The sequence below is a fragment of the Aetokthonos hydrillicola CCALA 1050 genome, from assembly GCF_017591665.1.
Taxonomy (GTDB): Bacteria; Cyanobacteriota; Cyanobacteriia; order Cyanobacteriales; family Nostocaceae; genus Aetokthonos; species Aetokthonos hydrillicola.
Window position 1 is genome coordinate 57,672 of sequence record NZ_JAAKGC010000020.1, and the last position, 57,671, is coordinate 115,342.

Genomic DNA, 57,671 nt, shown 5'->3' on the forward strand with positions numbered 1-57,671 from the left:
CCTTTGTTTTTGCAATATAACCTATTACTCATTAAGGTTAATAGTGTACTCGTACAACATCTCCTGTCATTAAGAGGTGACTTGAAGAGCTTAAGTAGGATTACTAAACGATTCTCAAAAAAATTTGAGCTTTAAGCAAAGTCAAGCCACCATAACAAAGTCAAGCTACTGGAATACTTGTGCTTGACTTTACAAAAAATGTGAGATAAGCAATTAAAGAAGGAGTCAGAAGACAGTAGTCAAGAGCCAGAATCAATCTCGCTTTAGATTTTACTCTAACGAAATTAAACTCTTTATTCATCCACCGGCAGTGCAACATACCCAATCGAATTCTGACTACTGAATTCTTTTTGTTAACACCTAACCATTTCTAAAGAAAAACCGTGTTTGTGAATGCATTTGCTACCAAAATGTAAAAAAGTGGATAAAAGATGATAGGAATAAACAAAATTAGCCGCCAAATTAACGCATGAACCAAATTGATTTAGCCTTTAAGACTGCATTAGAACAAGCAGAGTTAATCCGTCGCCGCGAAGTATCACCCATTGAGTTAGTAGAAATATATTTAAATCGTATTTCTACCTTGAATCCCCAATTAGGAAGTTATTTTACTGTCACGGCAGAACAAGCGATCGCAGATGCTCAAGCCAAAACCGAAATACTGACGACAACCTCAGAACTACCGCCGTTTTTTGGCGTACCAATTTCTATTAAAGACCTTAACCCGGTCGCAGATGTTCCTTGTACTTATGGAAATCCTGCATTGCTAAATAATATCCCAAACTATGATGATGGGGTAGTGACGCAGATTAAGCAAGCTGGATTTATTATTCTAGGTAAAACAGCAACTTCAGAACTGGGTTCTTTTCCTTACACAGAACCAACAGGATTTCCTGCAGCTAGAAATCCTTGGAACTTAGAATACACTCCTGGTGGTTCTAGTGGTGGTGCTGCGGCTGCAGTAGCAGCAGGATTGTGTGCGATCGCTCAAGGTTCTGATGGTGGTGGTTCGATCCGGGGACCGGCTGCTTGTTGTGGTTTAGTGGGGATTAAGCCATCACGAGGACGGGTGTCTCATGCACCAGTAGGCGATCGCCTCAGTGGTTTAGCAACGAATGGTCCATTAGCGCGAACTGTTGCCGATGCAGCTGCTCTTTTAGATGTTATATCTGGATATGTGACAGGCGATCCATACTGGTTACCAGATCCACAACCGTCATTTCTTGCCGCTACCCAAGAAAAACCAGGCCGTTTGCGAATTGCCTATACTACCAATATCCCTCCAATGGGAAAAGCTGACAAAAACTGCGAACAAGGCGTTCTGCAAACACTCAAGTTCTTAGAAGAACTTGGTCACACAGTTGAAGAGATCAGTTTTGATTTCAGTGGTTTAGTGGAACCGTTTACATTCGTTTGGCAAACTGGGGTAGCAGCATCGGCTATTCCTTCTGAAGCATTACAACCGCTAAATCGTTGGCTTATAGCACAAACGGGTTCTGCTGGTCAGTATCTTCAAGCTGTCTCCCAACTACAGATGATATCGCGACAAATCGTAGCGATTTTTGAGACAGTCGATGTTTTAGTCTTACCAGTGTATTTACATTCTCCTATCCGGGTTGGAGAATGGGCAGATTTGAGTCCTCAAGAAACATTCCAGAAGATTATTCATTGGATTGCACCTTGTCCACCAGCTAATGCTACTGGACAACCCGCGATCGCACTTCCTGTTGGTTTTGATGAAGTAGGTTTACCAATAGGTGTACAGTTAATGGGACGACCGGCTGCTGAAGCTACTTTAATTAGTGTAGCAGCACAACTGGAAGCTGCTAACCCTTGGATTAACCATCGTCCTAGTTTGTGAGTTTTTGGGCATAGGGCATAGGGCATAGGGCATAGCGTTAGCGACGCAGGAGCTTCTCCCGAAAGGGGATGGATTCGAGCGCCGCTTTAGCCTTAAATGCTATTGAATTGCGCCTTATCTACCAATACGGTTCAGTTAAGGTTAGTAGTAGGTTGGGTTGAACGGTCGTGAAACCCAACAAAATCCGTTTAATTCTACTTTTACTAACTTTTTTTGGTTCGTATTTTAAAAAAGTTTCTATCGCTTCTCTAACTTTTTGACGTACATCTGCTCTAAGAGCGCGTAAGTCTTCTACAGCTTCCGGTGAGAGTATGATTTCATAGGACATATGTTGTTTATTATAACAGGACAAACGCTTTTAATTAGAACTTGACAAAAGAACATATGTATGTTTTTTATAATGGTGCAAATCAAAAAGTACTTGAAAGCTTTGGAGTTGCATGTTGGTGCGCTGAATCGCAACTACGAACCAAATTTAGGAAGGTAATGTACTATTATCAATGGTTTGGTGGGTGACTGGTAATGTAAACCAAAAAGTTGCTCCTGCTTGCGGTGCACTTGTCACACCAATTTTGCCACCGTGAGCATTAATAATTTGCTTGCACAGATATAAACCCAAACCCAAACTCACAGAACTGCGGAGACTGCTACCGCGAAAATAAAGGTTAAACAGTTGCTCGGACTGCTGCTGGCTCATACCTACACCGTTATCAGCAACTGTACAGCGAATCTTATCCCCTTCTACCGTTGCGTTAACTGTAATGCTTAGGTTTGGAGGGTTGTGTTTCATAGCATTAACAATTAAGTTAGAAAACACTCGCCATAGTTGCGTAGGATCGGCGTTTACTGTTGGTAAGTCAGGTGAAACTAAATTTGTCAGAGTTACTTGATTTTCTTGTAGCATTGGTTCTAAGTCAGCGATCGCAGCTTCAACCACAGAGTACAATTGCACTTTTTCCGTTTGCAAAACCACTCCTTGTATCTCGTTAACATGGGTTTCCATCAACGAGTTAATTAGGCTAAGTTGGCGATCGCTACTTTGTACCATCCGCTCTAAAATTGACCGAGACACAGAAATTGAGGAGTTTTCCGCGCTTTGATTTAACAAATTTTTCAGCACCATTAAAGTACCTAACACGGGGTTGCGTAAATCATGGGAAACGGCGTGAAAAAATACTCGTAGTGCTTCCTCGGTTCGCTTGCGATCGCTAATATCGAGAATCACGCCCACTAAACCACCAAGCGTGCCATCTGCTTTTAAGAAAGTCGCTTTGTAAAAAATCACATCATGCTTCTTACCATCTTGGTAGAGAACAGCGCCTTCATAAGTCTGAACTCCTTGCTCATCAAATAATACTTTATCCGCTTGATAATATCGCTCAGCAAGATCCTTCGGTACTAAATCGAAAACAGACTTACCGATAATTTGCTGTTTGCTTAAGCCTAAAGCTTCTTCAAAAGCTTGATTACATCCTACATAAATACCTTGGGGATTTTGATAGAAAACTGGTGTTGGAATTGTATCGGTTAAAACTTGAAGAAAATTTAATTGTTCTTGTAGTGCTGTTTCTACCTGCTTGCGTTTAGTAATATCTTCAATTAGCCCTTCGTAGTAAAGTAATCGATTGTTTCCATCACGAACTGCATAAGCCTTTTGTGAAATCCAAACAATACTACCATCTCGTCGATAAATCTGAGACTCAAACCCTGACACTCTACCATCTTGTTCTATTAAGTGTACAAACTCTGCATAACGAGATGGATCAACATATAGTTGATTGGCAATATCAGCCAATTCTATAACCTCTTCTGGAGAAGAGTAGCCATAGATACTTGCTAGTGCAGGATTCGCCGTGATGTAGCGTCCATCGGGAGTGCTTTGAAATATACCTTCAACTGCGTTTTCAAAGATGCTACGATATTTAGCCTCAGCAACCCCTACTTTCTGATAAGCAGTTTGGAGTTCTTTACGAGCATAAAATTCAGAACTTTGTAAGCGTTCGTATAGGTATACCGCCAAATCGCTGATGAAACATACCCAGAAAATCGACAAAATTAACGTTAAGTCGTATATTGAGTGGTTAGTATATGGTGGTGGTAGCTTTAGCCCCAAAGCTGTATTGACAGTAAAGTAATATAAAAGTACTACCACCTGTGATACCAGATGGAGATACCAGCGTATTGGGATCAGGGTAGCTTGAGTTAGGAAGACTACGATCCAAGCTAATCTATCTGGTAAAGCAAAACCTTTAAGCGTTGCGACAATTTGCTCAACCAGAGTAATAGAAAACGACATGCATAAAAACAAAGCTTCGGGATAACGACGAGCTATCCTTGTTTGATGCAGTATTAAACAGCCTACCAGACTCAAAAATATGAAGATTTCAGCCGTAAAAAAAAGATTTTGAACTTCTGGTGTCAACTTTGTGGCTTGTTGAAAGTTAAATACTTTCTGAAAAATATTTTGTACTATAAATGTAGATACAAAGAAAATGGCAATCCCTATTGTTAACCATAACCGCTGCCACATGAAGCGACGCCTAACAGCAAGCCACTCTACGTCTTGGCGTAAAGTTCGGTATTTCAGGAGCATTTCCTCATCCATCAGCCATTTAACAATACGGTTGGCTTTTCGACCATACTTCCGTACTGTTCTCAACAGAGTAGCTTTAAGGGTGTGACCAAGTCTTACCATTCCAAGGAAGGGGTTTGCCTTCTTCATCTCGAGATCGAACCTAAAGTTGCTGAGTTGCTATTGGGAGTGTGAACCAGAAAGTTAACCCTTGCTTACGGTTACCACTGAACACGCCCATTTCACCGCGATGTGCCTTGATAATTTGCCGACAAAGAAACATTTTCAAGCCAATGCTTGTTGAACATCGTGCTTGTGGATCGCGTACGTACAAATCGAAGAGGCGATTACACTCTAACTTACTCATTCTCACACCGTCATCTTGAATAATACAGCGAATCACTCCCCTTTCAATCGTAGCTTTCAAGGTAAAGTTTAAACCTGGTGGATTATTTTGCAAGCTTTGAGTCAATAAATTGACAAAAACTTTCTGTAACTGTACTGGATCAGCAATAACTGGTGGTAAATCAGCAGGAATTAGATTATTGACATTAGCTTGATTTTGTGATATGAGATGTGATGAATGGTTAATAATGTCTGTTACTAGGGTACTAAGATTGACGGCTTCAGTACGAAGAACAACACCTTGCTCAATGCTCGCATGAATTTCTAGCAGTGAATCAATCATCCCAAGTTGGCGATCATTACCTTGAATCATTCGCTCTATAACTCGGCGAGATATAACAAGAGGGGAAGAGTCGTCGCGTTGTTGTTTGTCCTCCACTGAATTATTTAGCAGATTATTTAATACCATCAAGTTACCCATGACAGTAGTTCGTAAATCGTGGGAAACTGTGTGCAAAACTACATCTTTTACCCGACTGAGTTCTTGGATTTCCTCCATTTTCTGTTGTAGTTGTGCTGTTCGGTCTTGTACTTGAAGTTCTAAATTAGCGTTTAGTTCTGCTAGTTCTTGATATAGCTGCGCTTGCTGAATGGCGATCGCTACCTGTTCTGACATCTGCTGAAGCAAATCAATTTCCATAGCTGTCCAATGACGTGCTTCTCGACATTGGTTAGCAACCAACGCGCCAAACCATTCATCATTCAGGATAATCGGTACAGCCAAAGTCGCCCTGGTTCTAAATTCTTGATAAAGTCCCTGCAATTCGGGTGAGGTTACTTGCGTGATATCTTCTACAACTCGTACACGATGGGTGGTTAATAGTTTTCTCAATTCTAAAAGATAAATTTCGTGTTCAGGCTTCCAGTTCAACACAGATGGATATTCTGGATCGACTGATTCAGCAAGGATTTTTGATTTTCCCAACGTATCTCTAAGAGCAATAAAAACTCGATCTGCTTGTAAAAATTGCCGAACTTCGTTGACTGTAGTGTGGAGAACTTGGTCTAGATTGAGAGAGTGACGAATTCGTGTTAAGGTTTGGCTGAAGAGGCGATCGCGTTTTGCACTCAGTAGTAGTAACTCTTCCGTCTTTTTGCGTTGGGTGATATCATTCATAACACAAAGCACGCAAGCTTGTTCCCCAAGGGTAATCATCTCGGCTGAGAACAGTACCACCTTCAGCTCACCTGATTTTGTGTAAAACTCAGCTTCTAAATTCCGAACAAACCCCTCCTCCAGTAACATCCTTTGTATCCTGGCTCCTTCAGCAGAATTGTTCCAAATATTCAACTCTCCAGGAGTACGATTAATCACTTCTTCGCGAGAAAAGCCGCTAATCTCAACAAACGCATCATTAGCATCCACGTAACGCCCATCTTGAAGCTTCAGGATACTAATTGGGGTAGGGCTACAACGAAATGCTTTGGAAAATTTTTGCTCAGACTCCCAAAGAGAAAGTTCTGCTTGTTTGCGGTCTGTTATATTAGTTAAAAATCCATCCCAAACAACATCGCCCTCTTTTTGTATTTCTGGGCAAGCGGTTCCTTGAATCCACTTGAGTTTGTTACTATTGGTGATGATCCGACCTTCCCAGCGCCAAGGTATAATTCGAGTGGAAGAAGTAGCAATGGATTCTTCAAAAGCTTTGATATCTTCTGGATGAATAAGGTTATAGATTGCTTGAAAATCTTGCTGTACATCCTCTGGTTCTAATTCAAACAAATCTCGACAACCAGAACTAGCATAAAGGATAGACTTGGAACCGTCTTGTCGCTGAAGCAATTGAAAAATCATCCCCGATAAGTTGGCGGCGATTTTTTCCAGTAGACGTAATGCTTCTTTTTCTGGCGTGTGCAGCGCGTTCACAGTTTCATCCATTCTTTAGACTTTGATCCACAAGCAACTAATTGATTGTGAAAGGTAATCAAGAGCCGCTTGGCAGTTTTTCAGGATTTAGATTACCGCCACCTCTTCTTTACAGAGTACAATGTCTTGGAATGTATCGCATTCACCCAACTGGATGAAGAATTATAGCATGGGGCACCCCTCTGGGGAAGTCAAAAGTCAAAAGTCAAAAGTCAAAAATGGGTAAGATTTGTCTTTTTTTCTCCCCTGCATCCCCTGCTCCTGTGCTCCCCTGCTCCCCTGCTCCTGTGCTCCCCTGCTCCCCTGCTCCTGTGCTCCCCTGCTCCCCTGCTCTTGTTTGGGAAACGTGGTCTATACTCAAAAATTGCTCATTTCTTGCTAGAATTTGAAACACAAGCTTTGTTTTCTTATTATCAGTCTCTATATAACAACTTGAGCGATTTAATTTCTAATTCTCCTCCCAAAACACGCTTTGTTTCTCATCTGCCAGATTTAATGACACAAGAAGATTATCTTAGTAGTTCTGACGATAAGAAGATTCGTGTGCGAATTAATATCAATGATCAAGGAGTTGATGTACTAGGTGATAGTATGTATGCTCATCTAGTAGAAGAATTAATGGCAGGGTTAGGGGCAGATGAGATCGAACGAATGCTTTGTGGTTGAAGCAACGGGGAAGATATATTCTGACTATCTTTATTATGCCCGAACAATCCAAAAACTTACCTGATTTACGTAGTGACTTTGACCAAGGGGCTAGTGTTGCTATGGATCCGGTTAATAACACTGCAATTCACAGAGGTGGTCAAGGAATAACGACCCTAAATTCCTATTGGTTGCACCAGTACTGTCCGGTTTGTTCTCACACGTTCCGATTGGGTGATACAGTAGAAATCGCGAACGATGGAACTGTTCGACATAATAGCCCTTTGTTGCCTTGTAGCCAGACTGATGTCACTAAGTTGGATTTTTCTGAACAGTCATCGGCTTTTTTTATGGGGTTGGATACAACTTGTCCTCCACCAAAGGATATGCCTATTGCAAGGTTAAATGCTAGTCATCACTTACTAAATCCACCATTGGCAGGTTTTCAACGCCATACTTGTGTAGTGTGTAGTCATACTTTTCGGCAAAACGATCGCGTTGTTATTTGCCCTTGTAGTCCTCATGAACCTTTGTGCAAGATAGCTGTCCATCGAGATATTATTCATGGTCTTAATTGCTTAGAAGCATGGAATCCAGGGTTTAATGGACAACGTTACTGTCCTGTCACATCGAAAAAACTTGATGAGTAGTCGTTATGCTCGACATGAATTAATCCCTGGTTGGAGTCAGCAAAAGCTCGCGGATGCGAAGGTGATTATTGTTGGGATGGGAGCTTTAGGTAATGAAGTTTCTAGAATTCTTGCTATGTCTGGAGTGGGTAGTTTGCTTTTGTGTGATCCAGATCGGGTAGAAGAATCTAATTTGAGTCGAACGCTGTTGTTTCGTGAATCCGATATTGGTCGTTTTAAGGTAGAAGCAGCCGCAGCAGCTTTAATAGAATGGAATCCTGGATTGAAAATTGAGACGCGATCGCTACCACTGATTCATGGTGTAGGATTAGGGGAAATCCGAGAGGCTAATCTAGTTATTAGTTGTCTAGATAGCCGTTCTGCTCGTTTACAGCTTACAGGTCGTTGTCAATTAATGAAAACTCCCTACATTGATGGAGGAACACACCCTTGGGGTGGAGAAGTACGACCTTACTTAGATCCACAAGGAGCATGTTACGGATGCAGCCTTAGTGTAGAAGACCGTAGCATAGCTGATGTTCCTTGGAGTTGTCTTGATACCAGACAAGAAATTTCTGTAGGTGCAGCAGTTCCATCTTCTGCTTTAGTGGGAACATGGATGGGAACAATAGCTGTCCGTTTTCTTATGGATATGACTTGTCCTTCTGGTACTTTGTCGATTGATACTGGACGAGGAAGCACGGTCATTATTCCACAAGTACGAGATCCTGAATGCCCGTTGCATACATCAATTGATTTTGTAACCAAGATTAATGTTAGTTTTCAGGATACTATACAAAAGCTGCGGACTTTCCTACCTCAACAATCAGTTCCTCTTGTTTGGGAACCAGTGCAAAAGCTTGTAGAATGTTCTCATTGCAATTTTCATGAAATACGATGGGGTGTTCCTTCTAGAGATTTTTGTCCCCAGTGTCAAAAACCTTTAAGACCTAGAACAACTATTGAATTAGATGACGTTCCAGAAGATATAACGCTTGAGCAATTGGGTATTCCTAAGCGTGAAATACTGACCGTGAAAACAATGAATGGCTGGGAATGGTTTGAGTTAGAATGATGGAAAAATAAAGGAGATCGATGAACAACAAATGCTTGAGCGTGAAATAATCCCAGCAACGGAGGAAAAACAAAAAGGAAATTTTTGGGCATTATTAGTTGGTGTGAATCATTATGTTGATTCTGAAATTAAAGACTTAATGTTTTGTGTAAATGACGTTAAAGCTTTACAGAAAACTCTCTCTAAGCTAGGCTACGAAGTATTCTGTCTTCATGATGAACTAGACGATAAAGACTCACCGACTCGTAGGAACGTAAAGGCAAAACTTAATATACTTTCTCAAACACTCCAACCCAATGATCTCCTTTGGGTACATTTCTCATGTCATGGAACGTTGACTCCTGATAAAAAAGAGCCTGTTTTGATACTAAAGGATACTGAATATTCTCTTTTAGACGATGAATCCGAAGTTTTATCTGTAGCGCAAGTCGAAAGCTATATGAGAAAAAGTGGAGCGCGTCAACTAATACTGACATTAGATGCTTGTCACAGTGGGGTTAATATAGGCAGAGATGTAATTGACCAACAAGAGTTTTTTGAGAATGTCTACCAAAAAGCTGAAGGTTTTGCTCTACTTGCAGCAGCTACAGCAAATCAAAAAGCTTATGAAGATAGAGAAAATGGGATTTTTTCACATTTTCTATTACAAGGATTAAATAGTAAGGAAGTTAGGGAAAATAAAAATTTTATTACTGTTTATCAACTTTATTCGTATGTATTGAATGAATTGAGAAAATGGGGAGTTCAAAAGAATCGCTTGCAGTTTCCTACGCAACGTATTGAAGGATTAGGAGACATAGTCCTCGCTTACTATGCAGAGAATGTAGTAAAATCAGATGAAAACATAGTTGACAAAACCGTAGTAAAAACCCAAAAAGTCAAAATGAACTTACAGGAACTAATAAAAAATGGAATACTCAAGGAGCTAACAACCTCATTCAATAATGAAGATATGGCAGAGTTATTACTAAATGCGATAGATTTTCCTGGTCATATGCGTCCTATTTTTCCTACACAAGGTACGAGTTTGGGATATTGGCAGAAAATTTGTACAACAATTCAGAATGGTGCTTCGCCTAGGGGAAACGACTTACAATACTTGGTAGATGCAGCAGCAGATATTTATCCTGGAAATTCTACTTTTCAGAAATACCGTAGTTAGATTAGCAGTTCATTATTGACCGAACTTAAAATTTAGAAAAAAATTTATTTTTATAGTTAACAAATGACTTTAACGTTAAAGGATTTACTCAAAAATGGTATACTAAACCAATTAGCAGCCTTGTTCCAGGATGAAGCAATGGCTAATCTTTTGCTGGATACAATTGATTTTCCTGTTCATATGCGTCCACAAAACGACGGGACTTTAGCATACTGGCGAGGGATTTGTAATCGAATCGAATCTGGTGTTTTACAAGAAGGATCTGACTTACAACTACTGATTGACGCTGCTGCTAATGTTTACCCATCTAATCGTGTTTTAAGCCAATATTGTAGCGATAAGCCAAGCTTGCTGCCAGAGGCAGATCGCACCCAATCTAATACCCCCAACAATCAAGCTAGCAGCACGGCACAGCCTAGCAGTAGTTCAACAGAAACACAACAAGCAAATTCTAACTTATTCATTATTTCAATCCAAGGTCGAGACGATGTAACCAATCTTCTTGCATCAGCTAGAGTGGTTGCACCTGCACAAAACATATCACCCGAAAATCTTACTTTGCGATTTTCAGGGAATCGGGTGGTTTTACTAGGAGTAAACAATTGTAGTTCTGACGCGGTTGCGTCTTTTGCTGAAGGACTTCAGACAATACTCCAGTCGAATCAAAATTCAGTACGCGTCAATCTTTTAACTGAAGATCCTCAATCGTATCTCATTAGCCGTATATTTGTTGAAGGTCCGGATCAAGCAAGATTTGAGATTAATGATGTCCCTTCTGATACGACTGTTGGAGAAGTGGCTAAAGGGGTTATGAGCCAAGAGTATGATCCAAGAATGTTTCAGCAAGGGCGACGAGTGGTAATTGACAGGCGACATGAAGATGGATCAACCGAACGTTTAAACCATGACCAAACGTTGCACGATGCGAATATTCAGGAAGATGATACCTTGAGTGTAGCGCCGGAAGCAACGGCTGGGGCAATTCATCCACAACTGCGCCAAGAAGCTTTAGCCCGTGCTAGAAACCAAATACTTGCTTATGCTCAAAGCCATCCAGGTTTTCAAGTCTCTGCAAATAGCCACTCAGTACCAACTGATTATTTACTGAAATTTAACGCGCCAGGATTCGCACCACCCCTAGAATTGGGTGGAGAACCTCTATTAATTGATGAGCATGAAGTTTACCTTGTTCTACTTGGAGAATTTCCAATGCGAGCACCAGAGGTTTTCTGGCAAACTCCTATTTTTCATCCTAACGTAGATCCCGGATCTGGTTTAGTTTGTTTGGGGGATCTTGGCGATCGCTATCGTCCTGGTTTGGATTTTGGTAAGCTGTGCCAGTTATTAATTGATATTGCCAGCTATCAGAATTATGCTGTTGAAGAGGGGTATAATCCAGAAGCCCAACAATGGGCGATTTCTGAACAAGGTCAGATCGCAATTGAAAAACGAGGTGGACAGTCAGTCTTGCGTAAACTCTTCCAAGAGGTGCAAACCCCTCCAAGACTCAATATTAAACGGTTGAGCGAATGAAGGAACAGGATGACTTAAAAATTGAATTATACCGAGGAGCAGATCGTAAGTTCTTCGGCAAAATATCATTTTTACCCGTTGTTAGAGAATCCTTAGAGAGGTTACTAGGACGCTCTTTGCTTTTAGATTCGATACAAATCTTAATTCTTAATCTGCCTGAAGAACCCCTACCAATGGAACCCCCCATTGTTGAAAATTTGGTTCCTGAATTCGGGTACACTTATATTAAGGTATATGAGGGAAACTTTTTAATTTATCAGCATCCTCATCGCCTTTATGATGTTGTAACCCGAACTTTGCAAAAGAAATTGAGTGAACAGTACCCAGAAGAAAATTGGTGGGGTTTCCGAGTGGATCTGTCAGAAATACCCAAAGTTTCGGCAATCAGATTAAAATTGACGGTATTAGCTCCACATTATACATCAGCGCTCAAGGAGCCTCCTGAAAAAAAACCCAGTTTTACAGTTCGTCGCTTAGAGGAAGAAAAACCTCCTATAAAAACCTTGGGTGATTTTGGGGTGATATCTAGTGAAACAGGTTCGGGAATACAAGAAAGTGGCGATGAAATTAGCTCAAATATACATCCTGTTTTGGTCAAGTTATCTACAGAATCTCAAACCCAAACTAGCAAAGCACCAGTTAAAGTTGTTTTAAAGCGATCGCTCTACCAAGATATATGTCACGAGCGTCCCCTTTCTCGAAAGGTTGAAGAAGGTGGGTTTTTGATTGGTAAAGTCTATCGAGATGGGGAAGACGAGAATATTTATTTACTAGAAATTACCAATGCTTTAACTGCTCAGCACACAGGAGCTTCTTTTCTGCATTTGACTTTTACAGGTGATTCCTTTGTTGAGGTTAAACGTACACTCAATCAAAATCACCCAGGAGATCGGTTGTTAGGCTGGTATCACACCCACTTATTTCCTGCAACACCAAGTTTTGGTTTATCGTCTATTGATGTGGAGTTACATTTCAGCACATTTACTATACCTTGGCAATTAGCAGGATTGATTAACGTAGATGGAAATAAACGCACTTTGCGTTTTTATGTCCGTCAAGGGAATAAAATGGTTCTTTGTCCATACTGGGTGATTGATGAGCGCGAGTGAAACAGTTTTACAGGTGATAGAGTGGGCAATGATGAGCCATGAGGCAAGAGTTGCACCACCACAAGGAGATCTGTCTGCCGTAGAAAAGCTAAATTGTCCTTCTGCTAATCTTGTTCAGGCGATCGCACAACTCACCTCTGTCACAGCAGCTCGGTTACGATGGGAAATGCCTCCTTTAGGAGATAATAGTCCTATTGGTGTAAGTAACTTTTTTATGGCTGCGGCTTTGGGTACTGCAAATCCTCAGTTAGCTCGTACATTACTTAAGACAATACCACCATCATCCTGTTCTGGGGATTGGGTAACACGGTATGGTTTATTAACTCCAGCGTTACCATTTTTAGGGGAAGATATAGCAGACGATTGCCGACAGCTATCACCTTTAACTACAGTATTGCATCGACCCATAAGAGGACAAGAAAGTGTTGCTGTTAATTTGGTATTACAACTGTTGCAAAACTCAACAACAAAATTATCCCTTACTCTGCATTTAGCACAACCAACCATAGATATTCAAGTTCGTAATTGGAGAACTGAATTACTGGATCGTCTGCGCCTAACACAACAGAATTTTGTCTTAGATGTGTATGAAGCCGCAATGATTTATCATGAGCAAGAGGTGATACATCAAGTTAAGACAGCCTATAGTGTGATGAGCGATCGCCAAGCAGCGAGTGATGAGGAACGTTTACGAGATGCATTGTCAATAGCAAATTGGTGGAAACCTTTATGGACAATTGAGCGATCAGATATTGATCAGCTTCGCGCGCGTCGCTATCTTGGTTATGCTTATCGTGAGGGGATTAAATTATATAAATTTTCTCAGAAAATGTTAGGTTTAGGGGTTAATTGAGAAAATCGTAGGTTGGGTAGAGCGTTAAGCGAAACCCAACAAACCCTTATAAATGTTGGGTTTCACTTCATTCAACCCAACCTACATTAAACCTTTCCTTCAAAGCTTCCCATCTTGCTCCATCTAGGTCAAAATCAGGAGGAGCGGGTTGTGTTTTTTCAAACCATCCTTCTAAAGCTTTTATTTTGGTACGTCTTTTGGGTGTCTCCAGTTCTGGCTTAGTAATTTTTTCTGTGGAATTTGCAACCTGTAAGACAATTACTTCCACCTCACCAGGTGGTATTTGTATGGATTCGGTAATCACTAAATTACCTGCACTGTCGATTTTTCCCTTGAATTTGTAGGCTTGCATAATATTTTGCCTATTACTCTGTTTCTAGCTTGTACCGCGCCTGCTCAAATTGCCCTTGTTCTAAATGTAACACCCCTTGTACACTACAATTGTCTTGCAACATAATTTTGCTCGTCTAGTAAAATTATTCTTAAACTTATCTAATAGATTTATGACTAATAAGGAAGTACTTAGAAGTGTAGCAGCAGAAATTCAATTGTTCAATGATATTGAGCAGAAAGAAACTTTTCTGTTTGTTGTTGGTGCATTATTTTCACGAGTGATTAGCTTAAAAAAAGCAGCAGAAATTATGGAAATAGAACCGAACGTATTTCTAGAACTATTGGACATGATGGGTCTAGAGTTTTCCTATCTAACTCCGCAAGATGTTGCACTTGAAAAGGATTGGTAAATAGTGTGAAAATAGTCTTTAACTCCTCTCCATTAATCTTTCTAGCGCAACTAGGATTTCTAAATACTTTTGTTGACTCTGCCAATGAATTTTATTTACCAATGTTTGTGGCAGAGGAAATTTCTGCTAAATCGGATAAAGCCAGTCAATCCGTGCAACAGTTGGTTGATTCGGGTAAGATAACACCCAAAGCGATTAAGTTAACTTTTTTAGCTAATAGTCTAAACGCGCGACTAGGTTTAGGAGAATCAGAAGCCATTGCTTTAGGTATTGAGCTACCATGTGATTACATTATTTTAGATGACAACGCCGCTCGAAAAGAAGCAGTTCGATTGGGACTTCAGGTGAAGGGGACTCTCGCAGTAATCAACAAACTTCAGGTAGATGGTAAAATTACTATTGATAGCTTAGAGCAACTTTATCAACAGCTACTCGCAATTAATTTCAGAGTTAAGCGATCGCTGTTTGATAGCATCTTCAACTAATTTAATAGTACTATAGTACTGTTTAGGATGGAAGGCAAGTTATTTATGTGCGTGATGTGATAAATAGGCGTAGGCATTGGTTATGTTGTTCTTAGCAGCGCTAGATGGTTAGTTCCCGTATGGCTAGACAAAGGATTAAGCTTGTTCCTCTCGTAGATGATGTGCAACAATTTCAAGACTCCGTATATTATAATGACTCTCTGACGCTGCGAGAGTTTTTGTGTCAATTTCCTGCTCTGAGTACTTCTGCTATAGATGAAAGTACTATGGAGCAAAAATTAGAACAATTTGTCATCACGGTTGCACAAGAACCACCAGATTGTCCTTTGTATCGTCCACCTGGTTTGGTTATTAATAAAGGGGTAGCAGGAACAAAGAATAACCAATCTCCAGATCCGGGATCTCCGCCAATTGAGTCTGAAGCAAAAAAACTAGAAATTCAACCAGAAACCATCTCGACACCTGCACAAGACGATTTCCCAAAAGATATTAGTGAAAAAGATGCTGTTAGACTAGCTTATGCGCTGGAAATTAATACAACTGCATCGTTTCTCAGAGCTGGACTGTCGGTGCTGGTGGTGTGTGAAAAATTGGTGGTTGCACACGTCTGGCGAGAAATGGCACAACGAGCTAATCTTAATCCTATAGAGTTGACTGTTCCTGACGATGAAGAAGGAGGCTTAATGCCTAGAAGTCTGCGTCAACGTCAACTGGCTACGCTGAAGAATTTGATTAATACCCTCAAACAAGGGGATGTGTTGGTGATTCCTCATCTGGATTTGCTTGCAGGGGGGAGTGATGGTAATTTATCTACAGAATCTAGGGAATTAATTGAACTGGTTTATAAACAAAGCGATCGCTTGATGTTGGCTTTTGCAGATCGTTCTCAGGATATTCCCGAAGTGTTGGCGGCTAGATTTGCTGTACGGTTACTCATTAGTGGAGTTTCCCGCACAGTGACTTATCCTAACGGGGAAGAAAAAAACATCGGTAGAGCATTGGTGACTGCTGATGAAGTCGCTCATTTCGAGGATTTTGATCCAGAAGGGTTGTACAAAAATGTTGCGGGTATGAACCCTATTCGATTGCGCCATGCTATTAAGTATGCAGTTCAAGAAGTCGCTGGAACAGAAAAAGTCCCTGTTAGTCGCCTCTATCAAGCAATTAGAGCCTTTAAAGCCCAAACTTCGGTTAATTTTGAAGTTCCTAACGTGACTTTTGATGATATTGGCGGATACAATCAAGTTAAGGAAGAACTTGGGAAAGCTTTGCGGTTAATGACTGGTTCCTACAACCTCCCCAACGAAAAGTTACGCCAAGAACTGATTCCTAGAGGTTTTATTTTTCATGGTCCTCCTGGTACAGGTAAAACGCTATTTGCCAAAGCTATTGCAAATCAACTTAACGCAACTATTCAGGTGGTTTCGGGACCAGAAATCACTGATAAGTATGTTGGTGAAAGTGAGCGTAAGGTACGGGAATTGTTTGCTGAAGCGCGACGTAATGCTCCAGCAGTTTTGGTTTTTGATGAATTTGATTCTATTGCTACTAAGCGATCAGGAAGAGATGATGGTGGAACAAGAGCAGGAAATGCTTTAGTTGCTCAAATATTAACCGAAATGGATGGGTTTCGTCCGGATGTTCCTATGCTGGTGATTGGGACAACAAACCGTCTGGATATTATAGATGAAGCATTGTTGCGTCCTAGTCGTTTTAAAGCGATCGCTATTAATCGACCTGATATACTTGCTAGACGAGCTATTGCTCAAGTTCATTCTCAGCACTTTGGTATTGAGGTTTCTGGTGAACTGCTTGAGATAATTGCAGCCGAAACCGAGGGTATGAGTGGGGATGATATCCGCTCGCTTTTTAGAGATGCTTGTGTTGGTTTGTACTGTGAAGAACCACCTCGTGTAGCCGATGCTCGACGTTTTGGTGAGTTGGTGGGTTTGTTACGTAAAGCTGCTACCGAGCGTAATGCAAGTGTTGCTGAACGTAGAGTAACTGCTTTTGACGGTGTTCGTTCTGGGGAGCGTGTTAGACCAACAGTCGCAATGATTACTTTGACTCCCTCTGTGAATCAGGGAATTTAACAGTTATCAGTCAACAGTTATCAGTTATCAAGGTGTATAGTGCGGTGCTAACTGGTAACCGTTAACTGTTCACAGCAGCACATCTTCATAGATCAAATCGACCGAAATCGTTAAACCCAAGCTCCTCAGTTCAATATCATCGCCTTCCCCATAGGGAATAAATGTCCATTCCCCCGATTGACTTCGTCGAAACAGATCCACAGACTTAGTTTCAGATCCGATTAGAAGATACTCTTGCAAACTCTCCAAACGGCGGTAGAGAGCAAATTTGCCTCCTCGATCATACGCTTCAGTGCTGGGAGATAAAACTTCAATAATCAAGCAGGGATAACGAGAGAATTGTTGGGCTGCGCGATCGCGATCGTCACAGGTAACACTAACATCAGGATAAACAAAGGGGCCATTTTCTGTGATTCCGACCTTTGCATCGGAGTTTCTCACCTTGCAGCGTCTTTGTAAAGCTTGTCGCAGAATACTCGCAACATTCAGAGCAATGTCAGCATGGGGTAACGATCCACCAGTCATTGCGAAGACTTGCCCATCAAAATACTCATAGCGTACATCTTGCTGGGCTTCCCACTCAAAATATTCCTGTGGCGTCAGGTGGGGAAGTTCATGGGTAGACAACATGGGCAAAACTCTGATTAGGGATGTTGCATCTTCCATTTTAATTCCCACGTGATATTCCGCTTTGGGTTGTTTGGGTGAAATCTATGACGCTGTAACGCGATCGCATCTCCAATACCGTAAAATTTATGAAGTAGTCAGGAGTCAGAATTCAGGAGTCAGAATGAATTTTGGTTTAAAACTTCGTGCAAGAGTGGACGAGATAGGGGTTGAAACTTTTTCATTAAAACACCATCCCTTTATGGGTGGTTTATTCTGACTCCTGACTCCTGTATTCTGAATTCTTTTATTCATGAGTGTGAACCAAAACCCAGACGAAGCGACAAGGAGAGAACTACTACTAAAAGCCGCCCAGTGCTACATTAAAGCAGGATGGCTAGCAGATGCGTGTCGCGTTTGGGAACAAATCGGGGAATACCAGCAAGCAGCACAAACCTACGAAGAACAATCTCTCTGGGAACAAGCAGCACAGTGTTACACAAAGGCAAAAAACTGGTCAAATGCAGCGCGCTGTTACCTGATGTGTGAACAACCACAAGCCGCAGCTTCTTCTTGGCTCGAAGCTGGAGATACCCTACAAGCAACCTGGATATTAGCAGATAGCCTCCTGCAAATTTATCAGGTGCAAGCACAGTTAACTAACTTCAGCCCTCAAAACCCAACCCAAGCAATAGAAATAGAACTCATCACTGCTCGTTGTGAAGCAAGTAGCCGGAAAAAAAGCCAAAGTGCGACTAGACTAAGGCAACAATTAGATTCCTTACTCACACAATCGCAACAGCATTTGTACACTTGGGCGTTGAGGATAGCACAAGTATTAAATAGACCAGATTTAACAGCGTTGATCTACGCTACAGCATACAGAGCAAAAATCCCGGATGCTTGTCAACAATGGGAGAAATGGGCGATCGCAACCCTAGGGGATGCAACAGGAGTACCAAAACCTGAAGAATCGGATAGTTTAAAAACCTATAAATTTGAAGTGGTCACAGTAAATCGTAGGGGAGAAATCATCACAAAAGCATGGCGACAAGCAAGATATTTCACAGAGTATCTGTTAAATGGCGTAGAGTTGGAGATGGTTTACATTCCCGGAGGAACCTTCATGATGGGTTCACCAGATGATGAGAAACCACGCCCTCATAGGCAAACACCCCAACATACTGTAACAATAAAACCATTCTACATGGGCAAATATCAAATCACTCAGGCACAATGGCGAGCAGTGGCTAATATGCCCAAAATCCAGCGTGATTTGAACCCAAACCCCTCTTACTTTGAAGGAGAGAATCGACCAGTAGAATGTGTATCCTGGGAAAATGCGGTGGAATTTTGTCAGAGACTATCAGCCTTTACAAAAAGAGAATATACATTGCCCAGTGAAGCACAATGGGAATATGCAGCGCGCGCTGGAACGACGACACCATTTCACTATGGGGAAACTATCACCGGTCAATTAGCTAATTATTATGCAAACGAAACGTATGCAGAAGAACCACCAGGAGAATATCGAGAACAAACAACCCCAGTAGGAAGTTTTCCCCCCAATAGCTTTGGCTTATACGACATCCATGGAAATGTTGACGAATGGTGTGCAGATCCTTGGCATGATAGCTATGAAGGTGCACCAACTGACGGAAGGGTATGGGTGTACAATTCTACTGGTGACAAGTATTACACGCTGCGGGGCGGCGCGTGGAGCATTGTTCCTAGGGATTGCCGTTCCGCGTCCCGCGACGACTATTCTCGGCGCGGCGTCATCAGCAGCCATGTTGGTTTTCGAGTCAGTTGCGGGGTTGAGAGGACTTAGCCCTTTGCTCTTTTTTCCCTTTTACCCTTTTAAAAAATTTTTGAATTTTTGTCATTATTAACAGAGAAAAAGCTAATTCTTTTATAATTGGAAGGCTTCCTTTTTGAAGCAACATTCATGTATTGTCAAAATCTAGTTTTTTCTCGTCATGCTATCCAACAGATGTTTTATCGTCGAATCAGTAAAAAGGAAGTAGAAAGTGTGATTGCTTATGGAGAGGTGATAGAGGAAAATCCTGATGATACACCTTTTACCAGTTGCCTAATACTTGATTTTGTAGGAGGTAAACCAATTCATGTTGTATGCTCTTACGATGAATCAACAGATACAGGTTATGTAGTAACAGCTTATATTCCTGATAAGAATATTTGGTCAGATGATTTTAGAGCTAGGAAAGCAAAATTATGAAATGTGTTATTTGCAAGCACGGACAGACTAACCCCGGTTTGGTAACCGTGACTTTAGAAAGAGACGAAAGTATTGTTGTCATTAAAAAAGTTCCAGGGGAAGTGTGTGATAACTGTGGGGAATATTATTTAAGTGATTCAATTACCGAACAAGTGCTCCAAAGGGCGGAAGTAGCCGTTAATAATGGCGCAGAAGTTGAGATTATTAGATATGCAGCGTAACTTTAATCGCAGTATCCATAAATTCTTCCAAACCCTCTCAATGGGTTGGTTTTGGGCATTTTAACCGAATGTTAGGCGATCGCTCCCCAAAGCGTAGATCGCGCAAAGTCTAACGGTGAAGCTCGAAAGACAGTGGATGATATTCTAGTTTGGGGTTGTTTGGGTGAAATCTATGACGCCGTAACGCGATCGCATCTCCAATACCTTAAAATTTATTCATGAGTGTGAACCAAAACCCAGACGAAGCGACAAGGAGAGAACTACTACTAAAAGCCGCCCAGTGTTACATCAAAGCAGGATGGCTAGCAGATGCGTGTCGCGTTTGGGAACAAATTGGGGAATACCAGCAAGCAGCACAAACTTACGAAGAACAATCTCTCTGGGAACAAGCCGCACAGTGTTACACAAAATCAAAAAACTGGTCAAATGCAGCGCGCTGTTATCTGATGTGTGAACAACCACAAGCCGCAGTAGACTCTTGGCTTGAAGCAGGAGACACCCTACAAGCAGCTTGGATATTAGCAGATAGCCTGCAGCAAATTTATAGTGTTCGAGCACAGTTAACTAACTTTATCCCCCAAAACCAAACCCAAGCAATAGAAATAGAACTCATCACTGCTCGTTGTGAAGCAAGTCACAGGAGAAAAAGCCAAAGTGCTATTAGACTAAGGCAACAATTAGACCCTTTACTCACGCAATCGCAGCAGCATTTGTACACTTGGGCGTTAAGAATAGCACAAGTATTAAACAGACCAGATTTAACAGCGTTAATCTACGCCACAGCATACAGAGCAAAAATTCCGAATGCTTGTCAACAGTGGGAGAAGTGGGCGATCGCCACTCTAGGAGATGCAACAGGAGTGCCTAAACCCGAAGAATCGGATAGTTTGAAAACCTATGAATTTGAAGTCGTCACCGTGAATCGTAGAGGAGAAATTATTACAACAGCATGGCGACAAGCGAGATATTTCACAGAGTATCTGTTAAATGGTGTAGGGCTGGAAATGGTTTACATACCTGGAGGAACCTTCATGATGGGTTCACCAGAGGATGAGAAAGAAAGCTTTGATAGTGAAAGACCCCAGCATACTGTAACAATACAACCATTCTACATGGGCAAATATCAAATCACCCAAGCACAATGGCGTGCAGTGGCTAATATGCCCAAAATCCAGCGCGATTTAAACCCAGATCCTTCAAGATTTAAAGGAGAGAATCGACCAGTAGAGCAGGTATCTTGGAATGATGCAGTGGAATTTTGCCAACGACTATCAGTATTTACCAATAGAGAATACACATTACCATCGGAAGCACAATGGGAATATGCGGCGCGTGCTGGAAGTACAACACCATTTCACTATGGGGAAACGATCACCAGTCAATTAGCTAATTATGATGCCGATGAAACCTATGCAGAAGAAGCAGCAGGAGAATATCGAGAACAAACAACCCCAGTAGGAAGTTTTCCTCCTAACAGCTTTGGCTTATACGACATGCATGGAAATGTTTGGGAGTTGTGTGCAGACCCTTGGCATGATAACTATGAAGGTGCGCCAAATGATGGAAGAGTATGGGTAGAAAATACTACTGATAACAATTTATACACGGTGCGGGGCGGCGCGTGGCTCAGTTATCCTAGGAATTGCCGTTCCGCGTCCCGCCTCAACTTTGATCGGCGCGACGACATCGACGGCAATGTTGGTTTTCGAGTCAGTTGCGGGGTTGGGAGGACTTAACCCTTTGCTCTTTTTTCCCTTTTGCCCTTTTAAAAAAATTTTTTTGAATTTTTTCCCCTCTTTAACTTTCTTTACAGAAAAAGTATGTAAATTAACTTGAAAGGTTTGTAGTTGCGCTTTAGCGCACGCTTAGTGCAACTACGAACCAAGAATGAAATTTTTAAAGGCGATCACTATGAATTTTTAACTGAATGATAAGCCATCTCTTCCCTGCTGCGCGGAGCGCAGATCGCGTTACCGGTGAAGTTCCGAACATGGTGGGTGGTATTCCTGGTTGGGAATAAATCTATTGCTCCACAAAGCGATCGCATCTCCAATACCTTAAAATTTATTCATGAGTGTGAACCCAAACCCAGACGAAGCGACAAGGAGAGAGCTACTACTAAAAGCCGCCCAGTGCTACATCAAAGCAGGATGGCTAGCAGATGCGTGTCGCGTTTGGGAACAAATTGGGGAATACCAGCAAGCAGCACAAACCTACGAAGAACAATCTCTCTGGGAACAAGCAGCACAGTGCTACACAAAAGCAAAAAACTGGTCAAATGCAGCGCGCTGTTACCTGATATGTGAACAGCCACAAGCCGCAGTAGATTCTTGGCTTGAAGCTGGAGATACCTTACAAGCAGCTTGGATATTAGCAGATAGCCTACAGCAAATTTATAGTGTTCGAGCACAGTTAACTAACTTTATCCCCCAAAACCCAACCCAAGCAATAGAAATAGAGCTAATTACCGCCCGTTGTGAAGCAAGTAGGCGGAAAAAAAGCCAAAGTGCTATTAGATTAAGGCAACAACTAGACCCCTTACTCACACAATCGCAACAGCATTTGTACACTTGGGCATTAAGAATAGCACAAGTATTAAACAGACCAGATTTAACAGCCCTAATCTACGCCACAGCATACAGAGCGAAAATCCCGAATGCATCTGAGCAATGGGAGAAATGGGCGATCGCCACTCTAGGGGATGCAACAGGAGTACCTAAGCCCGAAGAATCGGAAGGTTTAAAACCCTATGAATTTGAAGTCGCCACCGTGAATCGTAGAGGAGAAATCATCACAAAAGCATGGCGACAAGCAAGATATTTCACAGAGTATCTGTTAAATGGCATAGGGCTAGAAATGGTTTACATACCTGGAGGAACCTTCATGATGGGTTCACCAGATACAGAGGAAAAAAATGAGTGGAGTCAGGGAAAAGAAGTTCCTCAACATTCTGTAACAATACAACCATTCTACATGGGCAAATATCAAATCACCCAAGCACAATGGCGTGCAGTGGCTAATATGCCCAAAATCCAGCGCGATTTAAACCCAGACCCTTCTTACTGTAAAGGAGAGAATCGACCAGTAGAGCAGGTATCTTGGGATGATGCAGTGGAATTTTGCCAACGACTATCAGTATTTACCAATAGAGAATACACATTACCATCGGAAGCACAATGGGAATATGCAGCACGTGCTGGAAGTACAACCCCATTTCACTATGGGGAAACTATCACCAGTCAATTAGCTAATTATAATGCAAACGAAACGTATGCAGAAGAACCACCAGGAGAATATCGAGAACAAACAACCCCAGTAGGAAGTTTTCCCCCCAACAGCTTTGGCTTATACGACATGCATGGAAATGTTCGGGAGTGGTGTGCAGACCCCTGGCATGATAACTATGAAGGTGCGCCAAGTGATGGGAGAGTATGGGTTGACGATGATACTGAGAACAATTATTACATACTTCGGGGCGGCGCGTGGCCCTATCGTCCTGGGTATTGCCGTTCCGCGTCCCGCAACAGCTATAATCGGCGCGACAACATCAACGGCAATGTTGGTTTTCGAGTCAGTTGCGGGGTTGGGAGGACTTAGCCCTTTGCTCTTTTTCCCCTTTTTGCCCTTTTTAAAATTTTTTTTATTTTTTGCTCTCTTTAACTTTCTTTACGGAAAAATTTATATAAATAAGTTGACGAGAATAATTTAACTATGTAAATTTATGCCAAATAAGTTGAAAAGTTTGTAGTTGCACGCCAGGTGCTTGATGCCGGGAAACCCTTTCGGCAGTCGCTTTAAGTCGGCAAAGCCCTTACGGGTGACGCTCCTGCGTCGAAGATAGCTTCGCTAGCACCAGTCGCCTACGGAGGGAGACCCTCCTGCAGCGCTGGATTCACCGCCCAACGCGCTGCCTCACCACCGCACTCGCTCACTTTAGTGCGCTAAAGCGCAACTACGAACCAAGGATGAAAAGAAGTATCATCTTTTATAAAAATGCAGGAATTAAAAGAATTATCTGTGATCCAAAAAACCTACGACGCAATGTTTATTTAAATGGTTTTGACCATTTTGTCAAAGAACAATTAATGGTTAAAAAATATCTACGCTATGTAGATGACTTCGCGCTTTGCTCAGATGATAGGCAATTTTTAGCTGATGCAAGAATAGCTATAGAGAAATATTTAGCAGAAAAATTAAGACTCAAAATTCACCCGATCAAGAGCCAATTATTCGCCACAAAACATGGAGCAAACTTTCTCGGATTTCGAGTTTTTCCACAAACAATACGAGTTCGTCAACAAAACCTTCGTCGGGGAAGGCGAAGATTAAAGCGCTTGCAAATTGGCTACACTCAGGGTAAAGTTGATCAGAAAAAATTTTCTCAATCGCTGCAAAGTTGGTTTGCTCACCTAGATCATGGTGATACTTGGCAGTTAAAGAGACGGATATTCAATTCCCTCGATGTTTCGAGGAGTTGAAGAAGGGGTGAGGCAAACCCGACTGCGGGGCGGCGCGTGGAACAATAATCCTAGGAATTGCCGTTCCGCGTCCCGCAACAACTATAATTGGCGCGACGACATCAACAACAATGTTGGTTTTCGAGTCAGTTGCGGGGTTGGGAGCACTCTTCAGTGTGAGAGTTGGCAGGTGGGAATCTGTCGAGAGTACCGAAGAAGAGTCCAGCCTTGTTCCTGCGATGCTGGTAACAGTATCCAAAAATAAAACTGAGTTGGGGAGCTTTGTAGGTTTTGTACCGAAGAGTTCCTTTGCTCTATTAAAAGAACGAGACAGGAGTCAGGAGGAGCCACTTCTGCATCTGGGTTTACTAGCGTAGGAATGTGGCGTTCAGGAGTCAGAATAATCTTGTCGTTAGATTTTACCAAATTAAAAATAACTATGCCCTGGTCGCAAACTGTCAACGATACCATCAAACGATTAAACAACGTTAAACGCAACCTCAAGAGCCTATTTACAGGGCGAGACGAGGCAATTGATTTACTGGTATTAGCCACAGTTTGTCAAGAGCATTTGTTACTAATTGGTGTTCCTGGTACAGCTAAAACAGCTATTATCAACCGCTATACTGATCTCATCGACGCTAAAGAGTTTTCTTACTTATTAACTCGCTTTACTGAACCTTCTGAGCTTTTTGGTCCCTTGGATGTGGCTGCTTTCCAAAAAGGAACTTATCATATTCGCACAGAGGGTATGCTACCAGAAGCACAAATTGTCTTCCTTGACGAGGTTTTCCAAGGAAGTAGTGCTATTCTCAATTCCCTGTTAACAATTCTCAATGAGCGCAAGTTTTACAATGGCTCGCAACGACAAGCAGTACCGTTAATATGTTTGATTGGCGCTTCTAACAGCCTACCAGATGATCCTGCTTTACATGCTTTTGGCGATCGCTTCGTGTTGCGGTTGGAAGTGAACAGGGTAGAAGATAACCAAATCGATGAACTTTTGGAACAAGGTTGGGAACTAGAGCGAGAAAAAATTGAAGCAGCTAAACGCGCAATGGCGAATCAACCTGTTAGTGAAGTCTTGCCTATTATAAAACTTAATGATATTCTCCAATTGCATGGACGATTAACAGAAGTTAACCTAGCCAACATTAGACCAGAATACGGTAGATTGGTGCGGGAACTGCGAGCAGAAGGCGTTGAATTTTCAGATCGGCGAGTTGTAAAGGGGTTAAAATTAATAGCTGGATCAACTTTGTTACGTGGTGCAGAATCAGCAGAATACGTTGATTTTTTACCGCTATTTCATCTGTGGGATAGATCAGAGGAAGCAGATGTTCTCAAAACAGTTTTGCGATCGCGCTTAGAAGAAGCAGGATTAGAAACCAGAGAAACATCACGACCCGTCAGTGATATTATCATGGATTTAGAAACAATAGAAGCACAAACACCCCTTTTATCTTCAGAATCTGCTGTAGGTGCTCATCTCATGACGCTTAACAAACTTAGACAAGAACTCATTAGTAATCATCCCCAAGATATAGACGCTCGTAAACGGGTTGAGAGAGTTATTCAGCAAGGATTGCAATTATTGGAAGTTCGGGGGTAACATACTGTTTTACAGTTCTACGGTGAACTTATTTATAATGTTAATAACCCTCCGTCGTTGAAGAATAATTCAGGAGTCAGAATCAATTCCACCCTTGGATTCTTACCCCCACTAATTGAGCAGGGCTCTTAAACCCCTAGACTCATCCACCAATCATACAGGATTCATTCTGAATTCTGACTCCTGACTCCTGAGTTCTGTTTAATAAAACTTATTTCGATTTTAAGGATAGAATTATGTTAGATGAAACAGTCATTGAACAACGGTTAACGACTCTTGAGCAAGCAGTTTCTGATCTCCAACGCAGGGCTGAAAACAAGCCTTCTGAAAATTGGTTAGAACAACTCATTGGTTCAATTTCTGATGAAGCTGCTTTGCTTGAGGCTCTAGAATATGGACGTGCTTTTCGTCAAGCGGATAAGCCAACAGATGAGGATAGCAATCAACGGTGAAATATCTGCTTGATACGGATCACATCAGTTTTCTACAAAGGGGTTCGGGTCTGGAGTTTACTTGCTTGACTGCTCGAATGAAACGATATTTACCGACAGATTTTGCATTATCTGTCGTCAGCTTCCATGAACAGGTGCTTGGTGCTCACAACTTTATCAATCGCGCCGGAACAAATTTTCATACGATACGTGGATATGCTTTGTTGTTGGAAATTCTTCAGGGGTTTGCAACGGCTAACGTGTTACCTTTTGATAGTAGTGCGATCGCTATCTTTGACGAGTTACGATCTCAACAAGTTCGAGTGTCTACAATGGATTTGAGAATTGCATCAATTGCCATATCTCGTAACTTAGTATTGTTGACCCGAAACGTAAGAGACTTTACAAAAGTTCCAAGATTGTTAACCGAAGACTGGACAGCGTAGAGCAACCGGGCGAATAGGTACTGATAACTGTTCACTGATAACTGATTATATGTGTAACCCCAGACGTATTAGAGTAACAGCCACTAGAGAATTAAACGAAGCTTGGCAAAGGGAAGTTTCCCGCACAGTTGAGTTACAACAACAAGTAATTGGTGAAGCGCGGGTACGTCAGCCTCTTGATACTACCTTAGGTACTCCCGCACTACGAGCTTTAGAATCAGCTTTAGCTGCTAATGGCTCAGGTTGGAGAGAAGTAGAAGAAGGATATCGCTACGATGTAGAAGGGGGTTATGTCATTTATCTAGTAGACGAGCAGGCTTTGGAAATTGTTGCAACTTTAGAAGGCGAGGTTCAGACATCTGCACAAGAAACAAGAACACTAGAAGGGTTAGTCAATACAGAGGTTTCTGCTGAAGGTGAAGGAGGATACTATGATGATGGTTGGGGAGGATACACAAGAGAATTTGCTCAACAACAAGCACAAACAGCAGCACAGCAACAATTAGACGAAATTGCTCGCTCCCAGATTCAACAAGCACAAAATGAAGCAGAAAGCCAAGTCGCAACCGACATTGAAAATGCAGCTCGTACCCAAGCAGAAATCCGATTACAACAACTAGCAGCAGAACGTCAAGCAACTCTCTCAAGACAAGCCAGAGAATACCTGGACACTGTAGGTGTGCGTTGTCGTCAGGCTTTTCACCGCGTTTTAGCAACCGCTTATCGTGATGCAATCCTCGCCTACGCTAGACGTAATGGTGCTGATAATATTCAATGTAGTGAAGACAATAATATTATCGAAATCGAATTTAATCTGCGGGGATAGCGTCGCTGCGCGGAAGTCAAAGGTCAAATATCAAAGTGAACCAAAACCCTGACGAAGCAACAAGGAGAGAACTACTACTAAAAGCCGCCCAGTGCTACGTCAAAGCAGGATGGCTAGCAGATGCGTGTCGCGTTTGGGAACAAATTGGGGAATACGAGCAAGCAGCACAAACCTACGAAGAACAATCTCTCTGGGAACAAGCAGCACAGTGTTACACAAAGGCAAAAAACTGGTCAAATGCAGCGCGCTGTTACCTGATGTGTGAACAACCACAAGCCGCAGTAGATTCTTGGATTGAAGCAGGAGATACCCTACAAGCAGCCTGGATATTGGCAGATAGCCTCCTGCAAATTTATCAGGTTCGAGCACAGTTAACCAACTTTATCCCCCAAAACCAAACCCAAGCAATAGAAATAGAACTGATCACTGCTCGTTGTGAAGCAAGTAGGCGCAAAAAAAGCCAAAGTGCTATTAGACTAAGGCAACAACTAGACCCCTTACTCACGCAGTCGCAACAGCATTTGTACACTTGGGCGTTAAGAATAGCACAAGTATTAAACAGACCAGATTTAACAGCCCTAATCTACGCCACAGCATACAGAGCAAAAATTCCGAATGCTTGTCAACAGTGGGAGCAATGGGCGATCGCAACCCTAGGGGATGCAACAGGAATACCCAAACCTGAAGAATCGGAAGATTTAAAACCCTATGAATTTGAAGTCGTCACTGTGAATCACAGAGGAGAAATCATCACAAAAGCATGGCGACAAGCGAGATATTTCACAGAGTATCTGTTAAATGGCATAGGGTTAGAAATGGTTTACATACCTGGAGGAACCTTCATGATGGGTTCACCAGAGGATGAGAAAGAAAGCTTTGATAGTGAAAGACCCCAGCATACTGTAACAATACAACCATTCTACATGGGCAAATATCAAATAACCCAAGCACAATGGCGTGCAGTGGCTAACATGCCCAAAATCCAGCGTGATTTAAACCCAGATCCTTCTTACTTTAAAGGAGAGAATCGACCAGTAGAGCAGGTATCCTGGGACGATGCAGTGGAATTTTGTCAGCGACTATCGGTATTTACAGGAAGAGAATACACACTACCATCGGAAGCACAATGGGAATATGCAGCGCGCGCTGGAACGACGACACCATTTCACTATGGGGAAACTATCACCAGTCAATTAGCTAATTATTATGCAAGCGATACCTATGTAGAAGAACCAGCAGGAGAATTTCGACAACAAACCAGCCCAGTAGGAAGTTTTCCCCCCAACAGCTTTGGCTTATACGACATGCATGGAAATGTTGACGAATGGTGTGCAGACCCCTGGCATAGTAACTATGAAGGTGCGCCAAATGATGGAAGAGTATGGGTAGACAATACTACTGATAATAATTTATACGTAATGCGGGGCGGCGCGTGGTACGATTATCCTTGGTATTGCCGTTCCGCGTCCCGCAACAGCTATGCTCGGCGCGACGACATCGGCAACGGTGTTGGTTTTCGAGTCAGTTGCGGGGTTGGGAGGACTTAGCCCTTTGCTCTTTTTCCCCTTTTTGCCCTTTTTAAAAATTTTTTTTTTATTTTTACAGGTATGGCGTTCAAACAGTTTAGGGTGCGCTCTTGCGAAGTGGTAACGCTACCGTTGACGAAAATTGAATTTGATTACGTGATGCTCGCGTTTTAACGTTTATCTTAGAGGTTGTTTTAAAAGTGGTTGACTGTGATTTTCATCACATTTTTACCCCCCTTAATCCCCCCTTGGAAAGGGGGGAGACTAGATAACCAGTTCCCTCCCCTTTCCAAGGGGAGGGTTAGGGTGGGGTAAACAAATATTTGATACACTACTACAAACTTTTCAAACATCCTCTTAGAAAAATAACAAAAAATAAACCTATGGATGTCAAAGTAAAATTTCGATTCAACCAAGTAACTGGTGAGGTAGAAGTATTCGAGGTAACTGATGAAGGAACGATGCGTTTACCAGAAGCTGAACACAACCGTGAGCACGATCGCATTTCTGCCGAATTAGGTAATATCATTGAACGTAATCCCCAGATTACGGAAGTCTTCGGAAATAGTATTCCAGCCAACCAACAACCAATTACCGAAGCATCAGATATTGACGAAGCGTTAAATTTCTCCGAAAACCAAGAACAAACACAAACGTAGTGAAAACGAGTCAGAATACACAACTGAGAAGGGAGCATCCCTAATACCATTTCACAAAAAAAATGAAACAGATCGGTAGGTTGGGTTGTAGCTTGCTTCCCCGTAGGGGTACGAAGTGAAACCCAACAAAGACAAAGCTTTGATGTGTTGGGTTACCCTGCGGGAAGCCGCCGAAGGCGTCTACGTTCCTCAACCCAACCTACTTAGAAGGGAGCATCCCTAACTTATGACCCAAGCACAAACTGAACCAAAAATATATACCTTTGATGAGTTTATCGAATGGTATCCTGAAAACTCAGTAGTATAGTTACAATGCGAGGCTGAACATAACCGCAAGCGCGATCCGCCCTTCAGGCGGCAGCGCTTCTCTTCGAGACGCTTCTCCTGACGGAGAGGCTTTGCCAACGCGAACGCTATCGCAGTAAATCCTCAGTGTCAGCGCATCAGCCTGAGAAACTGATTGATCGCGTTCGCAATAGTTTCGCACTCCTGGCGATTATAGGTGATTGGAGATAAAGAAATTGGTTTGGCTGATGTCAATTCCAGTTGCACAAAGTACCTGGGAATTCTAGTTTCTATCGGTATTTGTGTTACTTGGGCTTGCTTAACTTCAGTTAGCTTTTTTTGTGTAGTAAATCTGCCCAAGAATTGATAGTGTTTCTCCAATGTCATCTGCTGTGAGATTTTGTCAAAATCACAGCGGATCTGCTTTGGGATGGTTAGGGATTGTAGAATGATGGCAATTCCCGGCAAAAACAACACCATTCCCTCAAAAAATCCCTCCCAGCGATCGTCTTGTTGAACTTTCAGCCTAGATTGTTGATGGTTTTTGATAAAAGTGTTGATTTCATCTGCAATTTGGTATTGTTTGTCCCTGATAAATACTCTGTGATTAACTAGCTCTACTGATTGAATATTGGAAGTATCTAATACAACTCCAGTCCCATGTTCAAGAGCGACGTTAGCTCCTTTTATTTGCCCTGGAATCACAGTTGTTTCTGTTCCTGATAAGCCGATAATTGTTCTTTGACAAGTTATTGTGCTAGGTTTAGTTCTCTGACATTCTAATGTAGTGACGTTGCTTGTCACAAGAGGTATACCCAATCCAATCGCCACAAAAGGAATGCTAAACAACAGTCCCCAGAGCCATTGCCAATTATTGTCTTGAAACTTTAATGTAGTTGATGTTTGCTCAATAATATTCATCTATTCATTTTCTAAATTGAGTCAGTATTGGTTCCAACTCATCTGCGTGAAAATTCCTATTAGCTGGTTGACGATTTTGCTGCTCTGGTTCCAGATAAAGGTATTTACAATAAACATTTGTAAATTCGGTATAAGGTTTAATCACCCACTTAAAAATACACACCCCTGTCAAAACTGCAAGGGAAAAATCTGTATTTTCCAGTTCGGAATAACTAAAATCGGCATCGGTTAAGTTCGCTTTTCTAAAAGATGTTCCGGGATGGCTTTGAATAGATTGGATCAGCCATTGAAAAATTCGGTAGGTGACGATCGCACCAACAACTGTCATGATTAACAAGAAAAATCCTTGAGCTATAGATCCATCACCAAAGCTAGAGTTGCCAATAAAAACAAGTCCGACTGTAAGCGTGACCATGATCGCAAACAGTACAGCAATGGATCCAATACCTGCATAACTTGTGGCTTGGGGAAAGTGGAAGGTAATACTATCTCTGAGGAAGATCTCAGCTAGAAAAGCTAATATCGGGAGCGCACCGATTAAGAAGTTGATGGCGCGATTGCTCTTCAATAAACTTAATAGATACACAAAGATCGCACCACAGCCGCATAAAACCACTGGACTGACTATAGTGCTAGCAACTAACATACGTACTTGGTGCTGGCTCTGTCCTGTTTTCACCTGCTGAAAGTTTGCCCCAATTAAAGTTGCTCCTGTAAAATTGCACCCCCGTAAGTCTGAACCGCTGAAATCTGCTCCAGACAAGTCCTGCCCTTTGAAAGAGCGATCGTGCAATATCTGGTTGCTATAGTTCAGGTTGGTCATTGTTTGCTGCTTTTGTCAGAATAAACGGCTAAAGTGCGATCACACTTTGGGTGCTTCTCCATCGCACTTTCTGGTCGGTTAATATTGATACTCACAAACCCAAGATTATTTTTCACCCACAATGTTAACCACTGCTGCCTGCCAATGCCTACAGTAAAGTTGCAGGTTTTGCAGCAAAAGTATGGCATTTCAGGTTAAAATTCCCCCAATTGCAGAAGTTCAGATTGAAGAAGCCTATCGTTGGTATCAAGAGCTTAATCTCCAGATTATCAAAGTGACCCAAACGCCAGACGAAGCGACGAGGAGAGAACTACTACTAAAAGCCGCCCAGTGCTACATCAAAGCAGGATGGCTAGCAGATGCGTGTCGCGTTTGGGAACAAATCGGGGAATACCAGCAAGCAGCACAAACCTACGAACAACAATCTCTCTGGGAACAAGCCGCACAGTGCTACAAAAGGGCAAAAAACTGGTCAAATGCAGCGCGCTGTTACCTGATGTGTGAACAACCACAAGCCGCAGCAGACTGTTGGCTTGAAGCAGGAGACACCCTACAAGCAGCTTGGATATTGGCAGATAGCCTGCAGCAAATTTATAGTGTTCGCGCACAGTTAACCAACTTTATCCCCCAAAACCAAACCCAAGCAATAGAAATAGAACTCATCACCGCTCGTTGTGAAGCAAGTCACAGGAGAAAAAGCCAAAGTGCTATTAGATTAAGGCAACAACTAGACCCCTTACTCACACAATCGCAACAGCATTTGTATACCTGGGCATTAAGAATAGCACAAGTATTAAATAGACCAGATTTAACAGCCCTAATCTACGCTACAGCATACAGAGCAAAAATCCCGAATGCTTGTCTTCAATGGGAGAAATGGGCGATCGCAACCCTAAAAGATGCAACAGGAGTACCAAAACCCCAAGAATCGGACGGTTTAAAAACCTATGAATTTGAAGTCGTCACCGCGAATCACAGAGGAGAAATCATCACAAAAGCATGGCGACAAGCGAGATATTTCACAGAGTATCTGTTAAATGGCGTAGAGTTGGAGATGGTTTACATTCCCGGAGGAACCTTCATGATGGGTTCACCAGAGGATGAGAAAGAAAGCCTTGATCGTGAAAGACCCCAGCATACTGTAACAATACAACCATTCTACATGGGCAAATATCAAATCACCCAAGCACAATGGCTCGCAGTGGCTAATATGCCGAAAATCCAGCGCGATTTAAACCCAGACCCTTCTTACTTTAAAGGAGAGAATCGACCAGTCGAACGTGTATCCTGGGATGATGCGGTGGAATTTTGTCAGCGACTATCGGTATTTACAAAAAGAGAATACACACTACCATCGGAAGCACAATGGGAATATGCAGCGCGTGCTGGAACCACAACACCATTTCACTACGGAGACACTATCACCAGTCAATTAGCTAACTACCGTGCAAGCTCTACCTATGCAGAAGAAGCAGCAGGAGAATATCGAGAAGAACCCACCCCAGTAGGAAGTTTTCCCCCCAACAGCTTTGGTTTATACGACATGCATGGAAATGTTGACGAATGGTGTGCAGACCCCTGGCATAGTAACTATGAAGGTGCGCCAAATGATGGAAGAGTATGGGTAGACAATACTACTGATAATAATTTATACGTACTGCGGGGCGGCTCGTGGAACAATGGTCCTAGGAGTTGCCGTTCCGCGTCCCGCAACCTCTTTAATTGGCGCGACGTCATCAACCTCAATGTTGGTTTTCGAGTCAGTTGCGGGGTTGGGAGGACTTAACCCTTTGCTCTTTTTCCCCTTTTTCCCCTTTTGCTCTTTTAAAAAATTTTTTTTGAATTTTGGCTAAATGCGCTCAATAAATATTGGTTCGTAGTTGCGCTTTAGCGCTAAACCTTTTGAAGTTTTTACAAAACTTTACATAGTAGGTATTATTCTCGCCGACTTACTCACAGTACAGATCGGTAGAAATAAAGCTACCATCTAAGAGTAGGTAAAAGGCTAACAACACAAGTGTTCTCAATACGGTTCGGTTAAAGCCTAAAATCCTAACTTGCGTAGGTTGGGTTGAGGAACGAAACCCAACATTTTTGGGATTTTGTTGGGTTTCGCTCACGCTCCACCCAACCTACAATTATCCTTAACCGAACCGTATTGCAAGTGTTCTTACTTTTTTACCTTGTTATCGCTAAGTCGCTAACGTCACAAAAAAGTCTCATACCCCTTAGTAGGCATGTCAGACAAACCCAAGTTCACAATCCGGCGGGTAACCCCAGAGGAAAAGCCGCCCTCAGAACCAAGCCCTCCCCCACAAAAACAACAGCAAACCCCACCACCTTCATCAACAACACCAACTTCAACAGGAGGGGTTTTCCCCAGCGCTAACAGTGTTCTGGCTTTCCTCGGCTCTTTTTTTGGTACTACGTTATCAGAAACAGCAGTGGTTCGTCGCACACCACAAAGAACTTGGTGGGTAGAAGTTGCAATTCCGTCTAATCGCATCGCTCCCCTAATTTGGGCAGCAGGAGGTCGCCCATTTGCATGTCAAAATCAGCAATGGATAGCCTTGTCACTATCAGGAGATATCCCTCCAGACGCTTCCAATAGTGAAAAATTAGATGTTAGCTCATGGGCTATTGTCGATTTAGCACAATTGTTTGCAGAAGCCAGCCTTCCCCCTAGTCGCTATCGAGGAGCTACTGTCTTAGATATTATCACCCCTGGATCTCTCGGTCGCTGGATTTTGCGCCGTGCTACAGCTTTAGGTTTAGAAGTAACCATCACACCAGCCTTGCAATATCCCCTTAACAATCAGCAACACAAAGGTTCTGGGGTTTTGTTACTGCAAATGCGATTGCCCGAAGGGCAGCGCCAAAGGCGATCGCCAAAAAACCGCCCTATTTCCCCTGCCTTAGTCCATCGTTTAACCAGCCTACCTTACACAACAGTAGCAGCGTCCTCAAGCGATACTGATAGACCAAGAATTTTGGTCGATGTGCGTCAGCGTTTATCCTTAGCGCCTAGTTTAATCGAGCCGATGATTCCCGAATCAGAAATTTGGGTACTGGGAACACCTGACGTGGGTAACTGGCGAGTGATAACTACTGGGGATCAAGTTGATGGTTCACTACTACTAGATGCACCAGAACTTCCCCAAGCAATATCTCCAATCCTGAATAAGCCTCAACTACCTGCACCCATACCTGTGCAACTAGTCCCTCGTCCCGGAACAGGTAGGCAAGTTGATGCAGTCTTAATAGATGATACTGAACTACCTTGGTTGCGTAAACTGCTGATGGGACGACCAATAGGAGAAATGGCATTTCTCTTACCAGGAGCAGGATACCACCTATTAACCGCACCAGGAGGCTTACCAGCACAAATCCCCTTGGGAATTCCTCTAGTTTGCACTGGTTCTGGTGCGTTTTATTTAGAATTAGGGATGGACTTTTATCCCCCTTTACCCGATGCAGCTTGTCAGGAGCGTTTTCAACTCAATTCCCAAACAGCAGTTGTTGTAGCACGAAACCAAACCTATCGTTTCAACACAGCACAAATGATTCCCGCTTGGGCGCTGTGGGTGGGAGAAGCACCAAAAGTTCAGGAAGATCTGTCACCACAAGGGAAGAAGTTGCTAAATAGTATTCCGCAACAGTTACAACAGCAAGAAAGTAAGAAGGGAATACTGAATATTTTTAAGCCTAAGCAGACTAAGCGTGTTGAAGGGGTAGGACTTTTAGAGCAAGCACAACAAGCAGAATTAAAAGGAGATTTGGTACACGCAGCAACTTTATTGGAACAAGCGGGTTATCCAGCACAAGCGGGACGTTTGTATGAAAGAATGGCGATAGGTGGGAAATGAATCAGTTATCAGTTATCAGTTACCAGTTATCAGAACATCGTAGGTTGGGTAGAGCGTCAGCGAAACCCAACAAATGCCCATAAATGTTGGATTGAGTCAAAATACAGGAGTCAGGAGGAATGGCGAAACGGTATACAGAAAAAGGCAAATCGGATAACTATCAAAATCCTGATCCGCAGAAAGTTCTTAATGATTACATTACTCGCCAAGCAGCAACAGTAGGACAGCAAGTACAAGAAGGTTCTTTATCCTCCTTACCCCACGATCTCTCCTTTCTCCCCAATGCTTTAGCCCAAATGCACCGACTAGGAATTTACCCTCCATTATCCCTAGTCCAAGACTTACTTAACCTGACTGGTGGTCATTTTGCAGATAATCCCCTTGCGCGATTAGCAAAAGATACCACAGAAATACAAGATTTAATTGCTTTACGCTGGGCTACACCTGCTCGCATAGGATTAGTTGCACTGCTACTTCATAAAATACCCTTCTCTGGTTGGGAACCTCCACCTGGTATTTCTCCTAGTGAAATAAGTGCTGCTCTGCAAGCTGGTTTAAAAGGAGAACCCATAGAACCACAAGCCCTACCTCCACCGATTTCTCTGTTACAAGAAGCAGCTAAACTTATTGATGAGCAACTGTTATGCTTACTCACAATCCTAGGTGAACAAGCGATCGCATCTGAACCAGCTTTACCCCTACGTTTACTTTCCCGTGTCCCTAACTTACCAGCTTTAAGTACCTTACAACGCGAATTAATAGGAGTGCAGGTGTGTTTTGGCGACTATGCAGGACGTTCCAGTGGTAATGCTCCTGGTGCAGAAAGGGGTCAAGTCAGTGGTGTGGAGACATCCAGTCGTACTGATTGGAGTTCCTTGCTTCCCACTCAATTAGCTTTACCGCAACCAGTTCTTAACTACCGTTACCAACGGGGGGAATTGTTATTTCGTACCCGCAAGCTAGCTGAACCACCCCGTCTGCGTCCTACTGTTTTGCTCCTAGATGTTAGTCCTCCTACTTTTGGTACGGTTGAAGCTATTACCCGCATAGCTGCGTTTGCTGTGGCTAACTTCTTAAGACAAGCAGAAATACCCGTAGTCCTCATTACCACTGGTGAGGAGCAAGAAAAGATTGTCCAGCTTGATAATACCCAGGACTTAGTAGAAATTTGGACGCAACGAGCGATCGCGCCAGCCAATGAAACCAGAAGTTTAAAGGTAGCTAATGCAATACGAACTAACCTAATCGATCAAAGCGGACTAGAACCAATTATATTATTACTCACTCATCCCTGGTTTGGCGCTGAGCAAAACATATCCCGTATACAAGGTTTACGGGGATTATTTGTTCAATATCCTGCTATTGAATTACAACCTGATATTGCTAACTTATGCGAAAGATGGGAAACAATCCGGGCTGGAGAAACAGCAACATTAGGTCAAATCCTCGGATATCTGATGGGATAACCCAACACCTGGAATTAATATCCCACAAGACGGACACTGATCACTTTGCATCAAATTTTCGACTAACTCACAACCACGACGTTGAATTAAAAGTTTTCCGCAGTTAGGACAAATCGTATCTTGGTTTCCCTCTCCTAATAGATTACCAAAATAAACATATCTCAATCCTTTTTCAAGTCCAATTTTACGAGCTTTGTAGAGCATTTCCAGTGGTGTAGGTGGTATATTTTCCATTTTGTAAGCAGGAAAAAATCGTGTGATGTGCCAAGGAGTATCAACCCCTAATTCCTGAGCAATAAATCCTGCAATATCTTCTATTTCTTGATTTTCGTCGTTAACTCCGGGAATAATGACCGTAGTTATCTCTAACCAAATACCAAGAGCTTTCATAAATTTGAGACTATCTAAGACAGGTTGTAACCGACCCCCAAACTGCCTATAAGTTTTATCTCGAAAAGCTTTTAAATCTACATTAGCTGCGTTTAAAAAAGAGTGGCAAATTTTCAACATTTCCATGGTCATAAAACCATTGGTTTTAAACAGGTTAAAAAGACCATGACTGTGAGCTAAACTAGCAATCTCATAAACATATTCAAAAAATATTGTCGGTTCAACGTAGGTATAAGCAATACTGCGACAACCTGTCTTAAGAGCATCTGTTACAATCTTCTCAGGAGAAGCTTCAACCCCAAACTCTGCAAACTGTTCTGCTGACATTTGGGATACTTGCCAATTAGTGCAGTATTGACAATGAAAGTTACAACCAGCTGTTGCTAGAGAATAGGAATTTGAACCAGGATAAAAATGAAATAAAGGCTTTTTTTCAACCCTATCTACATTTTGAGTTACAGTCCGACCAAAAACCAAAGAATATAGTAACCCACCTCGATTTTCCCTTACCTGACAAATTCCTCTTTTACCTTCCTCTATCAAACAATAATGGGGACAAAGCTGGCAAAAAACACGCCCATCCTGCTGTTTTTGATAAAGCATAGCTTCTTTCAACTTTCGTTCAACCTCCCAAATCACTCCCGACTCCTGTCTCCTGACTCCTGAATTCTGACTCCTGACTTCTGACTCCTGACTTCCAATTAGCACCCCAATTCTAGCAACCATCCAAAGTGCTAGAGTTGATGCAGAAAAAATGGTTTAATTATTAATTTTTGTTGCTTTTTGCATTAAACCTAGCTTTCCCGAATGAGTTGCTGTGAAGGGGAACACTTCCACAAAAAACATCAATTAGCTATCTATGCAACTATAGGGAGGGCTATATGCAAAAACTCAAGCAATTTCGCTGGTTTTGGTTGGTCATCTTATTATGTATGACTTTCGGACTTGCCATTACACCACAGATTGGTCTATCTCAACATACTGGACCTTATTTCGAGGTTAACAGTACTCTGGACGAACCCGATGCCTATATCGGCGATGGTAAATGTAGTTCCACTCCTTCACGTCTATGTACGCTAAGAGCTGCTGTTCAAGAAGGGCAAGCAGTTAACCTTGCTGTCAGTGTACCAGAGGGTTTGTATGAACTCAGCCTTGGACATCTAGACGTTTCCAAAAACTTGACTCTGACTGGTGCAGGTTCAGGAAAAACGAAACTCGATGGAATGCTGAAAAGTCGAGTGTTTGATATTGCCGACACTGGCTTTGCGTATATTGGTAATGTCACAGTGCAGTGGGGCAAAGCAACCGTTGGTTTTGCAGGTCACTATCATGGAGGAGGGATTCACAATCACGGTACATTAATTTTAGTAGACAGTACAGTCAGAGCCAGTTCGACAGATCTTAAAGGATGGGGTGGTGGAGGAATCACCAATGCTGGTACTGGTAAGGCTACCCTTGTGAACGTCACGATCGCTGGTAATTCTACATCTGGTGGTGGAGGTGGGATTGAAAATCTTGGGACAATGGATGTATATAATTCCACAATCGTCAGTAATCAGTCGTTTCAGTCGGAGACTAGCGGCGGTGGAATTGCTAATACTGGCAAAATCTCGTTGAAGAATACGCTTGTAGCAAACAATTTCTACGGGAAAAATTGTAATGGCACCATTATCGATCTAGGGTTTAATTTGTCGAGTGATGATACCTGTGGCTTTCCTGAAGATAGAAGCAACGTCGATCTCGTGTTGGGTGGGCGTGACGATAATGATACTTATCCCATTTATGCTGGTAGTCCGGCGATTGATGGGGGTACTAATGAGCAATGTCAAAGTACAGATCAGCGGGGTGTAACCAGACCACAGGATGGTAATAAAGATGGCACTGCTGTCTGTGATGTGGGAGCCTATGAGTTTGTACCAAGTCCATAAGATCGAAGACGTGTAAAGTTTTGTTTCAGATCAGCAGGATTGCATAAAACTATTGGTTTTGGTTTTGAGTTACAACTAGAGGTTCAAAAGCCTAAAAAACAATTTATACGTCAATTCAATTCTGTTTGTTCAGCGTCAAATTGAACGGAATTAAACAGCATCATCAACTTTGCGACCAAGATATCTTTAACCAGGAGAAATATAATGATTAATAACAAACGAAGATGGGTGGTAATGGGTGTTACAGCCGGATTCTTGCTAGGTTCGACCGTTGTTGACGCTGTCACTGCGATCGCCAGTGCAGATAGCGTCACAGCCAATGTGGGTCGAAGCACAGCAACGACGACTGAAAATGATCGCGTGTGCCGCACAACTGCTACCACGCTTGAGCCAATCCCAGGTACGAATGTGAAGTTTGTACAAGGCTCTACTGGCCCAGTTCTAGTAACGTTTGTTGCAGAGTGGCCTAAGCCTAGCCAAGACGAGATCCCAGCGGGTAGCCAAGCGGCTGGGGCATCTATCTTCTTGTTCATTGACGGTCAAAGAGTTGACTCCATTTCCAGCAATGGGGGGGTGTTGGTACATGAAGGGAGTGCAACCTCTGTCTCCAATGGCACGCACAGCTTTACCTTTGTCACTGACCCTATCCAACCCGGCAAACATGAGGCGCAGATCTATTTCCTTGACAATGTCTTAGGCACTTCTGGGGTTCCAAATGGAACCATTTGCGTAAATAACCGAACCACGGTCGTACAGCACAACTAGTGATTGCGCAGAGATCCTTGAGAGAAAGTGCCAGTTACATATGCGATCGCCCTTTCATGTCATGACATAGCTTCTCGCGGCGTTGTTGGTCGCCAAGTCTTTATTGGCTTGATGAATTTATGTAAAGATTATCAAGAATGTTACAGAGCAGTTGTTCTAGGGTTACTTAAATAATGCTTTACTAATAAATAGTTCTGCGGAACTCATGTTTACGAAGGGATAGTAATGGCTAGTATTTGGCGTTGGTTATTAGGGTCCGCTCTTAGTAGTGCTTGTACATTTGTTACTAGTTCTGCAACAGCCCAAATTACACCTGATACTAGTCTACCCAATAATTCCACTGTTACAATTGATGGTAGTACCTTCAATATCAGAGGTGGAACACAAGCAGGACGTAATCTGTTCCACAGCTTCCAACAGTTTTCTGTTCCTACTGGCAGTACAGCTTCTTTCAACAATGGACTTGATGTTCAAAACATTTTTAGTCGCGTTACAGGTGGGTCAGTTTCTAATATAAATGGAATCATTAAAGCAAACGGAACAGCGAATCTATTCTTGCTCAACCCTTCGGGCATTGTTTTTGGAAAAAATGCCAGCTTAAACGTTGGTGGCTCATTTGTTGCGACTACTGCTAATGCCATTCAATTTGGTAATCTTGGTTTTTTCAGTGCAAGTGAGCCAAATAATCCTGCGGTACTAACAATTAATCCAACAGCATTGTTTTATAACCAGATCTCTGCTGCATCTATCCAAAATAACTCAACAGCTCCTGATACTGTTGCACCAACCAGAGCAAATTCATTTGGTTTACGTGTGCCAGACGGTAAAAGTTTGCTGTTAGTAGGTGGAGATATCAACATCGATGGTGGAAGATTAAACGCCTACGGTGGACAAGTCTTCTTAGGCGGGTTAGCAACACCGGGTATGGTAGGGCTTGGGGTAGATGGTAATAATTTCAGTTTGAGTTTTCCAACTCAAAGTACCGCAGCCTCAGTATCTCTGCTTAATGGTGCCTCGGTAAATGTAACAGCGGGTGGTGGTGGTAGTATTACCGTCAATGCTAACAATGTCAACATTACAGGTGGTAGTCAACTGAATGCTGGTATTGCACAAGGTTTGGGTAATATTGGGGTGAGTGCTGGTGATATTAATATCAATGCTACTGGAACAGTCACAATCAATCAAGCTAGCAGCATAAGTAATACGGTGGCTAATCGTGCTCGAGGTGATACAGGGAACATCAACATTCAAGCTGGTGATATTTTCATAAATAGTATTACTAATACTACTAATAACACTCATTTGTTAGAGACAGTTAATAAGACTCCTCTTGGACGGACTGGAAATATTTCTCTCAAAGCTAGTGGGAATATTTCTGTCACAGGGCAGAATCTTGTTGGAGACAATGATGGTAGCGTAATTTCTACCTTCGGTCCCAATGTAAAAACCGGAGATATCTCACTTAATGCTAATGGCACAATCTCATTAAACAATGCTTATTTTGTTACCAGTAACTTTCGAGGAGATGCTGGTAACATTTCACTTCAAGGAAATAAGTCTGTCTCCTTAGCAAACAATAGTTCCCTCGTTGCTACAAGTTTTGGGCGGGGAAACTCCGGAAACATCACGGTGGAATCTTTGTCTGGCTCCGTCTCGTTTCAAAATAGTTTAGTTTCCACAGCTGTGGGAGATCCAGGTGCTATTAGATCTAATCTAACTTTAGGGAATGGTGGTAATATAAATATCTCTGGGCAGTCTGTTGCTATCACTGATGGAGCAGAAATATCCTCTAGAACTTTTAGCGGTCTAAGTTCTGGTAATATTCAAATTACTGGCATAGAGCAAGTAGAAATTTTAGGTAGAGCGCCAACAATACCACGTCCAGATAGTAGTCGCGCTGGTACATACTTGTATAGCACGGTAACGGCAACTAGTGAGCAACCAAGTCGAGGTGTAGCTGGTGATATCAAGATTACTACCAAAAATTTACGTGTAGCAGATGGTGGTATTTTAAGAGCAGAAAGTAAAAATAATGCTCGTGGTGGCAGTATAAAAATTAATGCAAGTTCTTTTGAGCTAACTGGTGGCGGGCAACTCATCAATACTGCCTTTGGTAAGGGTGATGCAGGTAATATTATTCTCAACGTTAAAGACAGTGTTTTCATCTCAGGTATTAACCCAGACAAATCTATTCTTTTTAAACGGATAGCTGATGATTTTACTCAGAAGGAATTGAGGGAAACAAGGGCTGATGGATCACCTAAGTATACTCCAGAACAAGCTAAAGTAGATGGTATTAGGCACGCTCAGAGTTTCGTAGACATAGATCCTAATAACCCATCAGCAAGTGGAATATACGCCAACACGTCTAAGGTTTCTACTGGTAAAGGCGGAAATGTCAATATTAGAACTGGACAGTTATTGGTTCGAGATGCGGCTCAAGTGACTGTCAGTAGTCTTGGATCTGGAAATGCTGGAAACGTGCAAGTCTCAGCAGATTCGATCCGTTTAGATAATCAAGGAAAACTCACAGCTGAAACTGCATCAGGTCAAGGTGGCAGTATTACGCTAACACCAAACAACTTATTAGTATTACGACACAGCAGTCAAATCTCTACCTCTGCTGGTAGAAATCTCGGTGGTGGTAATGGCGGCAACATCACTATCGATACCCCGTCCGGCTTTATCATTGCCGCCATGGGTGAAAACAGCGACATCACTGCTAATGCCTTCAGTGCTTCAGGGGGTAGGGTGATGGTCAAGGCTGCTAGTATCTTTGGTATGGTATCACGCACTCGCAATCAACTTCAGCAGCTTTTAGGAACTACTGATCCGACTAAACTTGACCCCAGCTTACTACCAACTAATGACATCACTGCTATTTCTCAAGGCAATCCTTCTTTAAACGGAACAGTAACAATTAATACGCCGGATGTTGACCCCAGTCGTGGGTTAGTCCAGTTACCAGCCGCGCCCGTCAACGTCCAAATTACACAGGGATGTCAAGCTTCTAGGAAGCAATCATCGCTGGCATTTTTCAATATTGGCAAAGGAGGAGTAGCACCTAACCCTTACGAACCACAAAGCAGCAGCGATATTTGGGAAGATGTGCCTACCACAATGCGCAAGACTGAAAATTCACCCCCACTTAGCGAAATTGTACCAGCTAAAGGATGGGTCTTTGATGGCAAAGGAAACGTTACCTTGATTCCGGAGACATCCTTGCTCGATTCTCACAGCCTTTGTCGTCTGCGCTAGAGAATGTGATACAAAAGATCAATAAATCTATGATACTTTATCACCGGCTACTTAGATTCATACTTTTGGCATTATTCACACTCATAACAACTGTGAGCGTCCCAATTGTTTTAGAACATAGGGCTGAAAGCATAACAGTTGTAACATCGCAGGTATCAAAAGGGCAGGTGTTATTAGAACAAGGCATAGAGCTTTACAATAATCAACAGTTTTCAGAGGCGATAAAGATCTTTTCAGAGGCTGCTTCTAGCTTTGTCACAGAGAAAGACCAACTTAACCAAGCCCTTGCACTAAGGTATCTTTCCTTAGCTTATCAGCATCTTGGAAATTGGCAGGAAGCTCAAGAGGCGATCGCACAAAGTTGGAAACTCTTAGAGCAGCAAAAAAATCATACTAATACCCAGGCTTACTTAAACGTTCTTGCCAAAGTTTTGAATACCCAAGGCCGGTTACAATGGTCAACAGGAGAGTGGTCGGAGGCTGTCAAAACTTGGAAGCAAGCAGCAGCAACCTACAAAAAATCTAATAATTATACTGGCTTTATTGGTAGTCTAATTAATCAAACTACTGCCCTACAAACATTAGGATTAGGCAATCAAGCACAAACAGAATTAGAAAATTTAGAACAAATTATAAAACAGCAATCAGCGCCTGATTTGAAAGCAATTGGGTTGCAACATCTTGGTCAAGCATTGAGACGAATGGGCAATCTGAGACAATCTCAGGAGATTTTGCAAAAAAGTTTGCAAGTAGCTCAGAAATATCAACTCTCTAAAAATGTAAGTTCTTCTTTACTAGAGTTGGGTAATACGGAATGGGCTTTAGGTAATAGAGCTATAGCTATCGGTAAGGAAAAAGATGCACAGCAACATACTCGTACAGCAATCGAACTTTATCAACAAGCTATTGATCCTTCTGTAAAACTTTACGCCCAACTGAATTTACTTAGCCTATTGATTGAAACAGGAAATTGGTCAGAAGCGTTAAAACTTAAAGCAGAACTCCAGCCGTCTGTGTTGGGCTTGCCCATAAGTCAAGAAAGTATTTATGCTAAACTGAATTATGCTCGCAGTTTAACTTTTCTTATTCCTGGTATTGACATAGAAGAACTTTCATTGTCTAGTAGTCATGAAAGGTGGCAGAAGCTGAGGGAAAACCCCCCGCAAATAAGTCTTGGTACAGTTCTCCCCTCTTCTCAAGAAATTAACAAAATTTTACTGTCTGTCATTCAACAAGCTCGTACCTTAAAAAATCGTAGAGCTGAATCATATGCTCTTGGTCAACTAGGTGAGTTGTATGAGTTGACTGGAAAAAGCTCAGAAGCTCAAAAGCTAACGCAGCAAGCTCTGCTTTTAGCCCAAGAGGTACAATCTCCTGAAATTCTCTACCGTTGGGAATGGCAATTAGGACGTTTGTGGGAAAAAAACGGGGAGATAAAAAGAGCGATCGCAGCTTACGAGACAGCAATTGAAACCCTCAAATCTGTTCGCGGTGATTTACTCAGTATTGATGCAGAAGTACAGTTCTCCTTCCGGGACAATGTAGAACCCATTTATCGCCAACTAGTCAGCTTACTCTTAAAAACCGAGGAAAAATCAGAACCAAGCCAAATCAATCTTTACAAAGCAATTCAAGCGATCGACTCTCTTCAGTTAGCTGAATTAGAAAGTTTCCTTAGCTGTAACCTATCTACAATATTACAGACCAAGCAGAGTGTTCATCGTTCAGATCTAAAAGTAATATTTGATAAATTAGATCCAAAAGCAGCATTTATTTATCCCATCATTTTGAAAGATAGATTAGAAGTTATCACTCATTTCCCAGGACAACCCCTTAAGCATCATGTCACTTTTATCAAAGGAACTGAAGTTGAAAAAACCGTCATCGATTTGCGAGCAAGTATCCTGAGACACAATCGTCCAGAAAATGTTTTAAAAAATGCTGCACAGATATATAAATGGTTGATTGAACCATTAGAACAAAACTTACAGAATAATAGAGAAGTTAGAACTTTAGTGTTTACCCTAGATGGAGCACTACGAAATGTTCCAATTTCAAACCTCTATGACGCAAACCGGCAAGAGTATCTAATGCAAAAACCTTATGCTCTCGCTGTGCTTCCAAGTTTGCAAGCTTTCGATCTCAAATCTAGACAGAGAGAAAGTTTAGAAGTCTTGACAGGTGGCATGAGTGAGAAGCGAGAAGTGGAAGGGCGAAAATTTAATGAACTCCCCAACGTCATAAGAGAATTGCAACAAATTCGGAGTATAGCTCCTACAAAATCGTTACTAAATCTTAACTTTACCCTAGCAAATCTACAAAAGCAAATTAACTCAGGTGTTTTCTCTGTCGTTCACATAGCAACTCACGGTAACTTTAGTTCTGATCCAGATGAGACATTTCTTCTAACTTATCAAAAGCTTCTTAGAAGTAAAGACTTGAACAACTTGCTGAAAATTGAGAAGCAAAGTGGATTTAAAAACATAGATTTACTCGTTCTCAGTGCATGTCAAACCGCTCAGGGAGATAATCGAGCAACTTTAGGACTGGCTGGAATAGCTGTGAAGGCTGGAGCACATAGTACACTAGCAACACTATGGCAAGTCAATGATAATTCAACTCCAGAATTTATGGAACAATTTTATAAAGAACTCGCCAAGCCTAATGTGACAAAAGCTGAGGCACTTCATCAAGCTCAGTTAGCTTTATTTAAGCAATACAAAGCCCATTACGCTTGGGCTCCTTACGTTTTAGTTGGAGATTGGCGCTAAATCATTAATATAGAGGTGCCTGAGCAATTCCTTCTAACCCAACAGCTTTCAATAGTTCTATCCAAGAATTTTTGACTTCACTATTGTGTGGCTTTAAAAGATAAAGTTTCCCTCGATTTGAGAGTTCATCGTACCAAATCATACCTGGAAGATTAGGATTTTTTTGCAGCCTTCTTACAAAGCCAGATACCTCAATAATTTCTGTCGAGGCTGAAGTACAATTCACGATTAATCGCCAACTATAAGTTTCGTTAACTCGCAGGGAAAACTGTGGATTTGGGGGCAAAGCAATACGAAAAACTCCCGGTATTTTCGTCAGTTGCAAAGATTTTCGATAAAGAGTACTCTTTTCCTCCCGATCATGAATTGAAAACTCTATAGAGGAGACGTCAACAGCAGTATCAGGAATATAAAACCAAAAAACTGGGTACTCAGCAGTCGTTAAACTCTGGTTTACGTTTATAGGCACTAAGGCAGTAACCTGCGGAGCTTGCGGTTTGTCTTTCTGCTGACAGACTCCACCGCGCGTTCCTCCTGGCGTCCGTTGGGTAATGATGGGCGTCCCATTATCTGGCGCTGGTGGTAAAGCAGCAATTTCCGGTAAGCTAGGCTTTGTCCATCCTGGTGTAAAAGTGATAGTTAAAATAGTGCTTACAAAAGTAGTCATCAGGACAAATTTTGTTTTTGATAGGAAAACCATAATTCCTCAACTCCTGGGACAAATTCACGATGACTTAACTTTCTTCACCTGCTTCTGTTTCGACAACAGCAGATAAAATATAGACATAAGTCATTGCACTACTTGTAACAAGTAAAGCTATTGCTGCTGGAACAAGTGGTAGCCAACCACCTTTTAGTAAAAGAAACCAACAAGTTCCATACAAGACTGTCACACCAGTACAAGGCACTAACAGTAAATTGACAAGTAATAGTCCTCTATTAATACCATATAGTCGTAATAACAAAACGACTATTCCACCTGTCAACGACCAAAATAAGATCCACAAAACATCCATCCATTCAGGTAACCACCAGATCAAAGGGCGTCCATCCTCCACTGCACTAAGGATTTGACTTATTAGGTGTGCATGAACTTCTAACCCACGCATTTTGCCATAGGGTGTGTCATGATAGTCTGGAACACTTGCAGCAGTAACACCAATCAGAATAACTCGGTTTTTTACCCATTCAGATTTTAAGTTTCCAGTTAAGACATCCCTAAGAGTAACTTGCCGGGCTATCTCTGGAATAGCACGGTAATTAATCAACATCTGATTTCCCTGTGCATCCAAGTTTTGATATCCGCCAGTATGGGGTTCTAAGCGTTTAACAACAAGACTACCAAACTGCCAGTTCTTCTCAGGAGTGATTTTTGCTTGGATACCTTTTGATTCTAAATATCGGTCAGCAAGTTGCAAGCTGAAAGAATACTCGGTGTTGCACGAAGATATTGTAATTAGACTACGGGATAAGAGATGGCGACGAACAGTATCGTCAGGATCACTCTCTAAATCATTAAATCCTATTTGTTCTGGTGGACTATTGGGTGGGGATGCAACACTAGTTTCTTTACTATCACCAATTGAGCAAACAGTGAATAAATGTTTATTTTGTTTAAGTTGAGCAATCAGCATTTGATGATTTGGCGACACTGGTAGATCACGAAAAATATCTATGCCGATCGCCACTGGCTGATACTGCTCTAGTTTTTCAATCACCTGAACTAGAACAGCATCAGATAAGGGGTACTTGTAGTGTTGAATATCAGGTTCATCAGCGCCAACCATCAAGATACGATTATCAAGTGGTTCAGGAGGACGTTGCGGAAGAAGTAGATCGTAGGTTTTTAACTCTAAGGTTTGCAATACTCCTAACAATCTCGCTCCCGTAACAAAGCTAGTGACAACTAAGCTTGTAACAAATACAGTTAGTAAGCGACTCCAAATAGATGCATTATCACGAGTACTACTTACAGATGGTAATGAATTAGGCTTAGGCCAAGTCAAAGGTACCACGTTTGGATGTTGGCAAATTATAGGCAACCAACTGGCACAGGGAAATTTATCTTCTAAACCTTGCAGCCGCTGGCGTGCTTCTTGCACAGCAGAATAGAAAGACTTGCCACCAGCAAACGCTTGTAAAAAATACTTTAAAAATTCTTGTGCTACTTGATCAGGAACTGGCTCCCGCATAATAATTATTTGCGGAATACGTAGTTCTTGCAGTTCGCGAGCTAATCCTAAACCATCACAAGAATTAAAAATTGCTAACTGCAATCCACCATCAATAGCTTTTTGTAAAGCATACTTAAGTTCATCAAGATTGAAGCTATCAGTTTGATTAAGGTGAACTGTACCTATTTTATCTTCTGTTTGAGTGTGACCAGCAAAGAATAGAATATTCCAAGGTTGTTCCCAAAGCTGATCGTTTAACTGTTGGCGTTGTGGCTCTACTAGAAAAGTCGTTTTTGCGACAGGCAAATTCACAAGCAGTTGCTTATCTTCGTTGACTTGAATACCTTTACTATTGCCCAGAATTGCCAAAATTGTGATTTGAGAATCTGTTTTTGTGGTCTGAGGCTGCTTAAATTTAAACGTTAAACTGCTAAATCCAATCTCTACCTGATTATAGCTTTCTAACAAATCCCATTTATGCCAAGGTAATTGCCAAATCTGGTAGTTATCAGCACGGATCATTAATCTCATTTCTTCGCTGATGTCAACTTGTTCTAGACATCTCTCACGAATTGCACGAAATGACTCGGTTTTCAACCACGTATTTAGAAGAGTGCATAACTTATTCGCTTGCTCGTCACATTCCTTCTTCTTTTTCTTTAAACAACCATCTACTTTGGCTCTTCCAGGTTTGATTATGCGGGTAATGTTACCCAAACTACGATAAGCTAATTGCCAGCAAATATATTGTTCAATAAGTTCCTCTGCGGGAGGTAAATTACACAGCATCTCCTCTTGCGGGCGCTCACCTTCTAATCCTATCTCTAAGGTCACCCGAAAGCCTTGCTGAAAATCACCATCTAATTTAAGGACAACTAACTTCGCCATTACTTCCTAGACACCAAGACAGAGATATTGAACTACAGAATTTTTAAGAACGCCTTAACAGATAAAAAATCAGGTAAGTAATTGCTAAATCACAAAATTTTCAATAATACTAGTATTATCTAGTACTATCTTAATACTAAAATGATCTCCGAGTTCTCCAGTGAACTCTAATTGAATAGTCTTATTTTCTCTTCCTGAGTGAATATCCATAATAGCTTCTTCATCCTCATTCAACAAAAGTACCTGTAAATTGTCTGGTAGATAAGTCTGAGTATCTGGGGGTTGTACTTGCACAACAATATGAATTACCTCTTCTAATTCTGAAGTGAGGGTAATAATCATTGCTACCAATCTTTCTGAGTTTCCTAACTCAATTAACTTACACCGCTTTACTTCTTGCACTTCTGCTTGAGGACAGCTTCTAAAATTAAAAACCGCCTCTGTTGGTTCTGTTGTTAAAATAGTTTCTAGAGCTTCCCAACCTTTTTCAAAGACGTTCTCAAACCATTGGCTAAGGGTGATTGCAGGTCTAATTTTATTCAAGTATTCTGGCAACTCCCCGAGCGATCGCAATTCGCTGATAGGTATTTCTGACTTTGAGACTTTATCTACAAATCCCAAAACTGTTGCTTGTCGCAATGATTCGTCCAACTGTACAGCAACGTAGCCAATACGTTCTGACCAAACCTCCGGCGGAACACTAACAACCTCTGCTTCTGGCAAAACGGGTCTACATTCCAATTTTCCATGATTTTGCACTATCAAATCAGCAACATTCATCAGCTTTTGCATCACAGGGTTCCAACTGTCGCTATTTTCCCAGTCAGTTTCAAATCCCCGATACTGGAGGTAAATATTCACTGCATAAACTGCTAGCGTATTAATATAAACTTGCTTTCCTAGTTGAGGACTAGAATGATAATGTAGAAATTTTTCCGCTAGAGAATGCGCTGTTATAGCTAGCGATACAATGAAAGTCCAAGGCTCAAGCTTAGGATTAGTAATTGATTGATTGTTTCTCATGAGTTTTCTTGGCCTCCCTAAATTATAAGAAAGTTTTAATTTCAACAATTATTGACTCAGTTGAGAACGAAACTTTTTGCAACAACGCTGAAAAAAAACACTTAGTGTTGAGATGGAAATATTAAAATCTAAGGAAATTTCTTCCCAAGATTTTCCAGCACATCTGGCTAAAGCTATAGTTTGAAAATTAGCATCTGGTCGATCTCTAATATGTGCATTCTTGAAAAGATTCTCAGGATCTTCTTCTATTTTTTCGCAAATATTCTCTACTAAGGAAAAGCCTTGTTCTGGCTGGACTAGCTTGTCTAAATCAGAAAGTGAAGGTAATTCAACAAGCTTTGGATCTCTCAACTTGAAATAAATATCTAAAAAAACCTTATCTAAGCGAAAATTGACCCAATTCATAAATTTTTTGTCACCTCGCTCAGGATCATAATTATCAATTTTTTGACAGACATAGATTAAAGTTGTGCTAACAGCTTCTTCGTAAATAAGCTCATACAACTGAGGTGAGCATAATTGTCGATGGGGATGGCAAAGTCTACCTGATCGATAAATTGCCTCAATCAGTTCTCGTAAGCTATATTGCCGTAGTTCACTATGAGGTGGATGTTTTTGAGCTTCTATTGCCAAATTTTTCAGTTGCTGATCATCCAAGATTTTTCTAAAAGATTGATTAAGCACTGCTTTAACCCATACTCTTAGAGGAATACCTGTTGACTTATACTTATCAACTTCTTCACTAATATCATGCAAAAGTATTTGTCGTACTTGCTCATAAATTTCCTTATAAATACCAAATAGAGGCTGACCAATAAGTGGACGTGCCACTTTACGTGTTCGCAGCATTTCATCAACTAGCCGAGTTAACGTCAACTGCCACTTCTCAGAGTGAGGAGTGTACTGTTCAACTTTTATTATTAGCTGTTCTAGTCCCGCATTCATAGTTCTAAAAGTAATACTAGGAGTAAACCTCGCTATCAAACACCCTCTAACTATTGGTTTTATCGTGCCGACTTACTCAGTTGTTCACGATGCTTTAAATTAACCTCCTTGAACTTAAGTCGTTAGGCACAATTAATACGAACTATATTTACTTATGTAAATATAGTCTGGTTTGTTAGCACGCACCTATTTAGGACTCAGATAAAATGTCCTAGATTTCCACATTCTTTACAAAATTTAACTTTTGAAATTCAGCCAACCAAAAACATGAGCTTGTTAGCTTCTATTTCTAAATAGCCTCATCCCATTCGCTGTTACAAGCAGAGAACTTCCTGTATCTGCCAAAACAGCAACGGCTAATCCAACAAAGCCAAAAGTACCTAAAAGCAAGAAAAGCCCTTTAGTAACAAGGGAAAAAATAATGTTTTGTTGAATGACTGAGACAGTACGGCGGCTCAAATTGATTGCATATGCAAGTCGCCTTAAGTCACTTCCTACTAGTACGACATCTGCTGTCTCTAGAGCAATATCAATTCCACCAACTGCAAAACTGATATCTGCTGCTGCTAAGGCTGGTGCATCGTTAATACCATCCCCAACCATTCCAACAACTCCATCACGCCGTAGTTGTTGAATTGCGTCTAGCTTATCTTCTGGTAACAGTTCTGCTTGATATTCCTTGATATTAACTTGTTGGGCAATCTGCTTTGCTACAGTGGCGCGATCGCCTGTCAACATAACCAACCGTTTCAACCCCAAAAGCTTGAGGAGTCTTACCGCTTCCGTTGCTTCTAAGCGTAATCCATCTGCTAGAGCAACAGCTCCTAAAAATTTCGTCTGAGTCCCAACTAGTACAGGTGTTTGACCTAGGTTTTCGATCTCAATTAATACAGACTCAGCTTCCTGCGATAACGAAACATCCTTATCTGCAAATAAGCGTCGATTACCAACCAAATAAACTGACTCACCAAATTGTGCTTCAATTCCTTTACCAGGTAAAGCTGTAAACTTTTCAGGAGTTTGTAAATCTATTGCGTTTTCTTTAGCAAAAGCCACTATCGCTTTCGCTAAGGGGTGTTCCGATTGCTGTTCTAAACTAGCAGCGATCTGGAATACTAGACTTGAACTTGTTCCTTCTAGACTATAAACCTTTTGCACTACTGGCAATCCTTGAGTGATTGTTCCAGTTTTATCAAAAGCAAGACTAGTTAGATGTCCTGCTGTTTCTAATGCTTTACCACCTTTAAATAGTACTCCCTGATTAGTTGCGGCACCAATAGCGCTGACTATGGAAACTGGAGTGGAAATGACTAAAGAACAAGGACAAGCAATGACTAGCATTACCAATGCTCGGTAAAACCAGATATTGAAGGATTGAGCAAATACAATAGGGGGGATGACGGCGATCGCGATCGCGCTAATGATCACAATCGGGGTGTACACTTCTGCAAACTTATCCACCCATTGCTGCGAAGGTGCGCGGCTTTCTTGAGCTTGTTCTACTAAATTAATAATTTTAGCAACAGTCGTATCACTGATTGTATGGGTGACTTGAACTTCTAAAAAACCTGTTTGATTCAAAGTTCCAGCATAAACGGTATCACCTATACCTTTATCTTCTGGAACAGACTCTCCGGTGATGGGAGATTGATCAATTGAACTTGTGCCAGAAATAACTACACCATCCAACGCAACACGCTGTCCTGGTCGAATTGTCAAAGTTTCGCCTACACGAATACTTTCAACAGGTACAGTAATCTCCGAGTTACCCCGCTTTACAGTTGCCGTGGGTGGTGTCAAATCCATTAAGGCGCGAATAGCATTACGAGTGCGACCAAAAGTGAAAACTTGCAGTGTTGTACCTAATGAGAACAAAAAGATAACCAGCGCAGCTTCAAACCAATCTCCTAAAATGACTGCTCCAATTACTGAAATAGTCATCAGTAGATTCATATCTGCGCGACGTAAGCGCAACTCAAACAAACCAGCCCGTGCAATTGGATAGCCAGCAATTACAATACCGATACCATAAAAAGCCCGCGCTATCCAAATTGGTAGTGCTAAATACTGAGTCAATAAGCCTAAAACCAACCCCACTCCCGCAAGAATAACGCTTTGTCCCTGGCGATTGGTTAGCCAAAATTTCCAGTTTGTTGGAGCAGGATTTTGAGTTGGCTTGTTGACTGGATGCGCATGTTCATGCTCGTGTTCGTGATCGTGGTCATGGTGATGATCATGATCATGGGAACAGGAATGAGTGTGATGATGGTGATGCTCGTGAGCTTCAGGACTTTGCTCAACTGTATAACCTAAAGCTTTTATTCGGTCATAAATATTCGTTTCACTAACCTGCTGAGGATCATAGTGGACGTGCGATCGCCCAGTTGCAAAACTAACCGATGCTTCACTCACACCAGTCATCTGCTGCAATCCAACTTCAATTGTTTTGGCACAACTCCCACAATCCATGCCAGCAATTTTTACTTGTAGCTTTTTAGCAGCAGCAACTTCCACAGTGTAACCCAAAACAGTAATCCGTTTGATGATTTCTGCTTCACTCACTTGCTCTGGGTCATAAGAAACCTTAACACGCCCCGTTGCAAAACTCACTGAAGATTCTGTAATACCACGTAACTGCTGCAAGCTGGCTTCAATCGTTTTAGCACAACTTCCGCAGTCCATACCACCAACCTGCAAAGATTGAGTTTTGACCGATGGAGTTTGAGTCATGGCAGCATCATTAAAAAGCTACAAAGTTATCTGCCAATATTGTACTACAACAGTTGAATAGTTATTCAATTGTTCAATTCTTGAATTTAAATTAAAATTGAAATTGATTCTCATTCCCTACCGCTCTGTATAAACACCATGCGCAATCACAAACCAAAGCAAGAAGCTGAAATCCCAAAATGTGATACACATTTGGTGCATCTGGATAAAGTGCGTTCTTATCAGTCGCAAATTTTACCAACGAATAAAGCACAGCAGATGGCGGAGGTATTTGGCGTACTGGCTGATCCGAATCGTTTGCGTCTTTTATCAGCGTTACTAAACCAAGAGTTGTGCGTTTGCGATCTAGCTGCGTTAACGAAAATGACAGAATCAGCCGTTTCTCATCAACTGCGATTATTAAAAGCTATGCGTTTAGTCAGCTATCGTCGAGAAGGTAGGAATGTTTACTATAGCTTAGCGGATAGTCACATCATCAACTTATATCAGTCTGTGGCAGAACATTTAGACGAATCGAATGTTTAAGTTATATAATGTTTTGGATGGAGAATGAACGGAAACTGGATTGACTACAGTAAAGTTACTTTTGATACCATAGCCTCTACGGGACACCTCCCATGGTGGAACGGGAAGCCGGGAAGCTGGGGGTGTTGGGATTGGGATGGAGTCATGGTCTGTTCTCTCGCATCCAGACTTATGAATTGTGGTCTGTAGTAGCAAAATAGTGCAGAGGTTAAACATATCTCGTGCTGGCAATTTCCAGACGGTTAAATAGAGATGTTTTAACCGAGCACTTGGGGTTGGATGAAAGACAGTACATATCGGACAACAAGAGTCCTAGTTTGGGATGTAGACTTCGCTCTTAGCGGGTGCGATCCGCCCTTCAGGCGGCAGCGCTTCGCTATCGCTCCTGTAAGGCTCTGGGCGTGAAAATAAAAGCTGTCTTCGATCTAAGTTAATCGGTTAACCGAACTATTTGCGCGGTGGGTGTAATTGAATAGTGTCGCATGGAGTATTAGTTTCATCTGTTGAGGGACTCTGGTGATCGCTGTGGCGCTTCGTTTGACAGACTCGAAGCTGGAATGGAGTATGATGAGTTGCAGATCATAAAAAGTACGACATGCAACGCTCTTGTAAATCGGCTAGAGGCGTAAGATAAAAGGGGGATATATGAAAACAGTGGAATATATACAAGCTGAACAATTCGATTCAGTATTGGCCAACAACGAACTAGTGGTGTTTGACTTTACGGCAACTTGGTGCGGACCATGTAAGATGATCGCTCCGATGATAGATAAATTAGCGCAAGAATATTCCGGACGTGCAACCGTACTGAAAGTAGACCTTGACCAAAACCAAAGCCTTGCGAAAAGATTGAGCATCCGTAGTATTCCAGCAGTGATGATTTATAAAAATGGGACACTAATGGAAACCATTGTTGGGGTAAAATCTTACGAAACATTCACGGCATCCTTAGCAAAACTACTTTAAGGAGATCCATTCAAGTTAGGGAAAATAGTACTGGTCAAGGAGGAGATGGCCTTCATAAAGTAAAGGTGTAAAAAATCTAACAAAAACCCATCTGACCATAGGGGCGAGCACACAACATGTAACTGCGCACTCGCGCAGTGCAATCATCGGATCTCATAACCAATTGTAAACATCGCCCCCAAAGTTTGTAAGTTCATATTTTCGTCCATGTGGTAAGTGATGGATGCAAAAACCTGAGATGACTGCATCAAAACATGTACCAACTGGTAGGTTCTCTAACCAATCTTTAGTGATAAATCAGCATCAATTGTCACCCAACAAAATAGAGAAGGCTGGAAAGCTCAACACACAAATGGTGAGGTGAAGGCAAGTGGTGACAAATCTTTGTTTTGGTTATCTGTAATATTTGGTTTTAATGCGGGTATACAGCACAACAAAGCCTGTTGAAGCGGGAATACTAAGAGGGTGCGTACATACCTTTTAGTAAACCCTGGTCAAGAAAATGTTTAAACTACGCTATTTATTAACATCTTTAGTTGTTTTATCTCAAATCTCCCTGAGTGTCCAAGCTCAAACCTTTAAAGCTGTGGTGGTTAGTATCGGCGATGGGGACACAATCCGAGTCAAACAAAATACCAAAACCCTGACCGTTCGCCTAGCGTGCATTGACGCTCCTGAAATGAGCCAAGCTCCCTTTGGTCAGCAGGCTAAAAACCGACTGCAACAGCTAATTCCCATTGGCTCTAAAATTGTTTTGCGTGGCATTGAAACAGACCAATACGAGCGATTAGTGGCAGAAATTTACGTAAATAGCCGTAGTATCAACACTAACTTGGTGCAGGAAGGGCAGGCGGTTGTCTATCGTCACTATTTGAAAGGTTGCTCTCCCCAGTTGCAGACAAGTTTGCTTAATGCTGAAACTTCTGCCAAAGGTCAACGATTAGGACTGTGGAGTCAACTCAACCCAGTAATGCCTTGGGATTTTCGCAGAGGTGAAAACCGCACAGCCAGTTAAAGCACACGAGCGACAACATGCTCCTGAACAAAGAATCGATCAGGGTAGAGGATGGGATCAGCCGGGTAGACGACGGGATGAGGGTCAAACAACTCAGAGGCTCGATCACTTCGGTTATCCCTTAATTGTCTTATTTTACCGTGGTTTCTTTTGTCCACGCGATAGCGAAGCGCTGCCCGCTGAAGCGGGATCGCCAACAGCTTTCGCAATTAGTTCAATTTCAAAAAGAACTGGCAGTTAATTACGGTAAGTTGGTGAGTGTCAGCGTTGATCCGCCTTTAGTTCAAGCTGCTTTCCGCGCGGGATTAGGCGCTGAGTGGCCATTTTTATGTGATGAGAAATTAGAACTCATCAAACGAATTAATATTTTGGACACTACAGAAGGAGAATATGCTTATCGTCCTCAACCTTATACGTTTATTCTACATCCCGACCTAACTATCTACAAAATTTACGACGTATGTGTAGGTAGTGACTAAAATAAAATTAATTGACTAATGCGTTTTAATACACTTAGTACCTGTTGGAATTCTGTATTTCGTTCAATTGATAACGCATAAGAACGACCATATTTTGGCTTTTCTTGCTGAACTAGCTTAACAAAAACAAACTCTCTACCGTTGACAAGTAACCCAAACGTTGGTCGTTCAATATTGGGAGTATCAAGCATATAAGCAAGTGCTTGGGGTAATGCGGTTAAAACATCAAATTTAATGCTTTTAGATTCAATAACTAGTACCCAAAAACGTTTTTGAATTACCAAAACATCAATGTTACCTTTGACTATTATGCTTTCATCTACAGCACAAATCTCAGTAGATTTTTCAGTTTCAATTTCAAAGGGTTTCTGATAAAAACCAGCTAAATCTAGCAAAGG

General features: G+C 41.8%; 48 protein-coding genes and 2 pseudogenes (1 of these 50 only partly in view). 36 read left to right on the forward strand and 14 right to left on the reverse strand.

What is annotated here, in order from left to right:
• Nucleotides 1–469: 469 nt before the first annotated feature.
• Nucleotides 470–1,861, forward strand: coding sequence for an amidase (locus tag G4P69_RS12700; RefSeq protein WP_208350098.1), 1,392 nt, complete (start codon nt 470–472; stop codon nt 1,859–1,861).
• Nucleotides 1,862–1,979: 118 nt separating this feature from the next.
• Here the strand turns inward: G4P69_RS12700 and G4P69_RS12705 are convergent, their stop codons facing one another.
• The 3 genes from G4P69_RS12705 to G4P69_RS12715 all read right to left on the reverse strand — a co-directional run bounded on the left by G4P69_RS12705 (nt 1,980) and on the right by G4P69_RS12715 (nt 6,717).
• Complete coding sequence (locus G4P69_RS12705) at nt 1,980–2,189, reverse strand: type II toxin-antitoxin system RelE family toxin (RefSeq protein ID WP_208344316.1); 210 nt, start codon at nt 2,187–2,189, stop codon at nt 1,980–1,982.
• 147 nt (nt 2,190–2,336) lie between these two features.
• Nucleotides 2,337–4,556 (reverse strand): sensor histidine kinase, encoded by a 2,220-nt coding sequence (locus tag G4P69_RS12710; protein WP_208344317.1) that lies wholly within the window; start codon nt 4,554–4,556, stop codon nt 2,337–2,339.
• 40 nt (nt 4,557–4,596) lie between these two features.
• Nucleotides 4,597–6,717: a sensor histidine kinase gene (locus G4P69_RS12715; RefSeq protein WP_208350100.1), complete on the reverse strand. Its 2,121-nt coding sequence runs from the start codon at nt 6,715–6,717 to the stop codon at nt 4,597–4,599.
• 363 nt (nt 6,718–7,080) lie between these two features.
• Between G4P69_RS12715 and G4P69_RS12720 the strand changes: the two genes are divergently transcribed.
• From G4P69_RS12720 to G4P69_RS12750, 7 genes are all read left to right on the forward strand, one after another.
• Nucleotides 7,081–7,371: a radical SAM-modified peptide, FtsH ternary system-associated gene (locus G4P69_RS12720; RefSeq protein ID WP_208344806.1), complete on the forward strand. Its 291-nt coding sequence runs from the start codon at nt 7,081–7,083 to the stop codon at nt 7,369–7,371.
• Nucleotides 7,372–7,406: 35 nt separating this feature from the next.
• The gene (locus G4P69_RS12725; protein ID WP_208344807.1) at nt 7,407–8,000 is read left to right on the forward strand and encodes a hypothetical protein; all 594 of its coding nucleotides are present in this window, start codon (nt 7,407–7,409) and stop codon (nt 7,998–8,000) included.
• A complete protein-coding gene (locus G4P69_RS12730) occupies nt 7,993–9,054 on the forward strand; it encodes a HesA/MoeB/ThiF family protein (protein WP_208344808.1) in 1,062 nt (353 codons plus the stop codon). The genes G4P69_RS12725 and G4P69_RS12730 overlap by 8 nt, the downstream gene beginning before the upstream one ends.
• A gap of 31 nt (nt 9,055–9,085) precedes the next feature.
• Complete coding sequence (locus tag G4P69_RS12735; protein WP_208344809.1) at nt 9,086–10,216, forward strand: caspase family protein; 1,131 nt, start codon at nt 9,086–9,088, stop codon at nt 10,214–10,216.
• A gap of 63 nt (nt 10,217–10,279) precedes the next feature.
• Complete coding sequence (locus G4P69_RS12740; RefSeq protein WP_208350103.1) at nt 10,280–11,749, forward strand: ubiquitin-conjugating enzyme E2; 1,470 nt, start codon at nt 10,280–10,282, stop codon at nt 11,747–11,749.
• A complete protein-coding gene (locus G4P69_RS12745) occupies nt 11,746–12,858 on the forward strand; it encodes a JAB N-terminal domain-containing protein (RefSeq protein WP_208344812.1) in 1,113 nt (370 codons plus the stop codon). Before G4P69_RS12740 ends, G4P69_RS12745 begins: the two co-directional genes overlap by 4 nt.
• A complete protein-coding gene (locus G4P69_RS12750; RefSeq protein ID WP_208344813.1) occupies nt 12,845–13,711 on the forward strand; it encodes a hypothetical protein in 867 nt (288 codons plus the stop codon). The genes G4P69_RS12745 and G4P69_RS12750 overlap by 14 nt, the downstream gene beginning before the upstream one ends.
• Nucleotides 13,712–13,778: 67 nt before the next feature.
• On the opposite strand, the gene G4P69_RS12755 is transcribed toward G4P69_RS12750, so the two are convergent.
• The gene (locus G4P69_RS12755) at nt 13,779–14,063 is read right to left on the reverse strand and encodes a hypothetical protein (protein WP_208344814.1); all 285 of its coding nucleotides are present in this window, start codon (nt 14,061–14,063) and stop codon (nt 13,779–13,781) included.
• 151 nt (nt 14,064–14,214) lie between these two features.
• On the opposite strand from G4P69_RS12755, the gene G4P69_RS12760 reads away from it, so the two are divergent.
• The 3 genes from G4P69_RS12760 (at nt 14,215) to G4P69_RS12775 (ending at nt 17,032) form a co-directional block, all read left to right on the forward strand.
• Nucleotides 14,215–14,454 carry a hypothetical protein gene (locus G4P69_RS12760; protein WP_208344815.1) on the forward strand — a complete coding sequence of 80 codons (240 nt, stop codon included), beginning with the start codon at nt 14,215–14,217 and terminating at the stop codon, nt 14,452–14,454.
• A 5-nt stretch (nt 14,455–14,459) separates the two neighbouring features.
• Nucleotides 14,460–14,939: a DUF3368 domain-containing protein gene (locus tag G4P69_RS12765; protein ID WP_208344816.1), complete on the forward strand. Its 480-nt coding sequence runs from the start codon at nt 14,460–14,462 to the stop codon at nt 14,937–14,939.
• Nucleotides 14,940–15,043: 104 nt separating this feature from the next.
• The gene (locus G4P69_RS12775) at nt 15,044–17,032 is read left to right on the forward strand and encodes an ATP-binding protein (RefSeq protein ID WP_243902334.1); all 1,989 of its coding nucleotides are present in this window, start codon (nt 15,044–15,046) and stop codon (nt 17,030–17,032) included.
• A gap of 69 nt (nt 17,033–17,101) precedes the next feature.
• On the opposite strand, the gene G4P69_RS12780 is transcribed toward G4P69_RS12775, so the two are convergent.
• Complete coding sequence (locus G4P69_RS12780) at nt 17,102–17,698, reverse strand: Uma2 family endonuclease (RefSeq protein WP_243902335.1); 597 nt, start codon at nt 17,696–17,698, stop codon at nt 17,102–17,104.
• Between the two features lie 253 nt (nt 17,699–17,951).
• On the opposite strand from G4P69_RS12780, the gene G4P69_RS12785 reads away from it, so the two are divergent.
• From G4P69_RS12785 to G4P69_RS39175, 13 genes and pseudogenes are all read left to right on the forward strand, one after another.
• Complete coding sequence (locus tag G4P69_RS12785) at nt 17,952–19,469, forward strand: formylglycine-generating enzyme family protein (protein ID WP_208341274.1); 1,518 nt, start codon at nt 17,952–17,954, stop codon at nt 19,467–19,469.
• A gap of 117 nt (nt 19,470–19,586) precedes the next feature.
• Entirely contained in the window at nt 19,587–19,877 is a 291-nt protein-coding gene (locus G4P69_RS12790; RefSeq protein WP_208341275.1) for a DUF4258 domain-containing protein, read from the forward strand.
• The gene (locus tag G4P69_RS12795; protein ID WP_208341276.1) at nt 19,874–20,098 is read left to right on the forward strand and encodes a type II toxin-antitoxin system MqsA family antitoxin; all 225 of its coding nucleotides are present in this window, start codon (nt 19,874–19,876) and stop codon (nt 20,096–20,098) included. The genes G4P69_RS12790 and G4P69_RS12795 overlap by 4 nt, the downstream gene beginning before the upstream one ends.
• A gap of 218 nt (nt 20,099–20,316) precedes the next feature.
• A complete protein-coding gene (locus G4P69_RS12800; protein WP_208341277.1) occupies nt 20,317–21,834 on the forward strand; it encodes a formylglycine-generating enzyme family protein in 1,518 nt (505 codons plus the stop codon).
• Between the two features lie 334 nt (nt 21,835–22,168).
• On the forward strand, nt 22,169–23,695 hold the full coding sequence (locus G4P69_RS12805) for a formylglycine-generating enzyme family protein (protein WP_208341278.1): 1,527 nt from the start codon (nt 22,169–22,171) through the stop codon (nt 23,693–23,695).
• Nucleotides 23,696–24,138: 443 nt separating this feature from the next.
• Nucleotides 24,139–24,576, forward strand: a pseudogene (locus tag G4P69_RS12810) (RNA-directed DNA polymerase); the annotation flags it as partial.
• Between the two features lie 418 nt (nt 24,577–24,994).
• A complete protein-coding gene (locus G4P69_RS12815) occupies nt 24,995–26,167 on the forward strand; it encodes an AAA family ATPase (protein WP_208341280.1) in 1,173 nt (390 codons plus the stop codon).
• A 236-nt stretch (nt 26,168–26,403) separates the two neighbouring features.
• Nucleotides 26,404–26,619, forward strand: a complete 216-nt coding sequence (locus G4P69_RS12820; RefSeq protein WP_208341281.1) for a transferase hexapeptide repeat containing protein — start codon at nt 26,404–26,406, stop codon at nt 26,617–26,619.
• A 77-nt stretch (nt 26,620–26,696) separates the two neighbouring features.
• On the forward strand, nt 26,697–27,044 hold the full coding sequence (locus tag G4P69_RS12825) for a type II toxin-antitoxin system VapC family toxin (protein WP_243902946.1): 348 nt from the start codon (nt 26,697–26,699) through the stop codon (nt 27,042–27,044).
• Nucleotides 27,045–27,093: 49 nt separating this feature from the next.
• A complete protein-coding gene (locus G4P69_RS12830) occupies nt 27,094–27,870 on the forward strand; it encodes a hypothetical protein (protein ID WP_208341283.1) in 777 nt (258 codons plus the stop codon).
• A 35-nt stretch (nt 27,871–27,905) separates the two neighbouring features.
• Nucleotides 27,906–29,417, forward strand: a complete 1,512-nt coding sequence (locus G4P69_RS12835; protein ID WP_208341284.1) for a formylglycine-generating enzyme family protein — start codon at nt 27,906–27,908, stop codon at nt 29,415–29,417.
• Between the two features lie 362 nt (nt 29,418–29,779).
• Nucleotides 29,780–30,055 (forward strand): hypothetical protein, encoded by a 276-nt coding sequence (locus G4P69_RS12840; RefSeq protein ID WP_208341285.1) that lies wholly within the window; start codon nt 29,780–29,782, stop codon nt 30,053–30,055.
• 226 nt (nt 30,056–30,281) lie between these two features.
• Nucleotides 30,282–30,359, forward strand: a pseudogene (locus tag G4P69_RS39175) (Uma2 family endonuclease); the annotation flags it as partial.
• Between the two features lie 131 nt (nt 30,360–30,490).
• Here G4P69_RS39175 and G4P69_RS12845 read toward each other — a convergent pair.
• Together G4P69_RS12845 and G4P69_RS12850 are read right to left on the reverse strand one after the other, a co-directional pair.
• A complete protein-coding gene (locus G4P69_RS12845; protein WP_208341286.1) occupies nt 30,491–31,261 on the reverse strand; it encodes a hypothetical protein in 771 nt (256 codons plus the stop codon).
• 4 nt (nt 31,262–31,265) lie between these two features.
• A complete protein-coding gene (locus tag G4P69_RS12850; RefSeq protein ID WP_208341287.1) occupies nt 31,266–32,084 on the reverse strand; it encodes a pentapeptide repeat-containing protein in 819 nt (272 codons plus the stop codon).
• Between the two features lie 181 nt (nt 32,085–32,265).
• Here G4P69_RS12850 and G4P69_RS12855 point away from each other — a divergent pair, with 181 nt between their 5' ends.
• The 3 genes from G4P69_RS12855 to G4P69_RS12865 all read left to right on the forward strand — a co-directional run bounded on the left by G4P69_RS12855 (nt 32,266) and on the right by G4P69_RS12865 (nt 37,416).
• Nucleotides 32,266–33,870, forward strand: a complete 1,605-nt coding sequence (locus G4P69_RS12855) for a formylglycine-generating enzyme family protein (RefSeq protein ID WP_208341288.1) — start codon at nt 32,266–32,268, stop codon at nt 33,868–33,870.
• Between the two features lie 451 nt (nt 33,871–34,321).
• Nucleotides 34,322–35,950 carry a hypothetical protein gene (locus G4P69_RS12860; RefSeq protein ID WP_208341289.1) on the forward strand — a complete coding sequence of 543 codons (1,629 nt, stop codon included), beginning with the start codon at nt 34,322–34,324 and terminating at the stop codon, nt 35,948–35,950.
• Between the two features lie 119 nt (nt 35,951–36,069).
• Nucleotides 36,070–37,416, forward strand: a complete 1,347-nt coding sequence (locus G4P69_RS12865) for a hypothetical protein (RefSeq protein ID WP_208341290.1) — start codon at nt 36,070–36,072, stop codon at nt 37,414–37,416.
• Here G4P69_RS12865 and amrS read toward each other — a convergent pair.
• Entirely contained in the window at nt 37,384–38,532 is a 1,149-nt protein-coding gene (gene amrS / locus G4P69_RS12870; RefSeq protein ID WP_208341291.1) for an AmmeMemoRadiSam system radical SAM enzyme, read from the reverse strand. The genes G4P69_RS12865 and amrS overlap by 33 nt on opposite strands.
• A 155-nt stretch (nt 38,533–38,687) precedes the next feature.
• Between amrS and G4P69_RS12875 the strand changes: the two genes are divergently transcribed.
• From G4P69_RS12875 to G4P69_RS12895, 5 genes are all read left to right on the forward strand, one after another.
• The gene (locus G4P69_RS12875) at nt 38,688–39,734 is read left to right on the forward strand and encodes a choice-of-anchor Q domain-containing protein (RefSeq protein WP_208341292.1); all 1,047 of its coding nucleotides are present in this window, start codon (nt 38,688–38,690) and stop codon (nt 39,732–39,734) included.
• A gap of 204 nt (nt 39,735–39,938) precedes the next feature.
• A complete protein-coding gene (locus G4P69_RS12880; protein WP_208341293.1) occupies nt 39,939–40,499 on the forward strand; it encodes a hypothetical protein in 561 nt (186 codons plus the stop codon).
• A 27-nt stretch (nt 40,500–40,526) separates the two neighbouring features.
• Nucleotides 40,527–40,673 carry a hypothetical protein gene (locus G4P69_RS12885; RefSeq protein ID WP_208341294.1) on the forward strand — a complete coding sequence of 49 codons (147 nt, stop codon included), beginning with the start codon at nt 40,527–40,529 and terminating at the stop codon, nt 40,671–40,673.
• Between the two features lie 51 nt (nt 40,674–40,724).
• Entirely contained in the window at nt 40,725–43,757 is a 3,033-nt protein-coding gene (locus tag G4P69_RS12890; protein ID WP_208341295.1) for a two-partner secretion domain-containing protein, read from the forward strand.
• Nucleotides 43,758–43,849: 92 nt separating this feature from the next.
• Nucleotides 43,850–46,528 carry a CHAT domain-containing protein gene (locus G4P69_RS12895; protein WP_313890544.1) on the forward strand — a complete coding sequence of 893 codons (2,679 nt, stop codon included), beginning with the start codon at nt 43,850–43,852 and terminating at the stop codon, nt 46,526–46,528.
• Between the two features lie 4 nt (nt 46,529–46,532).
• Here G4P69_RS12895 and G4P69_RS12900 read toward each other — a convergent pair whose 3' ends face one another.
• The 5 genes from G4P69_RS12900 to G4P69_RS12920 all read right to left on the reverse strand — a co-directional run bounded on the left by G4P69_RS12900 (nt 46,533) and on the right by G4P69_RS12920 (nt 54,288).
• Entirely contained in the window at nt 46,533–47,195 is a 663-nt protein-coding gene (locus G4P69_RS12900) for a DUF928 domain-containing protein (protein ID WP_208341296.1), read from the reverse strand.
• 67 nt (nt 47,196–47,262) lie between these two features.
• The gene (locus G4P69_RS12905) at nt 47,263–49,590 is read right to left on the reverse strand and encodes a CHASE2 domain-containing protein (protein ID WP_208341297.1); all 2,328 of its coding nucleotides are present in this window, start codon (nt 49,588–49,590) and stop codon (nt 47,263–47,265) included.
• Between the two features lie 84 nt (nt 49,591–49,674).
• Nucleotides 49,675–50,613 carry a DUF1822 family protein gene (locus G4P69_RS12910; RefSeq protein ID WP_208341298.1) on the reverse strand — a complete coding sequence of 313 codons (939 nt, stop codon included), beginning with the start codon at nt 50,611–50,613 and terminating at the stop codon, nt 49,675–49,677.
• Between the two features lie 48 nt (nt 50,614–50,661).
• Entirely contained in the window at nt 50,662–51,558 is an 897-nt protein-coding gene (locus G4P69_RS12915) for a sigma-70 RNA polymerase sigma factor region 4 domain-containing protein (RefSeq protein ID WP_208341299.1), read from the reverse strand.
• Nucleotides 51,559–51,834: 276 nt separating this feature from the next.
• The gene (locus G4P69_RS12920; RefSeq protein WP_208341300.1) at nt 51,835–54,288 is read right to left on the reverse strand and encodes a heavy metal translocating P-type ATPase; all 2,454 of its coding nucleotides are present in this window, start codon (nt 54,286–54,288) and stop codon (nt 51,835–51,837) included.
• A 138-nt stretch (nt 54,289–54,426) separates the two neighbouring features.
• On the opposite strand from G4P69_RS12920, the gene G4P69_RS12925 reads away from it, so the two are divergent.
• The 4 genes from G4P69_RS12925 to G4P69_RS12940 all read left to right on the forward strand — a co-directional run bounded on the left by G4P69_RS12925 (nt 54,427) and on the right by G4P69_RS12940 (nt 57,273).
• Complete coding sequence (locus G4P69_RS12925) at nt 54,427–54,813, forward strand: ArsR/SmtB family transcription factor (RefSeq protein WP_208341301.1); 387 nt, start codon at nt 54,427–54,429, stop codon at nt 54,811–54,813.
• A gap of 645 nt (nt 54,814–55,458) precedes the next feature.
• On the forward strand, nt 55,459–55,779 hold the full coding sequence (gene trxA / locus G4P69_RS12930) for a thioredoxin (RefSeq protein ID WP_208341302.1): 321 nt from the start codon (nt 55,459–55,461) through the stop codon (nt 55,777–55,779).
• A 502-nt stretch (nt 55,780–56,281) separates the two neighbouring features.
• Nucleotides 56,282–56,794: a thermonuclease family protein gene (locus G4P69_RS12935; protein ID WP_208341303.1), complete on the forward strand. Its 513-nt coding sequence runs from the start codon at nt 56,282–56,284 to the stop codon at nt 56,792–56,794.
• Between the two features lie 125 nt (nt 56,795–56,919).
• Nucleotides 56,920–57,273: a redoxin domain-containing protein gene (locus G4P69_RS12940; RefSeq protein WP_243902338.1), complete on the forward strand. Its 354-nt coding sequence runs from the start codon at nt 56,920–56,922 to the stop codon at nt 57,271–57,273.
• Here the strand turns inward: G4P69_RS12940 and G4P69_RS12945 are convergent.
• On the reverse strand, nt 57,270–57,671 hold the 3' portion of the coding sequence (locus tag G4P69_RS12945; protein WP_208341304.1) for a type I restriction endonuclease subunit R. It continues 225 nt past the right edge of the window; 402 of the gene's 627 nt are visible here — the last part of the coding sequence; its start codon lies beyond the right edge, outside the window; it ends in the stop codon at nt 57,270–57,272. The genes G4P69_RS12940 and G4P69_RS12945 overlap by 4 nt on opposite strands.

What these genes read in the sequence shown, in the direction of transcription:
- G4P69_RS12700 (WP_208350098.1), top strand. Translation starts at nt 470, where the DNA reads ATGAACCAAATTGATTTAGCCTTTAAGACTGCATTAGAACAAGCAGAG.
- G4P69_RS12705 (WP_208344316.1), bottom strand. Translation starts at nt 2,189, where the DNA reads ATGTCCTATGAAATCATACTCTCACCGGAAGCTGTAGAAGACTTACGC.
- G4P69_RS12710 (WP_208344317.1), bottom strand. Translation starts at nt 4,556, where the DNA reads ATGGTAAGACTTGGTCACACCCTTAAAGCTACTCTGTTGAGAACAGTA.
- G4P69_RS12715 (WP_208350100.1), bottom strand. Translation starts at nt 6,717, where the DNA reads ATGGATGAAACTGTGAACGCGCTGCACACGCCAGAAAAAGAAGCATTA.
- G4P69_RS12725 (WP_208344807.1), top strand. Translation starts at nt 7,407, where the DNA reads ATGCCCGAACAATCCAAAAACTTACCTGATTTACGTAGTGACTTTGAC.
- G4P69_RS12730 (WP_208344808.1), top strand. Translation starts at nt 7,993, where the DNA reads ATGAGTAGTCGTTATGCTCGACATGAATTAATCCCTGGTTGGAGTCAG.
- G4P69_RS12735 (WP_208344809.1), top strand. Translation starts at nt 9,086, where the DNA reads ATGCTTGAGCGTGAAATAATCCCAGCAACGGAGGAAAAACAAAAAGGA.
- G4P69_RS12740 (WP_208350103.1), top strand. Translation starts at nt 10,280, where the DNA reads ATGACTTTAACGTTAAAGGATTTACTCAAAAATGGTATACTAAACCAA.
- G4P69_RS12745 (WP_208344812.1), top strand. Translation starts at nt 11,746, where the DNA reads ATGAAGGAACAGGATGACTTAAAAATTGAATTATACCGAGGAGCAGAT.
- G4P69_RS12750 (WP_208344813.1), top strand. Translation starts at nt 12,845, where the DNA reads ATGAGCGCGAGTGAAACAGTTTTACAGGTGATAGAGTGGGCAATGATG.
- G4P69_RS12755 (WP_208344814.1), bottom strand. Translation starts at nt 14,063, where the DNA reads ATGCAAGCCTACAAATTCAAGGGAAAAATCGACAGTGCAGGTAATTTA.
- G4P69_RS12760 (WP_208344815.1), top strand. Translation starts at nt 14,215, where the DNA reads ATGACTAATAAGGAAGTACTTAGAAGTGTAGCAGCAGAAATTCAATTG.
- G4P69_RS12775 (WP_243902334.1), top strand. Translation starts at nt 15,044, where the DNA reads ATGGTTAGTTCCCGTATGGCTAGACAAAGGATTAAGCTTGTTCCTCTC.
- G4P69_RS12780 (WP_243902335.1), bottom strand. Translation starts at nt 17,698, where the DNA reads ATGGAAGATGCAACATCCCTAATCAGAGTTTTGCCCATGTTGTCTACC.
- G4P69_RS12785 (WP_208341274.1), top strand. Translation starts at nt 17,952, where the DNA reads ATGAGTGTGAACCAAAACCCAGACGAAGCGACAAGGAGAGAACTACTA.
- G4P69_RS12790 (WP_208341275.1), top strand. Translation starts at nt 19,587, where the DNA reads ATGTATTGTCAAAATCTAGTTTTTTCTCGTCATGCTATCCAACAGATG.
- G4P69_RS12795 (WP_208341276.1), top strand. Translation starts at nt 19,874, where the DNA reads ATGAAATGTGTTATTTGCAAGCACGGACAGACTAACCCCGGTTTGGTA.
- G4P69_RS12800 (WP_208341277.1), top strand. Translation starts at nt 20,317, where the DNA reads ATGAGTGTGAACCAAAACCCAGACGAAGCGACAAGGAGAGAACTACTA.
- G4P69_RS12805 (WP_208341278.1), top strand. Translation starts at nt 22,169, where the DNA reads ATGAGTGTGAACCCAAACCCAGACGAAGCGACAAGGAGAGAGCTACTA.
- G4P69_RS12815 (WP_208341280.1), top strand. Translation starts at nt 24,995, where the DNA reads ATGCCCTGGTCGCAAACTGTCAACGATACCATCAAACGATTAAACAAC.
- G4P69_RS12820 (WP_208341281.1), top strand. Translation starts at nt 26,404, where the DNA reads ATGTTAGATGAAACAGTCATTGAACAACGGTTAACGACTCTTGAGCAA.
- G4P69_RS12825 (WP_243902946.1), top strand. Translation starts at nt 26,697, where the DNA reads ATGAAACGATATTTACCGACAGATTTTGCATTATCTGTCGTCAGCTTC.
- G4P69_RS12830 (WP_208341283.1), top strand. Translation starts at nt 27,094, where the DNA reads ATGTGTAACCCCAGACGTATTAGAGTAACAGCCACTAGAGAATTAAAC.
- G4P69_RS12840 (WP_208341285.1), top strand. Translation starts at nt 29,780, where the DNA reads ATGGATGTCAAAGTAAAATTTCGATTCAACCAAGTAACTGGTGAGGTA.
- G4P69_RS12845 (WP_208341286.1), bottom strand. Translation starts at nt 31,261, where the DNA reads ATGAATATTATTGAGCAAACATCAACTACATTAAAGTTTCAAGACAAT.
- G4P69_RS12850 (WP_208341287.1), bottom strand. Translation starts at nt 32,084, where the DNA reads ATGACCAACCTGAACTATAGCAACCAGATATTGCACGATCGCTCTTTC.
- G4P69_RS12855 (WP_208341288.1), top strand. Translation starts at nt 32,266, where the DNA reads ATGGCATTTCAGGTTAAAATTCCCCCAATTGCAGAAGTTCAGATTGAA.
- G4P69_RS12860 (WP_208341289.1), top strand. Translation starts at nt 34,322, where the DNA reads ATGTCAGACAAACCCAAGTTCACAATCCGGCGGGTAACCCCAGAGGAA.
- G4P69_RS12865 (WP_208341290.1), top strand. Translation starts at nt 36,070, where the DNA reads ATGGCGAAACGGTATACAGAAAAAGGCAAATCGGATAACTATCAAAAT.
- amrS (WP_208341291.1), bottom strand. Translation starts at nt 38,532, where the DNA reads ATGGTTGCTAGAATTGGGGTGCTAATTGGAAGTCAGGAGTCAGAAGTC.
- G4P69_RS12875 (WP_208341292.1), top strand. Translation starts at nt 38,688, where the DNA reads ATGCAAAAACTCAAGCAATTTCGCTGGTTTTGGTTGGTCATCTTATTA.
- G4P69_RS12880 (WP_208341293.1), top strand. Translation starts at nt 39,939, where the DNA reads ATGATTAATAACAAACGAAGATGGGTGGTAATGGGTGTTACAGCCGGA.
- G4P69_RS12890 (WP_208341295.1), top strand. Translation starts at nt 40,725, where the DNA reads ATGGCTAGTATTTGGCGTTGGTTATTAGGGTCCGCTCTTAGTAGTGCT.
- G4P69_RS12900 (WP_208341296.1), bottom strand. Translation starts at nt 47,195, where the DNA reads ATGACTACTTTTGTAAGCACTATTTTAACTATCACTTTTACACCAGGA.
- G4P69_RS12905 (WP_208341297.1), bottom strand. Translation starts at nt 49,590, where the DNA reads ATGGCGAAGTTAGTTGTCCTTAAATTAGATGGTGATTTTCAGCAAGGC.
- G4P69_RS12910 (WP_208341298.1), bottom strand. Translation starts at nt 50,613, where the DNA reads ATGAGAAACAATCAATCAATTACTAATCCTAAGCTTGAGCCTTGGACT.
- G4P69_RS12915 (WP_208341299.1), bottom strand. Translation starts at nt 51,558, where the DNA reads ATGAATGCGGGACTAGAACAGCTAATAATAAAAGTTGAACAGTACACT.
- G4P69_RS12920 (WP_208341300.1), bottom strand. Translation starts at nt 54,288, where the DNA reads ATGACTCAAACTCCATCGGTCAAAACTCAATCTTTGCAGGTTGGTGGT.
- G4P69_RS12925 (WP_208341301.1), top strand. Translation starts at nt 54,427, where the DNA reads ATGCGCAATCACAAACCAAAGCAAGAAGCTGAAATCCCAAAATGTGAT.
- trxA (WP_208341302.1), top strand. Translation starts at nt 55,459, where the DNA reads ATGAAAACAGTGGAATATATACAAGCTGAACAATTCGATTCAGTATTG.
- G4P69_RS12935 (WP_208341303.1), top strand. Translation starts at nt 56,282, where the DNA reads ATGTTTAAACTACGCTATTTATTAACATCTTTAGTTGTTTTATCTCAA.